Origin of the sequence: Burkholderia sp. BCC0044 (assembly GCF_902832955.1) — a bacterium.
GTDB lineage: Bacteria > Pseudomonadota > Gammaproteobacteria > Burkholderiales > Burkholderiaceae > Burkholderia.
Map to the genome: position 1 here is coordinate 57389 of NZ_CADFDO010000002.1, position 57671 is coordinate 115059.

Genomic DNA, 57671 nt, shown 5'->3' on the forward strand with positions numbered 1-57671 from the left:
TTGATGACGAGCCCGGTGCCGTGAAAGAGCGTCAGCCCCCGCCCGATACGGGTCTTGACCGGGATCTCGACACCCATCAGCCAGTCGCATATCACGATGTACAGTGCGATGAGCGGCGCACCGGCGATGCGTGTCGCGACGCTGCGGCACGCAAGATAATGCGCGACCCGGAAGAACAGGACGATGCTGCGCGTCTTCACGAAGCGATTCCGCCGGTATTCGTCGACCATGGTGTCGAAGGTGGTGCGAAGCGTGATCGACATGGCATCAATCGAGTGAAAGAATGCGGCGTGCGGCGTGTTCCGGTACGGTGCCGGTACCGAAATAGTCGACCCCATCGACCAGGAACGCGTGGATATAGCGCATGAGCCGATCGCGGTCGAACGATCGGTAGAAGCAACGCCCGAGGGGCACGACTTGCTTGCCGTACAGCATCGCTTCGAGCCCGACGGTCGAGTTGATCGTGACGACGAGGCACGCATGCTTCACGAGATCGACGGTTCTCGAGGTCGCGATATCGAAACCGTGGCGCCGTTTCATGTCGAGGACGGCGTCGACCAGCGCCGTACTGCGTTCGGCCGGATGTACCTTGACGATCAGCGCGGCATCAGCGTGTGCGGCGTAACGGAGCGCAATACCGATCGCCTCGAGATTGTCCACATCCGAATGCAGTTTCAGTTGCGTATCGTCCGACACTTGCAACGGGAGAAACACGTAGCGCCGTATCGCGAGTTCTCGGGCGTCCGGCGCAACGGCGTACCGGGCGTCGATCGCTGCCGGGCGCGTGACGATCGCTTCCGGATCGTTGCGCCCGACGCCTCGCGTTGCCAGCTTCATACCGTAATTGACCGCGGATTGAAGGATGGCGCGCGATGAAGTCCCCGCTTGCGGAAGCGGGCGAGCCTTGTCGCGTTCGTAGTGCTCGAGCCAGTCGCGATGCAAGGTTTCGTCGGGAAGAGGGAAGCGATCGAGTATCGACGGGCTGCGTGCAATCGACGAATGAGCGTTGACACCGAGCGTGTCGGAGAACAGCTTGTCGGGCAAGTTCGAGATCTCCAGGAATTTCATCGGCACGCCGCGCTCGGAACAGACATGAGCGATCGCCCGGCAGACGAGCTGCTGACCGTTCCACATCACGCATTGCGCCACACGTTCGGTCGCGATCAGCCCGGCGATGATTTTGACGATGCTCGCCGATTCGAGCTGGGCTCGTTTACGCGAAATCCTCCCGCTGAGCACCTCGATCGCATCGCCGTAGCAGAAGCCCGAGTCGCCGGCCGGTGCGATGGTACTGCGGTCGGAACGCAGGTAAATGGAGCGGAAACCGGCCCGTCGAATCAGCCAATGCGCGAGCGGTTCACTGGTGGCGAACGCGATCGGGAATTCGTCGCGTGCGGCCAGGGCAAGCCGGATCATGAAGCGATAGCGCTGCATCGAGTCCACCACGAGCAGTCTCATGTTCGTTCTCCGTCGGAAAGTGTTGCGTATCGATGCGTCAGCGCGATACCGAGCGCCATCAGCGCGGCGCCGGAAAATGCGAACAGGCTCACGCTCGCGGTGAGCGGCAGCGCATGTCGATGCGCGACGAGCAGCGTACAGATCAACACCGCGCCGCACGAAAGCTGAAACAGAAAATCGGCACGTTGTGCGCGAACCGCGAGAAATATCTGCGACAGCGGTACGTAGACGATCTGCAGCGCGAATAGCGGAATAAGACGCAACTGAAGATCCGTCGCGGGCAGCCACGCTTCCCCGAGGCACAGAACGACGAGCGGGCGGAACACGGTCGATGCGCCGACCGCATACAGCAGCGCGATCGCGAACAGCACGCGCGCGTGGCTCGCATAGACGGTGCGCAGTGCGAGACGGGCGTCGGCGCGGGCAAGTGCGGCGAGCGCGTCGCGGCGAAAGACCGGGCCGAGCGCGGCCCCGATCAGTGAAACGGGGAAGAAGCCGATCCGCCACGCCGCGGCGAATTGACCGGCGTCCGCCGCGGAAAACCACAGTGGAACCGTGATCGACAACGCATGAGTCAGCACGGCCGCGCACAGTGTCGCGGGCAGGATATAGATGGGGAAGCGGCGATGTTCGCGGAAGAATGCCGTGTCGATCCGGAATGGATGCCCGCACCGCCGGCCATGGTGGAAAATGACCACGAGCATGACGAACGTGACGAGTGCGGCCGTCGCCGCATAAACGTCGAACGGATCGGGGCGCCCATCAAAGCCGGCCTCCGATAGCACGAGCAACGCGACGACGGCCAGCGCATTGACGACGACTTTCACGGCCGCTATCCACGCATAACGACGCAGACTGCCGAGATACCCGTTCGCCACGAGCTGCATGTTGACTGTCAGCGCGAACGCGAGCAACACGATGGACGCGGGATGCCCGGCAACATACGACGTCGCGAACCAGCAGCCGGCGACGCATGTGGCGAATGCGACGACGGTGACGAGCGCCGTGAACGCGCGTCGCGGATCATGATTCACGCATGCGAGATCGTAGCGCAGTGCCAGCAACGTTCCGCCGAGCGTGCCGGTCGCGAGTTGAAAGTTGAACGTGCCGAGCGCCTCGGGGCCGTAACCGCGCGCGACTTGCGCGATGCACATGAAGAACGCGGCCTGTGCGAGGGCGGTGCCTACGATCGAGATCGCCGATTCCCGTAGCTGAGATCCGGTTGCCGAGGCACGGGCTGATAGCGCGGCGCCGACGCGGGAAGGAGAGCGATACGTCATGCCTGCGGCTCCACGTATCGGTCACGTGCGTCGCGATCGTGCCGGTCGGGCGCAATGTCCTGTCCCTTGCGGCCCATGCGCGGATGGACGCCGTTCAGGACGATGCCGCTGATTTTCGCGCCGCTCGACGTCAGCCGGTCGATCGCGTCTTCCAGCTGGTTCAGCGTCGTTTGCCCCGCGCGCGCGACGAGCAACGTCGTGTCCGCGACGCTGGCGAGCGCCGCGGCATCCGGACCGGCCAGCGTCGGGCCGCAGGCGATCAAGACGGCATCGTAGCGTCGTGCGAATGCCGTGACACGCTGCCAGACCGGCTCGGTCGTCAACCGATCGGCCGCATGGCCGCCTGTCGTGCCCGAGGTCAACAGATCGATGCCGTTCGAGACATCGCGGATCACGAGATCCGCCGGCATGAGGCCGTCGGCGGCGATCTCCGACAACCCGGGTGTGCGGCCATGGCCGCACGCGTGGCTCAGGCGCCCGGTGCGCATGTCGCCGTCGAGCACCAGCACACGAGCGGCCGCTGCCGCGTAGATCAGTGCCAGGCGCATGGCGACGAAGCGTGCGCCGGCGCGTTCGGTGGCGTCGGTCAGGACGACGATGGGGTTCTCCGACCGTGAGCGCAAATGTTCGAGCATCACGCGCAACGCGCGCAGACTGTCGATCGCCGGGTCGTCGCGCTCGATCGCAGACCATGACGGTGTGCGTCCGGCCGCGTGCGCGAATGTTCGCGCGGCGGCGCTGAATGGCACGCTGACCAGTACGCGGACGCCGACGTGGTGCTCGATTGCGTGCGGGTCGGTCACGCCGCGGCGCAGCATCGTGCGTGCAACCGCGCACGCGCAGCCGGTGACGAGGCCGAACAGCGCCGATGCGATGACGATCAGCTTCTTTCTCGGACCGATGGGTTCTTCCGGGACGTTCGCGGCATCGACGAGGCGCACGTTGCCGATCTTGCCCGCCCGCACGAGCTGAAGTTGCTGAATGTTGTTCAGCAGCGCAGTGTAGAGGTCGGTATTGACCTTGACGTCGAGCATGCGGCGCAACACCTGCTGCTGCAGGTCCGGCAGGCTGCGGATTTTTTCGTCCGCCCGCATTCGGTCGCGATCGAGAAGCGAGATCTGACGATCGACGGCGAGCACTTCCGGGTGACCGGGCGCATAGCGCGACAGCAGCGTTTCGCGACGTTGCCGGAGTTCGATCAGGCGCGACACATCGTCGGCCGACCGGATCAGCGCGATCCTCGCCTCCTCGGCGAGATCGATGCTCGCCTGCCGGTTGCGCAGCGCGGTAAGGCGCGCTTCGGATTCGGTCAGTCGCGCCTTCAGGAGCGGCTCCTGCCGCTCGAGAAACGACAGCGATCGAGCGGCCTCGAGCGACCGCTGCTCGGTGTTCAGCGCGACGTACTGGCTGCCGATCTCGTTCAATATGCGGGTGGCGAGCACCGGATCGCCGCCGCGTAGCGTCGCGACGATGACATCCGACTGTTTGACTTTCTCCCATGCGTTCACGTCGGTGCGTAGCCGCTCGAGGGTGCGGGTGCGCGAATGGCGCGCAAGCGCGAAGCGGGCTCCGGCGCGCGCGTCGATCGACGCGACGTGCAGCATGATGTCGCCGCCCGGAGACGGAAATCGTTCACGTCGTCCGATCTGCCCGTCAACGGGCGCGCGCAGCATGGGACCGTCGAGCCGATAGCGAGAGGCGCCGAGTCGCGTCACGGTGAAGCGCTGGTCGAGATAGGCATGCGGCACGTCGAAACCCGCAACGTCGATGCGTTCCTGCGCCCACGTGTAGCCGCCGTAGCCGAAGATGCCCGGCTCGGACAGACCTGCCGTTTGCCGTGCGACCCAGTCGCCGACGAGCGGGAAGCGTTCCGGCCGCGCGTCGATGAAAAGGTTCAGCGCATCGACCGTACGGGACAGCACGAGCCGGGAAGTCAGGATCTGCGTTTCGGCCGCCGCGGTCGATTTGACGTCGAACAGCGTGTACACCTCGCCGAGCAGGCTCCGGGCGGCGCCTGCGTCGCTGCTGTCAACGATCTGGACGAGGATTTCCGCCTGATAGACCGATGGTGCAGCGACGATGTAGACCGCACCGATCAAAAGCGAGGCGCACAGCGTGGCCGCGATCGTTCGTTTGCCGTCGAGTAGCGTTTCGAGTGTCGCGACGAATCGCGTGCCGTCCGGAAACGGCTCGCGGGCGTCGCGGCCGCCACGTGCTTTGATCATCGATGCGCTTCCTCGCAGGCGACTGGAGAGGGCCGGTTCGCGCGCGGATCGCCGGCCGGGACGGACGGGTTGAGCGCCGTGCGACACAAACGGGAGACGCGGATCATTTGGTTGCGATCGCCGCCGTCAGGCCCGCGTTGATCGCGGGCATCAACAGGCTCAAGACCCGATTGACCCGAACGAGACTGCCGCCGTCGATGTACACGATGTCTTGCGGTTCGAGCTCGAACTGATTCGCGAGGACCAGCGCGACAGGCGATGTTGCGTCGAGTCGGTAAATCTGCGGTGTCGTGCCTGCCGAGCCACGGATGACATACAACTGCGCGGCATCCGCGGTCGCCTGGTTCATGCTGCCGGCTTGCGCGAGCGCATCGCTGAGCGTAAGCCGGCCATTGCGCGACGGTACGGCCCGCCCCGGCTTGTTGACCTCCCCCAAGACGAAGACCGCGGCATCGTCGCGCGACGCGATGCGCAGCCGATCGCCGGCCTGCATGGCGATGCGCGCAGGGTCATGTCCGGGGCCCGCCGAGCCGGACAGATCGAGCTGGATCTCGTTGCCGTCGCGGACGATGAAGACGCGGCTCTGATCGGCCTGCGCCGAAAAGCCGCCGGCGCGGCCGATTGCATCGTGCAGCGTCGTGTCGGTATCGTTCAGCGCATACGAACCGGGCTCGCGAACCTCGCCTTCGACATAGATGCGCTTTGACCGAAACGACGCGATGCGCACCGTGACTTGCGGGCCGCGGAACCATTGCGCGAGCCGGCTGGCGAGCAGCCCGCGAATGTCGCCGACCGTTCGCCCGGCCACCTGCAATGTGCCGACATACGGAAACTGCAGCGTGCCGTCAGGATCGACGACGAAGCCGATCGGCGCGTCGGCGGGGCGTACCGGCGACGACGTGTGCGGACCCGACGCCTGGGTGAGTTCCGGATGATCCCATACGACGATTTCCAGCACGTCGCCGGCGCCGACCCGGTAACCGGGGGCTGCGGCCGCCAGCAGACGTGCGGCATTGGCAGCGATGTGCCGGCTGGTGCGCTGCGTCGCCTGAATCAGTTTGGCGCTGATGTCGTGAACGGGAACCGGCGCTTCCGCCGGCACGCGATCATGCGACGTGGGCGGTGCGCCTGGAGTGGCGGCGGAACTCGCCGCGATCGTCGGCGGCAACTGCATGCGCATGCCTGGCGCGCCGATGCATCCCGTGAGTGCGGCGCTCACGAGCGATAGCGCGATCGGTCGGTACGGCAGCCGGTTCGTACGTGCGGGCGAGGCCATCAATATGCACCCGTGCCGCGCGCCACCACACCGATGGTCTTGACCAGAATGCGCAGGTCGCGAGCCATCGACCAGGTGCGCACGTAGCGCACATCGAGTGCGACGCGCGCTGCATAGCCGATGTCGTTGCGGCCGCTGACTTGCCACAGGCCCGTCATGCCCGGCCGCACCGCGAGGTAGTACGCGATGTCCGAGCCGTAGCGGGACAGCTCCGCGCTGACGACCGGCCGGGGGCCCACGAGGCTCATGTCGCCGCGTATCACGTTGACGAACTGCGGCAGCTCGTCGAGGCTCGTGCGCCGCAACATGCGCCCGATCGCCGTGATGCGTGTGTCATGTTTCAGCTTGAATCCGCATGCCCATTCGGTTCGTGCTTGCGGATCGGTTTCCAGCAGCCGTTTCAGTTGATGGTCGGCATCCGTCCTCATCGTGCGAAATTTCAGACAGCGAAAGGGGCGTCCTCGATGCCCGATTCGCACGTGGGCGTACAGGCATGGGCCACCGTCGAGCCGAATCGCAAGTGCAATGACGGCAAGCAGCGGCGACAGCAGTACGATGAGGATGGTTGCGACGATCAGGTCGAGTACGCGTTTTGCGGTGCCGCACGCGTTCGGTGCGCCGTTGAAACGCGTCGCAGTCGCCACGATCGCGCGGTCGCGATTCGGCGATGGCGTAATCGACCCAAGGTGCCGGTCGGTGCCGGAGCCGACGAGCGCGAGCCCGCGTATGGCGAGCAGGCCGATACACGTCACCAGTGTCCAGCACGCGAACCACGCTGGCGGCAGCGCGCGCTCGTGATCCAGGGCGAACAGCAGTCCGGCACAGCAGCCTTGCACGACAGCCCACGCGACGACGGTGCTGCTCAACAGCCGGGTAGCTGAGCGTCGTCGATCGGCTGCGTAGAGCCCGAATGCAGGAAAGACCGACAGTGCGAACGCGGCCGCGAGCGCGACCGGCGTGCCGTCGACCAGCGCGTCGGCTTCTGCGTCGATGCCGATGGCGACCGGCGCAATAGCGCCTGAGACGATCATCGACAGATCGACGATGCGCGGCATAACGAACGAACGGGAACGGATCGGATCCATTGGTTGTGCTCCTGCGGGAGTCACGCAGCGACGCGCTGCGATCGTCGGGTAACTGCGACCATGCGCGTGAAGTGACGTCGGGCCGGGCGGATGGCCACAATCGCATCGAAGATGCGTGTCCGGCACGGGCCGCCATTGAGCTAATGTCGTTGACTGTTCGCGAATCGACCCGGGGCGCGATCGATCGTGATCGATGCGGAATCCGGGCGATTGGTGTTCCAGTGGCTACGGGCCCGCGGAATCGCGGGGCGCGCGCATCGCGTGCCGATACTCGGTCGGCGACATCGCCAGGTACTGGCGAAAGATTCTTGCCATCTGGGTTCCGCGGCTGAACCCAGTGCGCCTTGCGATCTTGTCCGCCGGAAGGTCGCTGTCCGCGAGCATCTGGCACGCTTCGTCGAGGCGGATGCGCCGGACGAATTCCGACGGGACGACGCCGATTTCCTGCTTGAAACGCCGTACGAAATTCCGCTCGCTCATTCTGGCGACCGCTGCGGCCTCGGCGATCGAGATGTGCTTCGCATGGTTATCTCGCAACCAAGCCGCAGACACGAGGATCCGGTGACTGATACTCGTGTCGCGCGTCTGCGTGCGGCCATGATCCGCGATCGCGTGCCGCGGGCTGCGGCACGCATCGTGTCTTTCATGATCGGCGTCGAGCGCCGACAGCGTGCTGTCGGCAGCATGGAATTCCCAACCGTTCGCAGACACCGCGTCGCATGTACCGTCGGCCGCGGTGGCGGCCGCCCCGTGCGTGCACGGCACCGTGACGGGCGGACGCGACTGGCCTGACATATCAGGGGCGACCACGGGATCGAACGCAACGATACAGACCAGATGCCTGGCTTGAGTCGACAGTCGTTGCGTCCACACCGGTATGCCGGACGATGAGCGCACCGCACCACCAGTCGTCGAGAGCATCAGCAATTCGTATTCCGTTTGTCGGCCGATCGAAGCAGCGTCCTCTGCACCGCGCCCCAACACTGCGAGACAGAACCCTTCGACCTGCTGCAGTGAAAAGCCGTCATGGAGAAACGCGCCGACCCTGGCCCGCAGTCTGGTCATGTCTGACCCGAGTCGAGCACCATCGGGAACGTAGTCGTGGTCGGCAACGACATCGTCGGTCATGTCGTCATTCCTCTCTAGTTCGAATTCGTGTCGATCATATTCGGAGTGCATATAAATGCAATGGGATTTTTTATTTTTGTCAGTTTCTGGTGCAAAAATGGCGGATTTTGTCGCGTGTTGGGTCGTTTCTCGATCTCGGTTTTTTATAATTGAATGACTATCTATATTTGATAGTCGAAATATCTCGAAATGTGGTTGATGAGTCGGTTTATTTTTGATGGACAACCTCATTGCGAGGCCGATGAAAATACCGCATCGCAGGATCGCTGCTTCGCAAAATACCGCATGCACGGGCGGTCGGCATTGTCTGGTGTGTCATATGCCAGAAATTCGGAAGTCCGGAAATGATCCGGATCAAATTCGAGTCGGCACGGTAATCGAGGTGGCGGGCGGACGCTTCGGCGGAAGCTCGGCATTCATTCGGAAGTGCCGGTTTTTTACGGCAGGCTGCACGGTGTGCATCGGATCATATGCCGGTTAATTGACGCCGGTTTCAATTTGGCGGAAACCAAATATAGATTTCGAACTTGTCTCATATTGTCGGGTGAGGTGAATCGGTAATCTTCAAGCATCGTGGAATATTGTCGGGGCGTCGCTTCATTGACGGTGTGGATCCAGATCACTATGGGGATAGTCGAACGATCATGAACCAGCATCCATTTCATCGAGTACGCGTTGTCGTGTGCGGGGCCATCGCGGCGGCAATGTCGCTGTTCGTTGCGGTAGTCCCGGCTGCCGCGTCGAGCGGACCGATCCCGGGCATATGCGACGCGGCGCTCCGTCAGTTCGGCGATCCCGCTGAATTGCAGCGAGGCCAACGGCGTGCCTTTCTGACGAGCCCGGTGCAGTCGACGGGTTTCTGGGCGCCGCGCGACGCCGCGCTGACGATTCAGGTCACATACTGCGGGCCGCCGCCCGAGCTGGCTCCGGAAGTGTGGATCGAGTCGGTCGCGAGCACGGACGAGCCAGCCGTCACGCGGCAACGGTACGGTCTTCGCCCCGGTCTGAATACCGTTCCTGTCAAGCACGGCGGTGTGGTTTACTTCGTCGCTCGCAGCTGGCCCGGCGCGGGCCGCATCGCGGTCCGGCTGGTGGGCGGCGGGCGCTCGATTGCCCGGTTCGTCCTGGGGCGGGATCGGGCAATCGACTGGCCCGCGATGCTGAACCGTGCGTCGGGTGAACCCTATGCGGAGCTCGTCGGAAAACGAATGATCGTGACGATGCCGCTCGTGCTGGTACGGGATCATGTCGCCGATCCCGAGCCTTTGCTCGCCCTGTGGGACCGCATCGTTTCGGCCGCGGAAGAGCAATACGGTCTGGCGCGCGGCAACGTCTACCCAGGTATCGCGACGCCGTTTCGTCACCACTTCGTCACGCTGCCGGACGCAGCGGGCCGCAATGCATCGGCGACGGACTACTGGCTCGGCGTGCGTACGAGTGACGCGAAGGCCGCACTGAACGTCGACGCGCTGATGCGGAATGGCTGGGCATCGTGGTCGCAACTGGGCATTCATTACCGGATACCGGCGATGTCATGGAGCGGCCAGCAGGACGCGGTGAGCCTGCTGACGCCGCTCTATGTTCAGCGCGCGCTCGGCCAGCCGTCGACGCTCGTCGGCGAACGCGTGTGGGACAGGGTACGCGCTCATCTTGACGGCTCGCAGGACGATTACGATTCACTGCGCGATCCGCTGGTTCGCGCGGCAATGCTGTGGCAACTCGATCTCGCGTTCGGCAAGGATTTCCATGCGCGGCTGGCGCAGCGCTATCGGACGCTCACGACGGCGGAGCTGCCGGTGAGCGACCAGCAGAAGCGTCGAACGTTCATCGTCGAAACGAGTCGCGTGGCGGGGCACGACCTGTTGCCTTTCTTCGAAAGATGGCGCTTGCGAGTCGATGCGCAGACGCGTGCGGATGTCGCGGCGTTGCGGCTTGCCGTGCTCGACAAGCCCGTCTGGGACAATCGCGACGATGCCGTCGCGCACACCTACGCGCTTCACGAACAGGCGCCGGCGGGAAGGATCACGATGCCGCCGGCCGTGATCGCCGGCCGCGATTTCACCGTCGGTGCGGAAGTCGTCAATTCAAATGGCCGTCCGCTTCAATACAAGTGGGATATCCCGCCCGGCTTTCGAGCATCGGCAGCGTCGGGTCCGAGCGTCGTATTGAGCGCGCCAGTCGACGCGCTGCCCGGTGCGCTTGCGCCGATTCGCGTGATCGTAACCGATGGCCGCACCACGACGACACTGGGCGGCTCGATCCAGATTGTCGGTGACGGCGGTTCTCTTTATGACGCGATGATGAGCGGCGCATTCGGTGACGGTGCGCTGCGGAAGTGGCACAGCAGCCGGCGCGGTACGACAGGCGACCTGTACGTGTATTCGAATCCGTACCGGGTCACGCGTGACTACTTTCGGCTGATGTCTCCGGAATACGGTTATTTCCCGATCGATGCGACGAGCAACGCATCGTGGCGCCATCTCGGCAGCTATAACGGCGAATCGTATGCGCCGTCGCGTGCGTTCGATCTGACGGTACTCGCGAAGCAGCGCAAGGCGGCCATGCGCGTATGGAGCGACGCGCGAGCCGGCGTGATCGGAGACGTATACGGCTACGACAATCCGTATCGCAATACCCGCGACTACTTCCGACTTCTCAATGCGCGCTACGGGTACTTTCCGATCGACTGGACGAGCAACGCGGACTGGCAATATATCGGCAGCTACGATGGCAACCAGTACCGGCGATAGATCGAGCAGGCGAGTGCCGTGCGTGTTCGCGTTGCGCGGGTTCGTTCACGCCGGGGCGTGAACCGGGCCTGCATGCAGCGCAAGCGGCGGTAGCAACGAGCCTCCCGACTGCCCTTGAGCCAGCGGCGCCACCTGCTTGCGCCGTTCGCGCGTCGGCGCAACGCCGAACGCGTCGCGATAGCTCTTGCTGAAGTGGCATGCCGACTGGAAGCCGCACGCCATCGTGATGTGCATGATCGACATGTCGGTCTGCAGCAGCAGCTCGCGCGCACGGCGCAGCCGCAGCGTCAGGTAATAGTGCGTCGGCGTCATCCCGAGATGCTCGCGGAACAGGCGCTGCAACTGCCGCTGCGACATGTTCGCGAGGCGCGCGAGTTCCTCGCGCGACAGCGGCTCCTCGATGTTGTTCTCCATCAGCGAGATCACTTCGAACAGCGACTTGTTCGCCGAGCCGAGGCGCGCGACGAGCGGCATGCGCTGCTGCGCGCTCGTGTCGCGCACGTGTTCGACGATGAACTGCTCGGCGATCTGCGTGACGCGCGCGGTGCCCACGCGCGCGGCGATCAGGTTCAGCATCATGTCGAGCGGCGCGACGCCGCCCGTGCACGTGATGCGGTCGCGGTCGATCACGAACAGTTCCTTCAGGAAGCGCGTGTCCGGAAACTCTTCCTTCAGCGCCGACATGTTCTCCCAGTGGATCGCGCACGCGTAGCCCGCGAGCAGCCCCGATTTCGCGAGCGCATAGGTGCCCGTGCACAGGCTGCCGAGCGGCAGCCCCAGGCGCGCGAAGCGGCGCAGTGTCGACAGATGGGCGGGCGAGGTCGCGCGCTGCACGTCGACGCCGCCGCACACGAACACGATGTCGGGTTGCCCCACGCATTCGGCCGGTCCCGTGTCGACCGTGAGGCCGTTGCTCGCCGTGACCGGACCGCCGTCCGGGCTGATCACCGACCAGCGGTAGAGCGGCTGGCCGCTCAGGTAGTTCGCCATCCGAAGCACCTCGATCGCATTGGTGAACGCAATCATCGTGAAGTTCGGTAACGGCATGAACGCGAAGTGGGACAGCGACGCTGTGCGGTCGGGCGACATGGGGGGCGTTCCTTGAATCTCTAATAGCTTTTGGCCCGGGGCACGGATCGGGCTGCGGTATTGTGTGAGCGAGTGCAACAAGCGTGCCATACGGCTAAACCCTAGCTCCATACGTTGTCTGGGCATCGGGCCGTTGCTGCACTGCACCGTATCCGGGAGACGCCGCACGCGAACGTGCGGCAAACGCACTGCCGGTGTGCGTGTCCATAGGTGAATCAGCGCCACCGTTTCGGGCGGTCATCCCGAAAAGCACGACCGGTCACTTGTACAAAACGGACGTGCATGGCGGAAAAGGCAAAGAACGCGTCTAAATTCATCAATCCGCCGAAAATCCGAACGACAAGAATAGAGCCGTCGGCAGCCTTGCACTGGAAGCGTGGGAAACCCAGACACGGCGGGCCTTGAGCTTCGGTTGCAGCCCTTTATTCTTCGTCACGGACGCACTATGTCGAACACCCAGCCTTTCTTTTCGCAGCCCCTTGCCGAGCGCGACGCGCCGGTGCGCAGCGCCATCCTGAAGGAACTCGAGCGTCAGCAGTCGCAGGTCGAGCTGATCGCGTCGGAAAACATCGTGTCGCGCGCCGTGCTCGAGGCGCAGGGTTCGGTACTGACCAACAAGTACGCGGAAGGCTATCCCGGCAAGCGCTACTACGGCGGCTGCGAATTCGCCGATGAAGTCGAGGCGCTCGCGATCGAACGCGTGAAGCAGATCTTCAATGCCGGCTATGCGAACGTGCAGCCGCACTCGGGCGCGCAGGCGAACGGCTCGGTGATGCTCGCGCTGGCCAAGCCGGGCGACACGGTGCTCGGCATGTCGCTCGACGCGGGCGGTCACCTGACGCACGGCGCGAAGCCGGCGCTGTCGGGCAAGTGGTTCAACGCGGTCCAGTACGGCGTGAACCGCGACACGCTGCGCATCGACTACGACCAGGTCGAGGCGCTCGCCCACGAGCACAAGCCGAACCTGATCATCGCCGGCTTCTCGGCGTACCCGCGCGCACTCGACTTCGCACGCTTTCGCGCGATCGCCGACAGCGTCGGCGCGAAGCTGATGGTCGACATGGCGCACATCGCGGGCGTGATCGCCGCGGGCCGCCACGCGAACCCGGTCGAGCACGCGCACGTCGTCACGTCGACCACGCACAAGACGCTGCGCGGCCCGCGCGGCGGCTTCGTGCTGACCAACGACGAGGACATCGCGAAGAAGATCAACTCGGCCGTGTTCCCCGGCCTGCAGGGCGGCCCGCTGATGCACGTGATCGCCGGCAAGGCCGTCGCGTTCGGCGAAGTGCTGCATGCGGACTTCAAGGCCTACATCGACAGCGTGCTCGCGAATGCGCAGGCGCTCGGCGAAGTGCTGAAGGCCGGCGGCGTCGATCTCGTCACGGGCGGCACCGACAACCACCTGCTGCTGGTCGACCTGCGCCCGAAGGGCCTGAAGGGCGCACCGGTCGAGCAGGCGCTGGAACGCGCGGGCATCACCTGCAACAAGAACGGCATCCCGTTCGACACCGAGAAGCCGACCGTCACGTCGGGCATTCGCCTCGGCACGCCGGCCGGCACGACGCGCGGCTTCGGCGTCGCGGAGTTCCGCGAGGTCGGCCGTCTGATCCTCGAAGTGTTCGACGCGCTGCGCGCGAACCCGGAAGGCGACCCGGCAACCGAACAGCGCGTGCGCCGCGAGATCTTCGCGCTCTGCGAGCGCTTCCCGATCTACTGATCGACCCATCCCCACAAGAACAGTCACACGAGCGAGAGCAGATATGAGCACGCTGCATCAGGACAGCATCATCATCGACGGACTGAACATCTCGAAGTTCGAGAAGCCGGTGTTCGAGGACATGCGCCGTGGCGGCATCACGGCCGCGAACTGCACGGTGTCGGTGTGGGAGAACTTCACCAAGACCGTCGACAACATCGGCGTGATGAAGAAGAAGATCCGCGACAACGGCGAGCTGCTGACGCTCGTGCGCACGACGGACGACATCTTCCGCGCGAAGAAGGAAGGCAAGACCGGGATCATCCTCGGCTTCCAGAACGCGCATGCGTTCGAGGACAACCTCGGCTACATCGAGGCGTTCGCCGACATGGGCGTGCGCGTCGTGCAGCTTTGCTACAACACGCAGAACCTGGTCGGCACCGGCTGCTACGAACGCGACGGCGGGCTGTCGGACTTCGGCCGCGAAGTGATCACCGAGATGAACCGCGTCGGCATCATGGTCGACCTGTCGCATGTGGGCGGCAACACGTCGTCGGAAGCAATCGCGTTCTCGAAGAAGCCGGTGTGCTACTCGCACTGCCTGCCGTCGGGCCTGAAGGAACATCCGCGCAACAAGAGCGACGCGCAGCTGAAGGAGATCGCCGATGCGGGCGGCTTCGTCGGCGTGACGATGTTCGCGCCGTTCCTGAAGCGCGGGATCGAAGCGAACATCGACGACTACATCGAGGCGATCGACTACGTCGTGAACCTGATCGGCGAAGACGCGGTCGGCATCGGCACGGACTTCACGCAGGACTTCGCGAAGGAATTTTTCGACATGCTCACGCATGACAAGGGCCGCTATCGCCAGCTGACGAACTTCGGCAAGGTGATCAACCCGGATGGCATCCGCACGATCGGCGAATTCCCGAACCTGACCGCGGCGATGGAACGCCACGGCTGGAAGGCGTCGCGCATCCAGAAGATCATGGGCGAGAACTGGGTGCGCGTGTTCAAGGACGTGTGGGGCGCATAAGCGCCCGCCGGACCGAACCGCCACCCGCGATTCAACACTAGAAAAATCGGGACGTGCCCACGCAAGCCGCGCGGGCACGCGGACGATGTCGCGCCTGCGCACTGAGCCGCGCGGCCACTTTCCTCACGGAGTCACCACGATGCAACCGCAACTGCCGATCAACGTCGATCCCGATACCGGCGTCTGGACCACCGACGCGCTGCCGATGCTGTACGTGCCGCGCCACTTCTTCACGAACAACCACGTCGCCGTCGAGGAAGCGCTCGGCGTCGACGCGTATGCCGAGATCCTCTACAAGGCCGGCTACAAGTCCGCCTACCACTGGTGCGACAAGGAAGCCAAGCAGCACGGCATCACCGGCATGGCCGTGTTCGAGCACTACCTGAAGCGCCTGTCGCAACGCGGCTGGGGCCTGTTCTCGATCATCGAGGCCGACCCGGCGAGCGCCCGCGCGAAGATCGAACTGCGCCACTCGTCGTTCGTGCTCCAGCAACCGGGCAAGGAAGGCAAGCTCTGCTACATGTTCGCGGGCTGGTTCGCGGGCGCGATGGACTGGGTCAACGACACGACGCCGGAAGGCAAGGGCGCGCCGCGCGCGTTCTCGAAGGAAGTGCAGTGCGCGGCCGAGCATCACGACCACTGCGTCTTCGAAGTGTCGCCGATCGCGCACTGACGCATTGATTCACTGAAGCAGAACAACACCCGCAACACGAGACATTCGAACGCCAGAGGTCGCCAGCGATGCGTTATCCCCACCTGTTCAAACCCATGCAGCTGAACCAGCTGACGCTGCGCAACCGGATCGTCAGCACCGCGCACGCGGAGGTGTACGCCGAGCCGGGCGGCCTGCCGGGCGACCGCTATATCCGCTACTACGAAGAAAAGGCGAAGGGCGGTGTCGGCCTGGCCATCTGCGGCGGTTCGAGCCCGGTGTCGATCGACAGCCCGCAAGGCTGGTGGAAATCGGTGAACCTGTCGACCGACAAGATCATCGATCCGCTCACGCGCCTGGCCGACACGATGCACAAGCACGGCGCGAAGATCATGATCCAGGCGACGCACATGGGCCGCCGCTCGTCGTTCCACGGCGAGCACTGGCCGCACCTGATGTCGCCGTCGGGCGTGCGCGAACCCGTGCACCGCGGCAACGCGAAGATCATCGAGGTCGAGGAAATCCGCCGCATCATCGGCGATTTCGCGGCGGCCGCGAAGCGCGTGAAGGCGGCCGGCATGGACGGCATCGAAATCTCCGCCGCCCACCAGCACCTGATCGACCAGTTCTGGAGCAAGCGCTCGAACCATCGCACCGACGAATGGGGCGGCAGCCTCGAAAACCGCCTGCGCTTCGGGATCGAAGTGCTGACGGCCGTGCGCGAGGCGGTCGGCAAGGATTTCTGCGTCGGCCTGCGCATGTGCGGCGACGAATTCCACGAGGACGGCCTCGATCACGAAGCGCTGAAGGAAATCGCGCAGGCGATGTCGGAGACGGGCCTGATCGACTACCTGAGCGTGGTCGGCTCGGGCGGCGATACGCACAACACGATCGCCAACTGCATGCCGCCGATGGCGTTGCCGCCGGAGCCGTTCGTGCACCTCGCGGCCGGCATCAAGTCGGTCGTGAAGATCCCGGTCATGCACGCGCAGAGCATCCGCGACGCGGGGCAGGCCGAGCGCCTGCTCGCGAACGGCATGATCGACCTGGTCGGCATGACGCGCGCGCAGATCGCCGATCCGCACATGGTGATCAAGATCCGCGACGGCCGCGAGGACGAAATCAAGCAGTGCGTCGGCGCGAACTACTGCATCGACCGCCAGTACAACGGCCTCGACGTGCTGTGCATCCAGAACGCGGCGACGTCGCGCGAGGCGACGATGCCGCACATCATCGAGAAGTCGCGCGGCCCGAAGCGCAAGGTCGTGGTGGTCGGCGCGGGCCCCGCGGGCCTCGAGGCCGCGCGTGTCGCGAAGCTGCGCGGCCACGACGTCGTGCTGTTCGAGAAGAACGCGGAAGTGGGCGGCCAGGTGATGATCGCCGCGAAGGCGCCGCAGCGCGAGCAGATGTCGGGGATCATCCGCTGGTTCGACATGGAGACGAAGCGTCTGGGCGTCGACCGGCGCCTCGGCGTGGCCGCCGACGAGAAGATGATCATGGCCGAGAAGCCGGACATCGTCGTGCTCGCGACGGGCGGGTCGAGCTTCACGTGGCAGGTGCCGGCGTGGGGCGTGGCCGAAGGGCTCGCCGTCAGCTCGTGGGACATCCTGACCGGCAAGGTCGAGCCGAAGCAGAACGTGCTGCTGTTCGACGGCGTGAGCACGCATGCAGGCGCGGGCGTGGCCGACTTCATGGCGAGCCGCGGCTCGAAGGTCGAGGTCGTCACGCCCGACGTGAAGGTCGCCGACGATTGCGGCGGCACGACGTTCCCGATCTTCTATCGCCGCCTGTACGCGTTCGGCGTGATCCCGACGCCGAACACGATGCTCGATCGCGTCTATGAAGAGAACGGCAAGATGATCGCCGTGCTGCGCAACGAGTACACGGAAGAACAGGAAGAGCGCGCGGTCGACCAGGTGGTGATCGAGAACGGTTCGTCGCCGAACGACGAACTGTACTGGAAGCTCAAGCCGGAATCGGTGAACCGCGGCCAGATCGATCCGCACACGCTGTTCGCGGCCGAGCCGCAGCCGTGCCTGTCGGAAGAACTCGGCAACGGCCGTTTCCTGCTGTTCCGTGTCGGCGACTGCATCTCGATGCACAACGTCCACGGTGCGATCTACGACTCGCTGCGTCTCGTGAAGGATTTCTAAAAGATGAACCCGTCCTTCCTCATTACCGCCCTGTTGTGGCTGTCGGTGGCGGGGCTCGCGTTCGCGGTCGCGAAGCGCTCGTCCTACTGGCGTCTGGGCCGCGCGACGGCGCCCGGCTCGTTCGGCGTCGCGAACCTGTTCGCGATTCCGAAGCGTTATTTCGTCGACCTGCACCACGTGGTCGCCCGCGATCCGTACATCGCGAAAACCCACGTCGCGACCGCCGGCGGCGCGATCGGCGCGCTCGCGCTGGTGTTCGTCAACTACGGCCTCGCGATCTACTCGCCGTGGCTCGACAAGCTGATCTTCCTCGCGGCGCTCGCGATGCTGGTCGGCGCGGTGTTCGTGTGGCGTCGGCGCGCGGCGAAGGACGTGCCGGCGCGCCTGTCGCGCGGCCCGTGGAATACGCTGCCCTGGCTGCTCGGTTCGTTCGCGCTCGGCCTCGTGCTGTTCATGCTGGTGCCGACTAGCGCGATGTCGGGTACGTTCGCGGTGCTCTGCGCGCTGCTGATCGGCATCGGCGCGTTCACGATGACGGTCGGCGCCGCGAAGGGCGGCCCGATGAAGCATGCGATCGCCGGCCTGCTGCACCTCGCGTTCCACCCGCGCCAGGAGCGTTTCGCCGCCACGCGCGAATCGTTCACCGGCAACGGCACGGCCACGCCGCCGACCGCGCTGAAGCTGCCGGACATCGAGCATCAGGAGTACGGCGTCGCGAAGCCGGTCGAATTCCGCTGGAACCAGTTGCTGAGCTTCGATGCATGCGTGCAGTGCGGCAAGTGCGAAGCCGCGTGCCCCGCGTTCGCGTCGGGCCAGCCGCTGAACCCGAAGAAGCTGATCCAGGATCTCGTCGTCGGGATGGCCGGCGGCACCGATGCGGCGTACGCGGGCAGCCCGTCGCCGGGCATTCCGGTCGGCCAGCATCGCGGCGAGCCGAACGGCCCGATCGTGTCGGGACTGATCGAGGAACAGACGCTGTGGTCGTGCACGACCTGCCGCGCATGCGTGCAGGAATGCCCGATGCTGATCGAACACGTCGACGCGATCGTCGACATGCGCCGCAACCGCACGCTCGTGCACGGCACGGTGCCGGGCAAGGGCCAGGAAGTGCTCGCGAACCTGCGCGAGACCGGCACGATGGGCGGCTACGACACGGCCGCGCGCTACGACTGGTCGGTCGACCTGAGCGCGCCGGTCGCGCAGCCCGGCAAGCCGGTCGACGTGCTGTTCGTCGCGGGCGAAGGCGCGTTCGACATGCGTTACCAGCGCACGCTGCGCGCGTTCGTCAAGGTGCTGAACAAGGCGGGCGTCGACTATGCGGTGCTCGGTTCGACCGAGACCGACACGGGCGACGTCGCGCGCCGGCTCGGCGACGAAGCGACGTTCCAGCAGATGGCGAAGCGCCTGATCGGCACGCTCGGCACGCTGTCGTACAAGCAGATCGTGACGGCCGACCCGCACGTGATGCACAGCCTGCGCAACGAATACCGCGCGCTCGGGCTGCGCGTGACGGTCAAGCATCACACGACCTATCTGGCCGAACTGGCCGACAGCGGCAAGATCGCGCCGAAGGCCGTCGAGGCGCTGCAGGAGAAGCGCACGACCTATCACGATCCGTGCTATCTCGGCCGCTACAACGGCGAAACGGAAGCGCCGCGCAAGCTGCTGAAGACGATCGGCATCCAGGTCGTCGAGATGGAGCGCAACGGCATGCGCGGCCGCTGCTGCGGCGGTGGCGGCGGTGCGCCGCTGACCGACATCCCCGGCAAGCAGCGCATCCCGGACATCCGCATCGCGGACGCCCGCACGATCGGCGCGGACGTGGTCGCGGTGGCTTGCCCGAACTGCACGGCCATGCTCGAAGGCGTCGTGGGCCCGCGCCCCGACGTGCTCGACGTCGCCGAACTCGTCGCCGCCTCGCTGGAGTGAATCGATGAATACGATCAAACGAATCGATCCGCGCCGGCCGTTCATCATCACGGCCGCCGGCCTGAAGCGCATCACGCTCGGCGAGGAAGGCAGCGCCGATGCGAACGCCGCGCAATGGTCCGCGCACGGTCATGGCGCAGCGGCCGCGAAGCCGCGCCGCGCGCTGCAGGATCCGAAGCGCGTGATGCTGGTGGTCGCGCACAGCGAACGCGGCGCGCTCGACGACCATTCGCGTCAGGCGATCGCCGCCGCCGCGGTGCTCGCCGATGCGCAGACCGAAGTCGCGCTGCTCGCGTTCGGCGAGCTGAAGGACGACGTGGCGGAACTCGGCGTCGACAAGCTGGTTGAACTCGCCGGCTTCGATCGCCGCGCGTTCGATCCCGAAAGCGAACTGCAAGCGTTGCAGGCCTGTGTCGCCGCGCTCGCCCCGAAACACGTGTTCGTGCCCGACAACGCGACGGGCGATGGCGATCTCGGCCGGCGTTACGCGGCGGCCGCCGGCGCGAGCGTCGCGACTCACGTCGTCGAGATCGACGCGAAGCATGTGGGCGCGTATGCGCAGGCCGGGCGTGCGTTCGCGACCCGTGCGCTGCCCGACGTGATCCTGCTCGCGCAGAACGCGGTGGACGCGAAGCTGCCGTTCGTCGGCGCGGGCGAGCGGCTGGCCGCCGATTTCATCCGCCCGGCGCATGACGCCGTGCAGCCGTACCGCGATCTCGGTCTCGACGAAATCGACGCGGCCCAGGTCGCGCTCGAGGAAGCCGATTTCATCGTGTCGGCCGGCAACGGCGTGTCCGACATCGGCGCGTTCGAGCAGCTGGCCGGCGTGTTCGGCGCGGCGATCGGCGCGAGCCGCGTCGCGGTCGACAACGGTCACTTCACGCGCGACAAGCAGGTCGGCGCGACCGGCAAGACGGTCGAGGCGAGTGTGTACATCGCGTTCGGCATCTCGGGCGCGGTGCAGCATTTGCAGGGGATCAAGGACTGCCGCCACGTGATCGCGGTGAACCTCGACGGCAGCGCGCCGATCGCGAAGCGCGCGAACCTGACAGTGGTCGGCGACGCGCAGGCGACGATCGCCGCGCTGATCGAACAGGTCCAGGCCGCGCGGGCCGCGCGCGGCGAATCGCCGGCCGCGGTCGGCACCCGTGAACCCGAAGGAGTCGCCGCATGAACGCCCCTCGCCCCTTGCAACGCATCGCGGTGCTCGTGTCCGTCGGCCGGCATCCGGTCAGCGGCGTCGCGCGCTACAGCCGCAACGACGCGGCCGCGCTCGAAACCGGCCGCCAGCTCGCCGAGCAGCATCGCGCGACGCTCGACGTGATCCACGCGGGCGACCCCGCGAATGCGGCGCTCGCCGAGTATCTCGCGCTCGGCGCGCGGGAGGTCGAGGTGCTGGCCTGCCGCGACGGCGACGATGCCGTGCACGCGCTCGCCGCGCGTCTTGAAGGCTACGACCTCGTGCTGACCGGCACGCGCGCCGAGGGCGCGTACGACACCGGGATGCTGCCGTACCGCGTCGCTGCGGCGCTCGGCTATCCGCTCGTCGGCTCGGCCGTCGACGTGACGGTCGAAGGCGGCCGCGCGGCGGTCCGGCAATTTTTGCCGAAAGGGCTGCGGCGGCGTGTCGACGCGGCGTTGCCGGCCGTCGTCGCCGTCCATCCGCTCGCCGGTGTCGAGCCGCGCTATGCGTATGCGCGGCTGCGCGCCGGCGCGATCCGGCCGGCGCTCGCGGCCCCCGGCACGGACGCCGACGCCGGCGCGTGGACGGTCGGCCCGGTCGAGCGTAAACCCGTAAAGCTGGTCGCCGCCGAGAAGCGCTCCGGGCATGCCCGGATGCTGTCCGCGACGACGACCGAAAGCCGTGGCGGCAACGTCGTAAATGAAGGGAGTTCGGTCGAAAAAGCACAAGTGATCCTCGCGTATTTGCGCGAGCATCAGCTCATCGACTACTGATTTTGATGCCTGTCGGCAAGAACCCAGGGATGCAAGGAATCCGGAGCAAACGATGAAAGTATCGGCAGACATTCGTGCATTGATCGAGCGGCGCAAGGAAGGGCACAGCCTCGACGCACCGTTCTACACGAGCGAGGACATCTTCGCGCTCGACATGGAGGCGATTTTCCGCCAGCACTGGATCCAGGTGGCGATCGAACCGGACATTCCCGAGCCGGGCGATTACGTGACCGTGCAGTTGGGCAACGATTCGATCCTGATCGTGCGCGACGACGACATGGCGATCCGCGCGTTCCACAACGTGTGCCGTCACCGCGGCGCGCGCCTGTGCAACGAAGATAAAGGCTCGGTCGGCAACATCGTGTGCCCGTACCACAGCTGGACCTACAACCTGACGGGCCAACTGATGTTCGCCGAGCACATGGGCGAGAAGTTCGACCGCTGCAAGCACAGCCTGAAGTCGGTGCACGTCGAGAACCTCGCGGGCCTGATCTTCATCTGCCTCGCCGACGAGCCGCCGGTCGATTTCGCGCAGATGCGCGCCGAGATGGAGCCGTACCTGCTGCCGCATGATCTGCCGAACACGAAGATCGCCGCGCAGATCGACATCATCGAGGAAGGCAACTGGAAGCTCACGATGGAGAACAACCGCGAGTGCTACCACTGCGTCGCGAACCATCCGGAGCTGACGATCTCGCTGTACGAATACGGCTTCGGCTACCAGCGTTCCGACGCGAACGCCGAAGGCATGGACGCGTTCGCCGAAACCTGCGTGCGGCGCGGCAAGGAGTGGGCCGAGATGGGCCTGCCGTCCGCCGAAATCGAAAAACTGCTCGACGTGACGGGTTTCCGCACGCAGCGCCTGCCGCTCGACCGTCACGGCGAATCGCAGACGCTCGATGCGAAGGTCGCGTCGAAGAAGCTGCTCGGCGGCTTCGACAAGGCCGACCTTGGCGGGCTGTCGTTCTGGACCCAGCCGAACTCGTGGCACCACTTCATGAGCGATCACATCGTGACGTTCTCGGTGATCCCGCTGTCGGCCGGCAAGACGCTCGTGCGCACGAAGTGGCTCGTGCACAAGGACGCGAAGGAAGGCATCGATTACGACGTGAAGAACCTCACGGCCGTGTGGAACGCGACCAACGACCAGGATCGTGCGCTCGTCGAATTCTCGCAGCGCGGCGCGACCAGCAGCGCATACGAGCCGGGCCCGTACTCGCCGTACACGGAAGGTCTCGTCGAAAAATTCTCGGCCTGGTACATCGGCCGGCTCGCCGAAAAAACCGGCGCGTAGTACTTAGCAGCGTATATGCGGAGCAACTGATGAAACGACCCCCACGCTCACTGCGTTCCCTGCCCCCCAAGGGGGCGGTCAGCCTCCTTGGGGCGGCCCGGCGGAGGCTGACATGATGCGAGATGCGGCCAATTTCGAGCCGGCGGACAGCCGGGTGACGCACCCGGCGTTCTGGAACGCGCTGCCCGAGCGCTGGACGAGCGACGTCGAGGAAACGCTGGTGTGCTGCCACGTGCGGCAGGAAACCCACGACGTGAAGAGTTTCTTCTTCCGTTCGCCGCAGGGCCGCACGTTCTCGTTCGAGCCCGGGCAGTTCATCACGCTCGAGCTCGACATCGACGGCGAGACGATCAACCGCTGCTACACGATCTCGTCGTCGCCGGCGCGGCCGCACACGATCTCGATCACGGTCAAGCGCGTGCCGGGCGGCAAGGTGTCGAACTGGCTGCACGACAACCTGCAGCCGGGCGCGTCGGTGCGCGTGCTCGGCCCGGCCGGCGAATTCACGTGCGCACGGCATCCGGCGCGCAAGTACCTGTTCCTGTCGGCCGGCTCCGGCGTCACGCCGCTGATGTCGATGAGCCGCGCGCACCACGATCTCGCGGAGGATCGCGACATCCTGTTCGTGCACAGCGCCCGCACGCCGGACGACATCATCTTCGCGCGCGAACTCGACCTGATCGCGTCGAACCATACGAATTTCCGCACCTCGTTCGTCGTCGAACGCGTCGGCGCACGCACCAACTGGCCGGGCGTCACCGGCTTCCTGACGTTGCCGCTGCTGAAGCTGATCGCGCCGGATTTCATGGAACGCGAGATCTTCACGTGCGGCCCCGCGCCGTACATGAAGGCGGTGCGCGACCTGCTCGACGAAGCCGGTTTCGACCGCAAGCAGTATCACGAGGAAAGCTTCTCGTTCGAGACGCTCGCGCAGACCGCGAGCGACGAAGTGCTCGCCGAACTCGTGCCATCGGTCGAAGGCGGTGACGCCGCGACGAAGCAGTACACGGTCAGCTTCGCGAAGAGCAACCGCGAGATTTCGTGCGGCTCGGAGCAGCATGTGCTCGACGCGGCGCGCCAGTCGGGCGTGCGGCTGCCCGCATCGTGCACGCAGGGCATGTGCGGCACCTGCAAGGTGAAGCTCGTGTCGGGGCAGGTCGAGATGAAACACAACGGTGGTATCCGCCAGCGCGAGATCGACCAGGGGATGGTGCTGCTGTGCTGCAGCAAGCCGCTGTCGGATCTCGTGATCGACAAGTAGTCGAAGCACGCCATCGGCTGTCCGGGCGCGTCGCGTCCGGACAAGCATCTGTCGGAAAACAACGATACCGCGGATTTGTGGTTGAAGAACCTAGAGAGACAACGCGCACGGTGCGCAGACCAAGGAGATCGACCATGAAACTGTTCGGAAAACTGTTGTGGACCGGCACCCTGTCGGCGATGGTGGCATTGAGCGCATCGGCGCTCGCCGATACGAAGCCCACGCTGAAGATCGGCTACGTCGAAGGCTGGGACGACAGCGTCGCGACGTCGAACGTCGCGGCCCGCGTGATCGAGAAGAAGCTCGGCTACGAGGTGAAGCTCGTGCCGGTCGCTGCCGGGATCATGTGGCAAGGCGTCGCGCGCGGCGATCTCGATGCGACGCTGTCCGCGTGGCTGCCGGTCACGCACGGCTCGTACTGGGACGAGTACAAGGCCAAGGTTGTCGACCTCGGCGCGAATTTCCCCGATGCGAAGATCGGCCTGATCGTGCCTGCGTACGTGAAGGCGAAGAGCATCGACGACCTGAACGCCGAGAAGAGCAGCTTCGGCGGCCGCATCGTCGGCATCGATGCCGGTGCGGGCGTGATGCGCAAGACCGACGAAGCGATCAAGAACTACGGGCTGAGCTACACGCTGATGCCGAGTTCGGGCAGCGCGATGACGGCCGAACTGTCGCGTTCGGTCAGCGCGAACAAGCCGGTGATCGTGACGGGTTGGGCGCCGCACTGGATGTTCGCGAAGTGGAAGCTGCGCTTCCTCGAGGATCCGAAGAAGGTGTTCGGCGGCGCGGAGCACGTCGACAGCGTCGTGAATCCGGGCCTCGAAACCAAGGCGAAGCCGGTCGTCGCGTTCCTGAAGAAATTCCAGTGGAAGCCGGGTGAGATCGATAGCGTGATGCTCGCGATCCAGAACGGTTCGAAGCCGGAAGCGGCCGCCGATGCGTGGATTGCAGCGCACGCAGACCGCGTGAATTCGTGGACGGAAGGCACGCAGTAAGCATCGCGACATACGTCGTACGAATCATCATGAAGACACGCCGGGAATGGCATGCAGGAATCCGAAATAATCGGTATGCAATGCGGCCATATCCCGGAATTCTTTTTCGGATTCTGCAAAAAAGCCCGTAAATTGTTACACTACGGCCCTTGTGCAGAGTCATCTCAGCTTTGCATCGGACCAGAGTAAGCGCTAAAGCGCTAACACTGATCGAGAGGAGGAATTGGATGAGTCAAGCAGGACTGCGTGCGAATCGCACCAGTGATGTCGAGGCAACCATCTCACATGATTCGACGGGCCACACGCTGCATCGTGGCCTGACCTGGAAAGACGCTTTTTGGGTGACGAGCGGCGTGCCGGCAGGCGTGCTGTTCACGATCGGCGGCGTATGCGCGACGATCGGCCAGCCCGCGTGGGCGATCTGGATCGCCGCGATCACGATGGGGCTGATTCAAAGCGCGACTTATGCGGAAATATCGGGGCTATTTCCCCATAAATCGGGCGGCGCGTCGGTGTATGGCGCGATTGGCTGGGTCCGTTACAGCAAGCTGATTGCCCCGGTTTCCGTGTGGTGCAACTGGCTCGCGTGGTCGCCGATGCTTGCGCTCGGCTGCGGCCTCGCGGCGAGCTACGCGCTCACGAGTCTCTTTCCCGCCAATGCGGCGGTGCTGCACTGGCAGCTCAAGGTTGCGGATCTCGGATTCATCAAGCCGGGTCTGTCTCTGCGGATCAACGCGACGTTCATCATCGCGACGATTCTGCTTCTCATCACGTTCAAGCTTCAGCACAGCGGTGCGTCGAAGGCTGCGCGTACGCAGCGCATTCTCGGCATTGCGTCGCTCACGCCGCTGTTGATCGTCGGCATCGTGCCGTTCGTCACCGGCGACGTGCCGATGTCGAACCTGCTCCCGCTGCTGCCGCTCGGTCACGACGCGCAAGGCAACCTCACGGCCGCGAGCTTCGGCTCGTGGAACGGGCAGGGCGTGACGATGGCGCTCGGCGCGATGTTCATGGCCGGCTGGGCGTCGTACGGTTTCGAGACGGCCGTCTGCTACACGCGTGAGTTCCGCGATCCGCGTCGCGATACGGCCAAGGCGATCTTCTGGTCGGGTGCGCTGTGTCTGGTCGTGATGACGCTCGTACCGATGGCGTTCCAGGGCGCGCTCGGCACGCAGGCGATGCTCGATCCGTCGATCGGGGATGGCACCGGCGTCGCGGCCGCGATGGCGAAGATCGTCGGCGGCGGCGCGTGGGTCGCGAATGCGGTCGTCGTGATGCTGATGCTGTCGATCCTGCTGATCGTGATGACGTCGATGATGGGTTCGTCGCGCACGCTGTACCAGGCATCGGTCGACGGCTGGCTGCCGAAGTACCTGTCGCACGTGAACGAGCACGGCTCGCCCACGCGCGCGATGTGGACCGATCTCGGCTTCAACCTCGTGTTGCTGATGATGTCGGACTACATGACGGTGCTGTCGATCTCGAACGTCTGCTACATGCTGTTCGTATTCCTGAATCTTCAGTCGGGCTGGATCCACCGGATGGATCGCGGCAACTGGGATCGGCCGTTCCGCTGCCCGACGTGGCTGCTGGTCGGCGGCGCGATCTGCGGTTACGCGAACCTCGTCTATGTCGGTGCAGGTGCGAACCTGCAAGGCGAAGGCACGCTGCGCAACGGGCTGATCGCGATGCTGCTGATCGTGCCGGTGTTCCTGTTCCGCCACTACTGGCAGGATCGCGGCCGGTTCCCGGAGCAGATGCAGCGCGACATGGAACTCGAAGTGCCGAAGCGCGCGCTGTGGCTGAGCCTGATGCCGTATGCGGCGCTGATCGGTGCGGGGCTGACGATCTGGTTGTCGTATTACTTCGCGTGGGTGAAGTGACGCGGTAATGCATGCGTGTCGTGGCACGCGATGGCTTCGGAAACCGCACACGGGGCCATCGCACGAAGCGCCGGCGCAACACGACGACAAAAAGGCCCGACCGGTTATACGCCGGTCGGGCCTTGTTCATTTTCGCCGCGTTCGAGCGCGGCCGTGATCTGCTTACGGAAACACCACCGTCCGATCCCCGTTCAAAAACACCCGCCGCTCGATGAACGCCTTCACCGCACGCGCGAGCGTGAGGCTTTCGACATCGCGCCCCACCGCGAGCAACTGCTCCGGCCGCAGCGCATGATCGACGCGCTCGACGACCTGCTCGATGATCGGGCCTTCGTCGAGATCGTCGGTGACGAAGTGCGCGGTCGCGCCGATCAGCTTCACGCCGCGCGCATGGGCCTGGTGATACGGCTTCGCGCCCTTGAAGCCGGGCAGGAACGAGTGATGGATGTTGATCGCGCGGTTCGCGAGCTTCGCGCTCGTCTCCTGCGACAGCACCTGCATGTAGCGCGCGAGGATCACGAGTTCGGCGCCGCTCGATTCGAAGAAGTCGAGCCATTGCGCTTCCTGCTGCGCCTTGGTGTCGGCCGTGATCGGGAAGTGCCGGAACGGCAGCCCGTGCTGCACGGCGAGCGGCTCGAAATCGGGGTGGTTCGACACGATGCCGACGATGTCCATCTTCAGCTCGCCCATCCGCCAGCGGAACAGCAGATCCGCGAGGCAGTGCTCGAGCTTCGACACCATGATCAGCACCTTCGGCCGCGCGTTGACGTCGTGGATCGCCCATTGGTTGTCGCCATCGTGGCCGCCGAGTCCGGCCGCGATCGGCGCGAATTCCTGGCGCAGCGCGTCGATCTGCAGCGTCTCATCCGTCGGATGAAAGACGCAGCGCACGAAGAAGCGGTTGCTGAGATCGTCGTCGAACACGTTCAGCGCGTCGACGTAGCAGCGATGGCGATCGAGAAAGCCGACGACGGCGGCGACCTGACCGGCCGCGCTCGGGCACGACAGTGTCAGGACGAATTGATCGGGGCGGTGCTCGGCGGTCATGAGACTCCTCGGATGGCAGGGCGCACGGCCGCGCGGCGGCGCACGACAGCGCCGCGCCGCGCGGGTAGCGGGAGGCTCAAGTAAATCAGGACGATTTCGGCGCGGATAGAACCAACGCGCCGTGTGTCTGGTATCGGTGCGCCAGCGGGCCCGGGAGCGGGAAGGGGAACGGAAACGGCGGCGGGCGCGCCGCGCGTCAGGCCGCCGCGCACGCGTCGAGCAGCCAGCGCCGGAACACGTGGGTCGCGTCCGGTTCGGGCCGCTGCGGCGGACGTACCAGAAAGTAGCCGCGCGGTGTGACGACGGGCGCGTCGACCAGCTTCACGAGCTGGCCGGCCGCGACGAGTTCGTCGACGAGCGGCGCCCAGCCGAGCGCGACGCCTTCGCCGAGCAGCGCCGCATGGATCACGAGCGCGTAGCTGTTGAAGGTCACGCCGCGGGCGGCGGCCGGCGGTTCGAGCCCGTGCGCGTCGAACCAGCCCGACCACGACAGCCAGCGCTCGGGGCGCGTCGGCTGTACGTGCAGCAGCGGCAGCGCGAGCAGGTGGTCGGCCCGCGTGACGCCCGGGTGCGCGTCGCGGAATGCCGGGGAGCAGACGGGCGTGACGGATTCCGGAAACAGCCGCGCGGCCGTGCACGACGGCCAGTGGCCGTCGCCGAACAGGATCGCGATGTCGCCGTGGTCGCGCTGCGCGTCGTAATCCTGCGACGTGACGACACGCACGTCGACGTCCGGCATCACGCGCTTCAGCCCGGACAGGCGCGGCATCAGCCAGTAGGTCGCGAAACCGAAATCGGTGACGATCGTGAGCGCGCCGTGCTCGCGGCGCGCGCGCAGCGTCGCGGTCGCGCCGCGCAGCGTGTCGAGGCTCAGCCGCACGGCTTCGTACAGGCACTGGCCGTCGGCCGTCAGCGTGACACCGCGCGGGCTGCGTTCGAACAGCGGCACGCCGAGCTCGGCTTCGAGCTGGAACACCTGCTGGCTCACGGCCGGCTGCGTCGAGCCGAGCTCGCGCGCGGCGGCCGTGAAGCTCGCGAGCCGGGCGGCCGATTCGAACGCGCGCAGCGCCTGCATCGACGGTAACGGTTCGGATTTCGACATAAGTCTCTCTAATGGCCCCATAAGGGCCGGACGCCTACCCGCGCGAATTCGGGCGGGCGATAGTGCAGCGGACGGTGCGGCGGGACGCCCTTCACGCGCCGCCGCGCAACGCATTCCGCGATTCTAGCCAGCGCGGCCGCGGCGCGCGGCAGTTTCTGCGGACCGCCTCCGTCATGCCGGACGGCCCGCTGCCCGAGCGGCGCGCCGTTCCATTCGAACACCGCTTTCCCCACGATCGCCGATGACGAACCCGACACCCAACATCCTGATCCTGATGGCCGACCAGCTCACGCCGTTCGCGCTGCCGGCGTACGGCAACCGCGTCGCGCGCACGCCGACGCTCGACCGGCTCGCCGCCGAAGGCGTGGTGTTCGACGCCGCGTACTGCGCGAGCCCGCTGTGCGCGCCGTCGCGCTTCTCGCTGCTGACCGGCAAGCTGCCGTCGGGGATCGGCGCCTACGATAACGCCGCCGAATTGCCGGCGCAAACGCTGACGTTCGCGCACTACCTGCGCGCGGGCGGCTACCGGACGATGCTGTCCGGCAAGATGCATTTCTGCGGGCCCGACCAGTTGCACGGCTTCGAGGAACGCCTCACGACCGACATCTATCCGGCCGATTTCGGCTGGGTGCCCGACTGGGACAGCCCGACCGAGCGGCCGAGCTGGTATCACAACATGAGTTCGGTGCTCGACGCGGGCCCGTGCGTGCGCACGAATCAGCTCGACTTCGACGACGAAGTGACGTTCGCCGCGAAGCAGAAGCTGTACGACGTCGCGCGCGAGCGCGCGGCCGGGCACGATGCGCGGCCGTTCTGCATGGTCGTGTCGCTGACCCATCCGCACGACCCGTATGCGATCACGCGCGAATACTGGGATCTGTACCGCGACGAAGACATCGACATGCCGGCCGTGCGGCTCGATGCGGCCGAAAGCGATCCGCATTCGCAGCGGCTGCGCTTCGTCTGCGAGAACGACCGCACGCCGCCGACCGACGCGCAGATCCGCGCCGCCCGCCGTGCGTATTACGGCGCGACGTCCTACGTCGACACGCAGTTCGGCAGCGTGCTGGCCGCGCTCGAGCAATGCGGGTTCGCCGACGACACGATCGTGATCGTCACGTCCGACCATGGCGACATGCTCGGCGAGCGCGGGCTCTGGTACAAGATGACGTTCTTCGAAGGCGGCTGCCGCGTGCCGCTGATCGTGCATGCGCCGGGCCGCTTCGGCGCGGCGCGCGTGCGCGGGCCCGTGTCGCACGTCGACCTGTTGCCGACGCTCGTCGATCTGGCCGGCGTGGCACCGGCCGGTGGCTGGCCGGACCCGGTCGACGGCGCGAGTCTCGTGCCGCACCTGCGCGGCACGCCCGCGCACGATGTCGCGCTCGGCGAATACCTCGCGGAAGGCGCGCTCGCGCCGGTCGTGATGATCCGCCGCGGCGACTGGAAATACGTGCATTGCCCGGCCGATCCCGAGCAGCTTTACAACCTGCCGGACGACCCGCGCGAGCTGACGAACCTGGCCGGGCAGCCGGAAGCCGCCGACGTGCTCGCCGCGTTCCGCGCGGAGGCCGCGCAGCGCTGGAACCTGCCCGAGCTGGACCGGCAGGTGCGCGCGAGCCAGCGGCGCCGGCGCTTCCATTACGCGGCGACGACGCAGGGCCGCATCCACGCGTGGGACTGGCAGCCGTTCACCGACGCGAGCCAGCGCTACATGCGCAATCACATCGAACTCGATACGCTCGAAGCGATGGCGCGTTTTCCGCGCGTCGGGCGTTGAACGGACCGCATCGCGATCATTGAAGAACGACGGAGGAAGCGAACCATGAAACGGCAACGCAATGCAGCAATCCGAAGGATCGGCGCGGCGCTCGCCGCCGCCGCATGCGTGATGGCGGCGCAACCTGCGCATGCGGCCGATCCGCAGACGTGCGGCGCCGTGAAGATGGCGGCGCCCGGCTGGACCGACATCGACGCGACCAACGCGATGGCGGGCGTCGTGCTGAAGGCGCTCGGCTACCGGCAGGACGTGGCGAACCTGTCGGTGCCGATCACGTACCAGGGGTTGAAGAAAGGACAGGTCGACGTGTTCCTCGGCAACTGGATGCCCGCGCAGGCGCCGCTCGTGAAGCCGTTCGTCGACGAGAAGTCGATCGACGTGCTGCACGCGAACCTGAGCGGCGCGAAGTTCACGCTCGCGGTGCCCGACTACGTGGCCGCGGCCGGCGTGCATACGTTCGCCGATCTCGCGCGCTACGCGGACCGCTTCGGCGGCAAGATCTACGGGATCGAACCCGGCGCGCCCGCGAACCAGAACATCAAGCGGATGCTGTCCGATCACGTGCTCGGGTCCGCGAACTGGTCGCTCGTCGAATCGAGCGAGACGGGCATGCTCACGCAGGTCGAGCGCGCGGTGCGCGACAAGCGCTGGATCGTGTTTCTCGCGTGGGAGCCGCATCTGATGAACACGAAGTTTCATCTGACGTATCTGTCGGGCGGGGATGCGTATTTCGGCCCGAACTACGGCGGCGCGACGGTCAACACGGTCACGCGTGCCGGATTCGCGGGCCAGTGCACGAACCTCGCGCGGCTGTTCCGGCAGATGACGTTCTCCGTCGACGTCGAGAACCGGATGATCGCCGACATGCTCGACCACAAGACGTCGCCCGCGCTCGCGGCGCAGCATGCGCTGAAGGCCGATCCCGCGCTGGTCGCCGGCTGGCTCGACGGCGTGACGACGGCGGCCGGCGCACCGGGCCTGCCGGCCGTGCGCGCGGCCCTCGACGGCCGCTGATTCCCGCCCTCCGGGCGGCCGGTTTCGACCGTGCCGCCTGTCTACGTGTTTTCCCGATCCGTCGCATCGCGACCATTTAGTGTCGCCTTCAGACGGGTGACCGGAAATATGGGTTTGTATTTTTCGCCAATGGCTGCGTTATTGCGGAAAACGAAATGCCGAAGCCAGCGGGGCGGTCTGAATTGGAATCCACCGGCGCATCGCGGCGCGCGCCGGGACGAGATTCTATCCATCGAACGGTTCAGGGAGGGTGGTCGACAATGAAGCAAAAGAAAGTTGCCGTAGCCGCCGCGCTTGCATGCGCGGCCTGTATTCCCGCCATCGGGCATGCGCAAAGCAGCGTGACGCTGTACGGGATTCTCGACGCGGGCATCACGTACGTGAACAACACGGGCGGCTCGCACGTGGTCAAGTTCGACGACGGCGTCGCCTACGGAAACCGCTTCGGCCTCAAGGGCACGGAAGACCTGGGCGGCGGCCTGAAGGCCGTGTTTACGCTCGAGAGCGGCTTCCACCTCGGCAACGGGCAACTCGGCTTCGGCGGCGCGGAATTCGGCCGGCAGGCGTATGTCGGCCTGCAGAACGACTGGGGCACGCTGTCGTTCGGCAACCAGCTCGACATCACGAACGAACTCGTGTCGATCTACAACATCTCCGCGTGGGGCAGCGGCTATGCGATTCACCAGGGCGACTTCGACCGCTTCAACGGCGACCGCCTGCCGAACTCGGTGAAGTTCCTGTCGAGCGACCTGAGCGGCTTCAAGTTCGGCGCGATGTACTCGTTCGGCAACGTCGCGGGCAACTTCCATCGCAACAGCGCATGGAGTGCGGGCGCGAGCTTCACGAAGGGCGACTTCTCGATCGGCGCCGCGTACACGCGCCTGAACAACCCGAACGGCATCTACGCGTTCGACCCGTACGCGATGATCGGCACGCACACGTTCCTCGGCCAGCAGACCGTCACCGTCGATCCGGCGACCGGCGCGCGCACCGACCTGTTCGCGAACACCGCGATGGACGTCGACAGCCAGGGCACGTTCGGCATCGGCACGAGCTACACGATCGGCAAGCTGACGCTCGACGCGAACTATTCGTACACGACGATCAAGGGCTTCGGCCAGTCGTCGCACATGCAGGTGTACGAAGGCGGCGGCCTCTATCAGTTCACGCCGGCGCTGAGCTTCATCGCGGGCTACCAGCACACGCGCTTCGAAGGTCACCACTGGAACCAAGGCACGGCGGGCCTGCACTACCTGCTGTCGAAGCGCACCGACGTGTACATCTCCGGCGATTACCTGCGCGCGTCGCAGGGCGTCGATGCGGTGATCGGCTACAGCTTCACGCCGTCGACGACGCAGACGCAGGCCGACGTGCGGATCGGGATGCGGCATTCGTTCTAAGCGGCGTGGTGGGATGGTGTGACGTCTTCAGCGAGGTCTCTCTTTGGCGCGAACCGCGGTTCGCGCTTTTTTTTGTGCGACGGGGGGAGCGGGCACGAGGGCTGGCGAGTCGAGGACACCCCGGAAGGTCAGCGCCTGTTCGCCATCGCGATGGGCTCGACCGACACGGGCGGCCCGCCGCAGTGACACTCGCGGACCGCCTGCATCGGAAGATCCGGTGCAGGCGCCACTATCCGGCGGCCGCGATCGACGCGGCCGCCGGAATCGTCGGCACCCGCGCCCGCATGCGTGAGAACTGACATTCCGATTCGCATGAACGTTCACCCGAGAGCGGATGCGCCGCTTACCACTGGTAGGCTGCGCCAGCACCGTACGTATTGCCGCCCGCACCGTTGATCGCCACCCCTCCCTTGACCTTCAGGTTGTTCGTGATTCGAGCGGTAAAACCCAGGGCCACTGCCTGATATCCCTGGTAGCCGGCCGTACCTATGCCGAACGAGAGCGTCTTCCCGGGGTCGACTTCGGGAATCATCGTCAGTGCGGCGGCACTGGCAATGCCGGAATAGGCCATCCTTGCCACCTGATTCACGTTCGACTGCACGGCGCCCAATTGCGACATGTTGACCGCGTCCGTCGGGTTCATCCCAGGTGCCAGATTCGTGATCCTGCGCTCGTTGTCAGGCGAGCCCACCGACACCGTGTTCGACTCGGTCGCGATTGAGCCCGCGCCGAGCGCGACCGAATTCGCCGCCGTTGCTATCGCTCCGGCGCCGAGCGCAACTGAGTTGTTTCCCGAGGCGAGCGCGTTGGTGCCCGCGGCCGTGGCGGAGCTGTCGACGACCTGTGCTGCCGCACCTGTCGCGACCGGCTCCGGCGACATGCCCTGAATTGCTTGCGCGGCAGAGACTGCCCTTGTGCCGGTCGACAGCGACGTCGAACTGGTAGACAGCGAAGTCGTCCCTGTCGATGGGGTGCTTTGCGCGGTACTGGTACTTGTCGAGGTCGATGTCGACAGCGCGGCAGCAGGGGACGTACTCGAGTTTTGCCCGCCTTTGCCGAACCCCGGGGAATTGATCTGCGTGGACAGGGAGGCCAGCCCCGTCGACAGCGATGTCACCGCGGTATTCAACGTCGTCACCTTGCCGTTTGTCGTACTCAAGCCGGTCGACAAAGACGCAACGCCAGTGAAGAGCTGAACCACGCTGGTCGATGTGGAAGTGCTCAACGTCGACAGGTTGCTGTTGACCGTGCTCAGGCTGTTCAGCCAGGTCGCGATCGAGCCGGCATACGAAGTCGACAACGACGCCAGATTGCTGTTCGTCGTGTTCAGGCTCGTGGAGAGCGAAGTCACCCCGTTTGCCGCCGCGCTGATTCCGGTCGATGCCGATGTCGACAGGCTCGATACGTTGTTGTTGGTCGTGTTCAGACTCGTCGACAGTGAGTTGACCCTGCCGGTCGTCGTGTTCAAGCTCGTGGAAAGCGAGCCGACCGTGCTGTTCGTCGTGTTCAGGCCCGTGGACAACAAGCTGACGTTGCTGTTCGTCGTGTTCAGGTTTGTCGACAGTGAGCTGACGTTGCTGTTGGTCGTGTTCAAGCTGGTCGACAACGATCCCACGTCGGTCGATTCCCGGGTCGACAGCGCCCCGAGGGTGCTGTTCGTGGTGTTCAGGCCCGTCGACAGGGAGGTCACGCCGCTTTGTGCCGTGCTGATGCCAGCTGCTGTCGCGGTCGACAGGCTCGTCACGGTGCTGTTGGTGGTGGTCAGGCTCGTCGACAGGGAGGTCACGCCGCTTTGTGCGGTGCTGATGCCGGCTGCTGTCGCGGTCGACAGGCTCGTCACGGTGCTGTTGGTGGTGGTCAGGCTCGTCGACAGGGAGGTCACGCCGCTTTGTGCGGTGCTGATGCCGGCTGCTGTCGCGGTCGACAGGCTCGTCACGGTGCTGTTGGTCGTGTTCAAGCCCGTCGACAGTGAACTCACGCCGCTTTGTGCCGTGCTGATGCCGGCCGCTGCCGAGGTCGACAGGCTTGCCACGTTGCTGTTCGTAGTGGTCAGCCCCGTCGACAGGGAGGTCACGCCGCTTTGCGCCGTACTGATACCGGCTGCAGCCGAAGTCGACAGGCTCGTCACATTGCTGTTGGTGGTGTTCAGGCCCGTCGACAGGGAGGTCACGCCACTTTGCGCCGTACTGATGCCGGCTGCCGTCGCGGTCGACAGGCTCGTCACATTGCTGTTCGTAGTGGTCAGCCCGGTTGACAGGGAGGTCACACCGCTTTGCGCCGTGCTGATACCGGCTGCCGTCGCGGTCGACAGACTCGTCACGGTGCTGTTGGTGGTGTTCAGGCTCGTCGACAGGGAGGTCACGCCACTTTGCGCCGTGCTGATGCTGGCTGCTGCCGAAGTCGACAGGCTCGTCACGTTGCTGTTGGTGGTGTCCAGGCCCGTCGACAACGAGCTGACGTTGCCGTTGGTCGTATTCAAGCTAGTCGACAGCGATCCGACGTCGGTCGACTCCTGGGTCGACAGTGCACCGAGGGTGCTGTTGGTGGTGTTCAAGCCCGTCGACAGTGAACTCACGCCGCTTTGCGCCGTACTGATGCCGGCTGCCGCAGCGGTTGACAGGCTCGTCACATTGCTATTGGTGGTGTTCAGGCCAGTCGACAACGAGCTGACATTGCCGTTGGTCGTATTCAGGCTGGTCGACAGTGAACCCACGTCGGTCGATTCCTGTGTCGACAGTGCACCGAGGGTGCTGTTGGTCGCGGTCAGGCTCGTCGATAGCGAGCTCACGCCGCTCTGTGCCGTGCTGATACCGGCCGCAGCCGAAGTCGACAGACTCGTCACGTTACTGTTCGTGGTGTTCAGGCCAGTCGACAACGAGCTGACATTAGCGTTGGCCGTATTCAGGCTGGTCGACAGTGAACCCACGTCGGTCGATTCCTGCGTCGACAGCGTACCGACGGCGCTGTTTGTGGCGCTCAGGCCCGTCGACAACGAACTGACGTTGCCGTTGGTCATATTCAAGCTGGTCGACAACGATCCGACGTCGGTCGACTCCTGGGTCGACAGCGCACCGAGGGCACTGTTGGTCGTGGTCAAGCTCGTCGACAGGGAGGTCACGCCGCTTTGCGCCGTGCTGATGCCGGCCGCAGCTGAGGTCGACAGGTTCGCCACGTTGCTGTTCGTGGTGTTCAGGCCTGTCGACAGCGAGCTGACGTTGCCGTTGGTCGTATTCAGGCTGGTCGACAGCGATCCGACGTCGGCCGACTCCTGCGTCGACAGCGCACCGACGGCGTTGTTCGTGGCGTTCAGCCCCGTCGACAATGAACTCACGCCACTTTGTGCCGTGCTGATGCCCACCGCAGTCGAGGTCGACAGGCTCGTCACGTTGCTATTGGTCGTGTTCAGCCCCGTCGATAGAGATGTCACGCCGCTTTGCGCCGTGCTGATACCGGCCGCAGCCGAAGTCGACAGACTCGCCACGTTACTGTTGGTGGTGTTCACACTGGTCGACAACGATCCGACGTCGGTCGATTCCTGGGTCGACAGCGCACCGACGGTGCTGTTCGTTGCGCTCAGCCCCGTCGACAACGAGCTGACATTACCGTTGGTCGTATTCAGGCTGGTCGACAGCGATCCGACGTCGGTCGATTCCTGCGTCGACAGTGCACCGAGGGTGCTGTTGGTGGTGTTCAGGCTAGTCGACAACGAGCTGACATTGCCGTTCGTCGTGTTCAGGCTGGTCGACAATGACCCCACGTCGGTCGATTCCTGGGTCGACAGTGCACCGACGGCGTTGTTCGTGGCGCTCAGGCCCGTCGACAACGAGCTGACATTACCGTTGGTCGTATTCAGACTGGTCGACAGCGAGCCCACGTCGGTCGACTCCTGCGTCGATAGTGCACCGATGGCGTTGTTCGTGGCGCTCAGGCCCGTCGACAACGAGCTGACATTACCGTTGGTCGTGTTCAAGCTGGTCGACAGTGAACCCACGTCGGTCGATTCCTGCGTCGACAGTGCACCGAGGGTGCTGTTGGTCGCGGTCAGGCTCGTCGACAGGGAGGTCACACCGCTTTGCGCCGTGCTGATACCGACCGCGGTCGAAGTCGACAGGCTCGTCACATTACCGTTGGTCGTATTCAAGCTGGTCGACAAGGAGCCCACATCAGTCGATTCCTGCGTCGACAGTGCACCGAGGGTGCTGTTGGTCGCGTTCAAGCCCGTCGACAGCGAGCTCACGCCGCTTTGCGCCGTGCTGATGCCGACTGCAACCGAAGTCGACAGGCTTGTCACGTTGCTGTTGGTGGTGTTCAGGCTGGTCGACAATGACCCGACGTCGGTCGATTCCTGTGTCGATAGCGCACCGACGGCGTTGTTCGTGGCGTTCAGCCCCGTCGACAGCGAACTGACATTACCGTTGGTCGTATTCAGGCTGGTCGACAATGACCCGACGTCGGTCGATTCCTGCGTCGACAACGCACCGAGGGTGCTGTTGGTCGTGGTCAGACTCGTCGACAGGGAGGTCACACCGCTTTGCGCCGTACTGATACCGGCCGCTGCCGAAGTCGACAGACTCGCCACGTTACTGTTGGTGGTGTTCACGCTGGTCGACAACGATCCCACGTCAGTCGACTCCTGAGTCGACAGCGCACCGACGGCGTTGTTCGTGGCATTCAGCCCCGTCGACAACGAACTGACATTACCGTTGGTCGTATTCAGGGTGGTCGACAGTGAACCCACGTCGGTCGATTCCTGCGTCGACAGCGCACCGAGGGCGCTGTTCGTTGCGTTCAGCCCCGTCGACAATGAACTCACGCCACTTTGTGCCGTGCTGATACCGACCGCAGCCGAAGTCGACAGGCTCGTCACGTTGCTGTTCGTGGTGTTCAGGCCTGTCGACAACGAGCTGACGTTGCCGTTGGTCGTATTCAAGCTGGTCGACAACGATCCGACGTCGGTCGATTCCTGGGTCGACAGTGCACCGACGGCGTTGTTCGTTGCGTTCAGCCCTGTCGACAGCGAGCTGACATTGCCGTTGGTCGTGTTCAGGCTGGTCGACAATGACCCCACATCGGTCGATTCCTGCGTCGACAGCGCACCGACTGCGCTGTTCGTTGCGTTCAGCCCCGTCGACAATGAACTCACGCCACTTTGTGCCGTGCTGATACCGACCGCAGCCGAGGTCGACAGGCTCGTCACGTTGCTGTTGGTGGTGTTCAGGCCCGTCGACAGCGAGCTGACATTGCCGTTGGTCGTGTTCAGGCTGGTCGACAATGACCCCACGTCGGTCGATTCCTGGGTCGTTAGCGCACCGACGGCGCTGTTCGTTGCGTTCAGGCCCGTCGACAATGAACTCACGCCACTTTGCGCCGTGCTGATACCGGCCGCAGCCGAAGTCGACAGGCTCGTCACGTTGCTGTTGGTGGTGTTCAGGCCTGTCGACAACGAGCTGACGTTGCCGTTGGTCGTATTCAGGCTGGTCGACAACGAGCCCACATCGGTCGATTCCTGCGTCGACAGCGCACCGACGGCGCTGTTCGTTGCGTTCAGGCCCGTCGACAATGAACTCACGCCACTTTGCGCCGTGCTGATACCGGCCGCAGCCGAAGTCGACAGGCTCGTCACGTTGCTGTTGGTGGTGTTCAGGCCTGTCGACAACGAGCTGACGTTGCCGTTGGTCGTATTCAGGCTGGTCGACAACGAGCCCACATCGGTCGATTCCTGCGTCGACAGCGCACCGACTGCGTTGTTCGTTGCGTTCAGGCCCGTCGACAATGAACTCACGCCACTTTGCGCCGTGCTGATACCGGCCGCAGCCGAGGTCGACAGGCTCGTCACGTTGCTGTTCGTGGTGTTCAGGCCCGTCGACAGCGAGCTGACATTGCCGTTGGTCGTGTTCAGGCTGGTCGACAATGACCCCACGTCGGTCGATTCCTGGGTCGATAGCGCACCGACGGCGCTGTTCGTTGCGTTCAGGCCTGTCGACAACGAGCTGACGTTGCCGTTGGTCGTATTCAGGCTGGTCGACAACGAGCCCACGTCGGTCGATTCCTGCGTCGACAGCGCACCGACGGCGTTGTTCGTGGCGTTCAGGCCCGTCGACAACGAGCTGACATTGCCATTGGTCGTGTTCAGGCTGGTCGACAACGATCCGACGTCGGTCGACTCCTGGGTCGCCAGCGCACCGACGGCGCTGTTCGTTGCGTTCAGCCCCGTCGACAGCGAGCTCACGCCGCTTTGTGCCGTGCTGATGCCGGCCGCGGTCGAAGTCGACAGGCTCGTCACGTTGCTGTTCGTGGTGCTCAGCCCCGTCGACAGTGAGTTCACGCCACTTTGCGCCGTACTGATCCCCGTCGAGGTCGAAGTCGACAGGCTCGTCACTTTGCCGTTCGTGGTGCTTAACCCCGTCGACAGCGAGTTCACGCCGCTCTGCGCCGTGCTGATGCCTGCCGCAGCCGAGGTCGACAGGCTCGTCACGTTGCTGTTCGTGGTGCTCAGCCCCGTCGACAGCGAGCTCACGCCGCTCTGCGCCGTGCTGATGCCTGCCGCAGCCGAGGTCGACAGGCTCGCCACGTTACTGTTCGCCGTACTCAAGCCCGTCGACAGCGAGTTCACACCGCTTTGCGCCGTGCTGATGCCGGTCGAAGCCGACGTCGACAAGCTGAAAAGCTGGGAGCCGTTAACCGCATCCGTTGACGTCGATGTCACGGTCCCGGCCGTAACATTGATGATCTTGCGCGTTGCCAGCGTACCGCTGCCAGCGCCCACGCTCACCACGTTACTCTGCCCCCCGTCGGTGCTACCGTAGCCCAAAGCAACGCTGTTTGACCCAGTGGCCGTCACACTGCCGCCGATTGCCGCCGAGTTTTGCCCCGCGCCGGTCGCACCGTAGCCGATCGCGACGGTGTTGGACGCACTGACTCCAACACCTGCATTCACGCCCAACGCCACGTTTCCGTTTCCGGTTAAGTTCTGCCCGGCGGCCTCTCCAATGGTCGTGTTGTAGTCCCCCGTGAGACCGTTCCCCGAATTGGCCCCGACTGCCGTGTTGTAACCGGCGCTGACTCCGCTACTGCCTTGTCCGCTGTGATATCCGTAGAACGTGCTGAAGCTCCCGCCTGCCCCGGCGTTGTTGCTCACACCACTTCCACAAATGTTGCTGTTGCCGGTGCCGCCGTTTTGGCAGGTGCCGTCCGCCCATCCCACCTGCGACAAAGACATGCACGCACCAGCCACCAACGCCGCAGCCGCCACCGAACGCACCCGCCGCACCGCCCGGGTTCGCCCGCCTGACTTCCCCTGTCCGGCTACGCACTCCGCGACAGCAATCATCTGATTCAGCCTGCGGCTGAAAATGCACTTGTAGATCTTGTTCATGTTTGTCCCCAGTTTTCATCAGCGCCAGTTCGCGCAGAGCGCTTGCAGACAGGTTCCCCAGTCCGCGCGCGCTTCTTGCCTGTATGTCAAGACATCGGGATACCAGGCGGTGTCCCCGAACCACCGCCAATCGGCATGCTTTTGCAAAAGCACATGTGTCTTCAGTCCAAGCGCACCCGCAAGATTGGCGCTCGACGTACACACCGACACGATTTCATCCAGGCACTGCATTGCCGCTGCAGTCCGGCTGAAGTCGGTCAAGAAATGAGAAAGATCGGTAACAGGCAAATCGGGCACACCGGCGAGAGCCGCGCGATGTTCAGCGGGCATCAGCGAATAGAAGTGCACACCGCCAACGTCTTTCAGATAGGCGTTCAGCAGCGCCGACGGCACACTGCGCGCAAGCCGGTTCGACGCGGTCGAGACGGGATTGGCCGACCACACGATGCCGATATGCCGGCAGCCATCGCCCGAGCGCGACTGCGCGATCAACTGCCGCGCAATGCGTTGATCCTCCGGCGCGGGCTTCAGATAAGCGATCGGCTCAGGTTTGTCCAACCACAAAGGCAAATCGCCGATCGAGATTTGCCAGATTCGTGAGGACTGTTGAGCAAGCACGCGAAGATCCGGCTCTTGCGTGACCATTCCCCCCAATACCGATGCCGACGGAAAACTCTCGCGGAACAGCCGTACGAGCGCGGGCCGGCACACTACCACCACGCGCATGCTGGCCGACCGTGCCCGCTTCAGCAGCCGCGGCAGAAACGAGGCAAACAGGATCTCGTCACCGGTACCCTGTTCGCCGGAAACGATCAACGTCGAGCCCGATTCGAACTGGCCGCTCCAGGTGGAATACGGAAAGCTCATGCCCTTGAGGCTGATTTCCTTTCCCGCCTCGAAACGCCTCGCATAATGTGGCCAGGCGTCCCTGAACCGCCCCCTGCCAAGCAGAAAATGCGCGTATTCCCAATGCGTGACCGGATCGTCGTCTTCGGCGATTTGCGTCTCGAACAAAGCCCGGGCACGCTCATCCAGTCCCAGATAAGCGCAGCACACGGCCATTCGGTGTGCCGCCTTGTTGCGCAATCTGCCCTCGAGCTGAGCCAGCCGGTCGAAGCATTCGAGCGCCTTGTCGAAATGCTCGCGGAGCCGCAGAAGCTCGCCGTAATTCCATAACGCATTGGCGCAATCCGGATCTCGTTCCAGGCAGGCGCGATACTCATCCATCGCGCGTTCCTGCTGCCCGGATTCGTGCAAGGCAACGGCCAGGTTGTAGCGAATCTGCGGATCGTGAGGCGCGAGCGCGGCGGCCCGCGCGAACGCATCGAGCGCCTCGCGTTGTTGGCCGCCTCGGCTCAATGCCACGCCCAGGAGCAGACGCAGGAAGCCGCAGCCCTGATCGACGGAGATGGCCTGCCTCGCGCACGCGGCACTTTGCTCGAAGTGCCCGTCATTCAAAAGTTGCAACGCTCGCTGCGACAGCGCCGCGGTGCTCGTCGGCCAGCCGGGCTCGACCTCCGTCGTCGCATCAGAAGGAAGCGGCAATGCGCCGGTGATGCATGCCAGTCTTGAAGGTGGCGAATGCAAGTCTTTTCTGCATTTCATATGTGCCCCCGCACACGTCGTGTATCGAGTTGTCATCGCGCTCGTGAGCGCGGCTCAATCAACGTGTATGGAGGCGTGATACGAGAAGGCAGCCGCATGGCAGCCGTAGCGTACTTGGACATGATTTCCCCGACCTGCGTTTTGGTTGTTCGTTGCCTGCACTGGGCTCTACGGCCGTGCGGCTTGGATGTGTGCGAAACACGTGAGCAAGGAGTGGACCAGCACGCTGCGGCTCAATGACCAAGAGGCCTGGCGACCGATAAGCGATGCGAGGCAACGTTCGGCCCCCAGCGTTGTTTCAGCTCTGAAACGCCAGAAGGACGCGCCGATTCGCCAAGTCCCGCGCGCAGCAAGGAAACACCCGTACGACGAGACTTTGCGTCGACGGCAGGCATTCGATTCCTGCGCACCCCGTCGCTGTGATTTATCTAAAGATGTTTCAATCGTGCAACTCGCGGCCGGGAACGATGCCGTTTGGAGGGAGATCCACGAAGAGCCATTTTTTTGTGCGGCGCGCCGGCTCGATACGGGCCAGGACACACGCCCGGCGGGTTTTTCGTCGTTGGCATATCATGCGCGTTTGGCCGCGTCTGCGCGTTCAGCCGACTGTCTCCGCGATCCGGGGGACCGACATCGCGTCGCGATGGGCAAGTCGTTGCGCAAGCACGCACATGCGGACGTTGCCGCTCTGTGAGCGGTCGTGTCCGCACCGCCAACCGCCGAGACCCCGATGACTACCCCCGTGCCCGATTCCAGTCCGTTACCCCCGTTACCCGCCAACCTGTTCCGCCACGCGCCGTTCCAGCGTTTCTGGGGCACCCGCGTGATGTCGTCGCTGGCCTTCCAGATCCTGTCGGTTGCGATCGGTTGGTACGTGTACGCGCTCACGCACAGCGCGTTCGCACTCGGTCTCGTCGGCCTCGCGCAGTTCGTGCCGATGTTCGCGCTGACGCTCGTCGTCGGGCAGGTGGCCGACCGCTACGACCGCCGGCGCATCGCGACGATCTGCCAGAGCGTCGAGGCACTGGCCGCCGGCGTGTTCCTGCTCGGCGCGCTGCAAGGATGGCTGGCCGCGCCGGCCGTGTATGCGCTCGCGGCGATCGTCGGCACGGCCCGCGCGTTCGAGTCGCCGTCGGTGTCGTCGCTGTTGCCGGCCGTCGTGCCGCGCACCGAGCTGCCGCGCGCGACCGCGCTGTCGACGTCCGCGAACCAGGCCGCGCAGATTCTCGGGCCCGCGTTCGGCGGGCTGCTCTATGGTGTCGGCGCGCCCGTCGCGTTCGGCACGAGCGTCGCGGCATTCGCGATCGCGGCGATGCTGAGCGGCACGATTCCGCTGCGCAGCGCGCCGCCCGCCCGCGAGCCGGTCACGCTGCGCTCGGTGTTTTCGGGCATCGCGTTCATCCGGCGCGAACCGGCGATTCTCGGTGCGCTGTCGCTCGACCTGTTCGCGGTGCTGTTCGGCGGCGCGACCGCGCTGCTGCCGATCTACGCGCGCGACATCCTGCAGGTCGGCCCGTGGGGGCTCGGCGCATTGCGCGCGGCGCCGGCGGTCGGCGCGCTCGCGGGCACGCTGTGGCTCACGCGTTTCCCGTTGAAGGGCCGGCCGGGCCGCGCGATGTTCGGCGGCGTGATCGCATTCGGCATCGCGACGATCGTGTTCGGGTTGTCGCGGCACTTCGCGCTGTCGCTCGTCGCGCTGGCAGCACTTGGCGCATCGGACGTCGTGAGCGTCGTCGTGCGGCTGTCGCTCGTGCAACTGCGCACGCCCGACGACATGCTCGGTCGCGTGAGCGCGGTCAACTCGCTGTTCATCGGCACGTCCAACCAGCTCGGCGAATTCGAATCGGGCGTGACGGCTGCGTGGTGGGGCGCGCCGGCCGCGATCGTCGTGGGGGGTGCGGCGACGATCGCCGTTGCGTTGACGTGGATGCGACTGTTCCCGACATTGCGAAACATGGCGTCGCTGGAACGCGATCATTGAGCGGACCCGAGCGGCCGATGTCTTCGAGGGAAGCCGGCCGCTCGTTCACTGTCATTCATTTCAAATTGCTTTCTCGTTTCAATCAAATGCCAAACGGTATCGTGTCCGAACGATCGTCCGATCAAGGCATTTCCCGCACGCGTTTCGGTCGGGTTGCGGCATGACCGCGGAAAGCCGTGAACGCGACGCGGCTTCGCCCGTAGCGGAATCGAAAAGGCGCTGATTCATCAATACCTTGGCGCGCAAGGTTTCGAGCGGCCATTCATCGGTTGAATCCAGCGATGAAAATTACGAAATACATTCCATCAATTACATAAAACTTTCAGTAATTTTCCGAAAGATTCCGCATTCGTATGACGATGCGGTTATTAATTGAAACAAAAAGAAAGGCGTGGAATGATAGCGATTCTCATTTCCGTAGCCGCCGCGGCGACCGCCGCCGGCCACTCGTCAACCCTAGCCAGCTAGTGCCGTCGTCGGCCTGATCGTCGGCGGCCAGCAAGCCATCGCATCCGTGCCTCGTGCACGCGCATCGCCGCGTGTCCACGCGGGGCGGTTTCATTCCGACTGGATCTCCATGCCGAACAGGACCCCGTTCGCGAGCGCGCTCGCGCTGGCCTTTGCTTTGCCTATCGCTGCGCCCGCCCTCGCGCAGAGCACGCGCGCCGAATCGTCGCCGGCCGCCGCCGCGCAACCGGGCGACGCTTCGCCGGACGCAACCGGCACCGCGACGTCGCGCGACACGCTGCCGGCGATCAGCGTGTCGGGGCAGGCCGTGCAGCAGGATTTCCAGGCCGGGCGTTCGACCGTCGGCGCGAAAACCCCGACCGCGCTGCGCGACATTCCGCAGTCGGTCACGGTGATCAACAAGGCGCTGATGGAGTCGCAAGGGCTCACGTCGTTCCAGGATGCGCTGCGCAATGCACCGGGCATCACGATCGGCGGCGCGGAAGGCGGGCAGATCGGCAACAACATCAACCTGCGCGGCTTCACCGCGCAGAACGACATCTATCTCGACGGCTTCCGCGATCGCAACCAGTATTACCGCGACACGTTCGATCTCGATTCGGTCGAAGTGCTGTACGGCCCGTCGTCGATGCTGTTCGGGCGCGGCTCGACGGGCGGCGTGATCAACCAGGTATCGAAGAAGGCGAACCTGAAGCCGTCGGCGGAGGTGTCGACGACGGTCGGCACCGACGATCATTACCGCACGAGCGTCGACCTGAACCGGCCGCTCGGCGCGACGTCCGCGTTTCGCGTCAATGCGTTCGGCCAGTCGCTCGGCTCGACGCGCGACGTGATGAAGAACAAGGACTACGGGATCGCGCCGGAGTTGCGCTTCGGCATCGGCACGCCGATCGAGATCACGCTGTCCGCGCTGATCCAGCATAACTACGACATGCCGGACTACGGCGTGCTCGCGGTCAACGGCCATCCGGCGCCGGTGCCGAAGAACACGTTCTACGGGCTCACCGACGACCGCACGATCCAGGACGTGCAGACGGTGTCCGCGCGGATCGACCATCGCGTCAACGATGCGCTGACGATCAGCAACCGCACGTCGTTCTCGCACTCGATGACCGATGCGCGCGAGACGGCCGCGAACGCGGTGCTGACGGGGCCGTTGTCGTCGAGCACCGCGCTGACGAACGGCAACTACACGTCGTTGCCGATGTCCGCGCTGTACGTGAAGCTCGCGAGCCACGATCGCGTGATCGAAAACCATTCGGTCGACAACGACACGATGGCGCATTTCAAGTTCGACACGGGCTTCGTGAAGCACGACCTGATCGCGGGCGTCGAAGTCGGGCACGACAGCTACACGAACCAGGCGTATACGCGCAGCGGCCTGCCGATTCTGTCGTTGATCGATCCGGCGTACCTGTCGTCGACCGCGTCCAACGCGACGCAAACGGCGGCCAACCACGCGGAATCGGGCGCGACCACGCTCGCCGCGTACATGAACGACACGGTGTCGATCGGCCGCGACTGGAAATTCGTCGGCGGGCTGCGCTGGGATCGCTTCCAGGCGCATCTGGCGAACACGGTGAGCGCGCCCGGCTACGCATCGCAGACGAACTACTTCACGAGCGTGCGGGCCGGCGTGATCTACCAGCCGACCGAATCGCAGTCGTACTACGTGTCATACGGGACGTCGTTCAATCCGTCGCTCGAGACGCTGACGGTCACGAACAACACGCAGAACCTCGCGCCGGAGCACACGAAATCGTACGAGGTGGGCGGCAAGTGGGATCTGCTGAACGACAACCTGTCGGTCACGTCGGCGCTGTTCCAGCAGGAGAAGAGCAACGCGCGCACGCAGACGTCGACCGGCGAATACCTGCTCGAGGGCGACATTCGCGTGCGCGGCTTCCAGGCGAGCGTGACGGGCCACATCACGCCGAAGTGGCAGGTGTTCGGCAGCTACACGTACATGAACGGCGTGATCCTGAGCGCGCTCGACGGCACGCAAGGCAAGACGCTCGCGAATACGCCGCGTAACACGTTCACGCTGTGGACCACGTATGCGTTCACGCCGCACTGGGAAATCGGCGGCGGCCCGACCTACATGTCGGGACGCTACGCGGCGAACACGGACTACGTGCAGGTGGGCGGCTACACGCGCTGGGATGCGACGGCCGCGTATCACGCGAAGCAGTGGGACCTGCGCGTGAACCTGCTGAACCTGACCAACAAGTTTTATTACGATGCGCTGATCCAGTCGGACGGCGGTCGCGCGGTGCCGGGCGTCGGGCGCACGTTCCTCGCGACGCTCGACTATCGGTTCTGACGGCACGCATGCGGCCGCCGCGCCATTCGATGAAAAAGGTGGAACGATGCTTGTACACATCCCGAACGTGCTGACGCCCGACCAGGTGCGGACGATGCGCGACCGGCTCGACCGCGCGGGCGACGCGTGGGTCGACGGCCGCGCGACGGCCGGCTATACGGGCGCGCCGGTCAAGCGCAACCAGCAGATCGCCGAGCATTCGCCGGTCGCGCGCGAGCTGGGCGACGTGATTCTCGCCGCGGTCGAGCGTCATCCGCTGTTCATCAGCGCGGCGCTGCCGAACCAGGTCTATCCGCCGCTGTTCAACCGCTACGAAGGCGGGATGGCGTTCGGCAGTCACGTCGACGGCGCGGTGCGCGTGCTGCCGAACGGCGTGAAGCTGCGCACGGACGTGTCCGTCACGCTGTTCCTGTCCGCACCCGACGAATACGACGGCGGCGAACTCGTGATCGAGGACGCGTACGGCGTGCAACAGGTCAAGCTGCCGGCCGGCGACCTGATCGTCTATCCGGCGACGAGCCTGCACCAGGTCATGCCGGTCACGCGCGGCGTGCGCGTCGCGAGCTTCTTCTGGGTGCAGAGCCTCGTGCGCAGCGATGCGCAGCGTGCGCTGCTGTTCGACATGGACACGGCGATCCAGCGGCTCAATGCCGGCGGCGCCGATGCGCAGGCGTGCCGCAGCCTGGTCGGTTGTTACCACAATCTTCTGAGAATCTGGAGCGAGACGTGAGCGTTGCCGATCCCTTCGAACTCGACGCGACGCCGCCCGCGTCGCGCATCGCGCCGGGCGCGCGTCCGGCCGGCTCCGGCGGCACGCGATCGCGCCGCGGCACCTTCATCAAGTGGCTGCGCAAGGTGCACGGCTGGATCGGCCTGTGGGGCGCGGCGCTCGGCCTGCTGTTCGGTACGACGGGGTTCCTGCTGAACCATCGCGCGCCGCCGCTGCGGATCCAGACCGGCGCGCCGCACGTCGACACGTTGCGGCTCGACGTGCCCGATCCGGAACCGGCGTCGCCGCGCGAACTCGAGCAATGGTTGCGTGCGCAGCCGAATCTGCATCTGCCGGAACGCATGGGCCGCATGCAGAAGGAGCCCGAGCATCCGGTCGCATGGGGCGACCGCGAAGCCGTGCAGCCGGAGCACTGGCAGCTCGTGTTCGCGTCGCCGCACGAAAACGTCGCGGTCGACTACTGGGTCGGCAGCGACACGATGACGCTCAAGCGCACCGGCAACGGCACGCTCGCGTGGCTCACGAACCTGCACAAGGGCGTCGGGATGAGCATCGGCTGGGTGCTGCTCGTCGATACGCTCGCGGGCGCGCTGATCCTGCTGTCACTGACCGGCGTGCTGTTGTGGACGGAGCTGAACAGGCGCAAGACGATCGGCGCGGTGCTCGTGGTCGGCTCGATCGTCGCGATCGTGTGCGCGGCCAGCGCGTAGCGGCCGCTCAGACGCCGGCGTCGCGCGCGACCTGCACGGCCGTGCCGTAGCAGATGACTTCCGTGACGCCCGAGCCGATCTCGGTCGAGTCGTAGCGCATCGCGACGATCGCGTTCGCGCCAAGCTTGCGCGCATCGTCGAGCATCTTGTCGAACGCGTGCTGGCGCGCCTTTTCGCACAGCGACGTATAGAGCGTGATGTTGCCGCCGAAGATCGTCTGCAGCGACGCGCCGAACGAGCCGACGATCGAGCGCGAGCGCACGATGATGCCCTGTGCGACGCCCAGCGAGCGGACGGTTGTATGACCGGGCAGATCGAAGGCGGTCGTGACGCGATCGGGCGACAGGTCGTCGATGGAGCGGGTGGGTTCGGTCATGGTGTTCGAGTCTGTGGCGAGTGGTCGAACGACGATTCTAGCCGGACGGACAAAAGGCATTCGAACGGGCGCACCCATGCGGGTGAACGCCCGTTTCGTTGCCGAACGCGACAACCGCCCGGCGACGAACGCTCAGCGCTTGACCGTCGCGCCGGCAATGCCGCCGAGATCGACCGCATAGGCGAGCGCCAGCTTGCCGAACTTCAGCGCGTGGTTCGCCTGCCGATCCGAGTTTTCCAGCGTGTCGTTCACCGTGTGGATATACGGGCTGTCGTTCTGGTCGGCCTCGAACGGGAACGATGCCGGATACCCCTGCGCATTCCACGACGCGTGATCCGAGCACGCATAGCCGCATTGCGACGTGCCGATCGCGAGCTCCGGCAGATAGGTCTTCGCCAGGTTCGTCACGTAGGTGTTCTGCGCGGCGTTCGTGTAGTCGGTGATCAGGTAGATATCCTTCGGATCGCCCTTGTAGTTCGTCATGTCGAGCTGCAGCACGCCGACCACGTTCGCATTCTGCGTGCGGAACTGCTTCGCGATCGCCTTCGAGCCGAGCAGACCGGCTTCCTCGGCCGCATACCCGACGAACTTGATGGTCCGTTTCGGCCGGTAGTTGTTCGCGAGCAGCACGCGCAGCGCCTCGGTCAGGCTGGCGATGCCCGACGCATCGTCGTCGGCGCCGGGCGAGCGCGTGTTCTCCGTCGTGCGGCCGACGGTCGAATCGAGATGGCCGCCGAGCACGACGGTGCCCGCGGCCGGATCGCTGCCGCGAATCGTCAGGATCACGGATTTCTGCGGAAAGCCCGTGTGCGCGAACTGCTCGACGGTGATGTCGGCGCGCGCACCTGCGAGCTGCTTCCACTGCAGCGCGAGCCAGTCGGACGCGGCGACGCCGTGCGACGTCGTGTAGTAGCGGTTCGTGAAGCCGGACAGCGACGTGATCGTGCCGACGATGTTGCTGGCCTGCAGTTGCTGGACCCACGTGCCGATCTGCGGCACGTTCGACACCGTATACGCGGGCGCGGCGGCCTGTTTCGCGAGCGTCGCCGGCAACGGCTGCAGCGCCTGCCGCGCGTCGGCGAACGAATCGTGCACGACGTAGCCGGGCCCGTGGCCGCGCGTGTGGTGGACGGCGTGGGCCAGCTCGCCCAGCCGCGAATCGTCGATCTCGACGACGTGAACGGTTTCGCGGCGCGCGGCGCCGTCGGCCGTCTTGCCGGCGTCGACGGTCGTGCTGTACTGCGTGGTTGCGTTCGCATCGATACGTTGAAGCTGGCGGAACGCGGTGTCGCCGAGCGTGATCCAGACGGGGGTCGCGTGCGCGGCGGCGCCCAGCAGCATGCCGCCCAGCGCGGCGCTCAGGCGGGTTGGTTTCAGAGTAGGCATGTTCGATCTCGTGGGGATGGCGATGTCGATGAAGGGAGCGCGCCGCAGGTCGTGCGATGCGCTCCCGCCTGCTGCGGCATTACGACTTTTGCGGAACGGTCACGCCGTACGTGCAGCTCTTGTTGTACGCGTTGCCGATCGCGGTGAGCTGCGCGCTGCTGTAGCCGAGCGCGGACGCGGCCGTCAGCACGGCCTGCGCGGCGGCCTTCTGGTTGGTCGAGCTGTTGGTCATCGACAGCCCCTTCAGGAACGCCTTGTCCATCGCCTGCGCGCCGATCGCATCGCGCGCGACGAGGTTGCACGACGCCCAGTACTGGCCGGCCGTGTGGATCTCCGCGCCGCGCGCCTGCGCATAGGTGCGCCCGACGTTCCAGTTGGTCACGCGGCCGGCCCAGAACTCGTTGTGGCCGTCCCAGTTGTAGACCCAGTGATACTGCGCATCCGACGGGCTCCACTGGTTGAAGTCGCGGCTGTACGCGGCCGCGAGATAGTCGCCGGTGCCTTCCGACAAGCCTTCCTGTTGCGACAGGCCGCCGTTGGTGACCCAGTCGTGGATGCCGTGGCCGAGCTCGTGGATCACGACGTCCGCGTCTTCCGCGTCGTCGACGCCGCCTTGCCCGAACGTCAGCCGGCCGCTGCTCGACGAATACGACGAATTGTCGTCGCCCGATTCGCCGTGCGGGTCGTACTGTACGCCGCCCGTGTACTGGTACGGCAGCGCCTTGATGCCGAGCGTCTGGTTCACGTAACGCAGGAACGTGTCGATGTGGTAGTACACGTTCACGGCCTCGAAATACAGGTTGCCGCGCGTGAATTCGAACGCGGGCGTGGACTGCGACGGGCACGCCTTGTCGAGCGGCGCATCGAAATCGACGCACGCCGCGTACGGGCCCGTCAGCGTGTAGCGGCCACCCGACTGCGCGAGCTCCTTCAGCGTCACGCGCACGCGTGCGGCCGTGAGCTGGGTCGAATCGGCGTCGTTGCCGTCCTTGTAGCCCGTGCTGCCGTAGCTGCTCTTCGTCGGCGACAGCGGATCGGGGCGGAACACGAAGCCGGTGCCGTCGGTCGCGTAGAACGCCTTGTCCTCGGCGCGCAGCACTTCGCCGCTGCCCGAGTCGATCAGCAGTTCCCAGTCGCCTTTCGGGCCGTCCTGCGGGCGGCCGCGCACCTTCCACGCGGTGTGCGTGCCGGCCTTGTCGACGAACGCGACGAGCTGCGCGTCGAGATGCGTGAAGCCGCTCACGCCGAGATACGCGCGGGCGCGGTCGAGCGCCTGCTGCTGATCGACGGCCTGCGACTTGCGCGTCGTCGCGACCACGCCGTTGATCGTGTTGCTCGCGACGTACAGGATGCGGCCGTCCTTCGCGACGGTCACCGCGATGTCGCTGCCGTATACGGGCAGCCCGGCGGCCTGCTGCTGCAGGCGCACGACGGTGAAGTCGGCGTCGTTGCGCTCCGACGTGACGACGAGGCTCGCGAGCGCGGCCGCGTCGAGCCCGAGCTGCGCCGCTTGCGACGCGACGAAGTCGCGTGCGGTGGCGGCGGGCGTCGCGGCGGCCTTCTTGACGCGATAGGCCGGGTTGTACAGCGTGACGGCGACGCCGTCCGCGCGGAACTGCCCGGCGGCCGTGTCGGCCTTCGCGGCCGGCGGCGCGACGCCGCGCGTCAGGCTTTCGCGCAGGCTCGCGGCCTGCGGATTCGACACTTTCGTGTCGGCCTGGGTGCCGCCGACGATGCCGAAACCGAGCACGAGACCCAGGGCGAGCGGCAATGCTTTGCGTGATGTCTGCATACGTGATCCTCATCTCAACGGTTGGACACGCCCGCACGTTCGTGGCGAGCAGGCACGACACGGCCCGCGCGCCGGTTCGATGGAACCGGTGCGGCGAAGCGGTGTTGGGAATGTCGACTGACTAAGGAACCCTAAATGTCAGGTCGAAAAGAAGCGGGCAGGTGAAGCGGAGGAGAAGCGAACGGCAGGCAGGTGCGGCGACGGCGAAGCGAGCATCGTCATGTCATACCCCTCGGATCGATATTGGATATCGGTGGGCAGCCTGCGTGGCGCGACGCGCGTCGAGATGCAGTACGCGTGTCGTTAGGCTGCCTATCTAACTTTGTTTGATATGTTACAGAATATTTTCAGCGACATTCCAAATTATTTTCGATGACCGCTTCGGTTCGTCGACCAATCGCCGGCATTGTTCAGCGAACGGCGGGAAACGCTGCCGGAACGCGCAATACCGCGCCGGATTGTGATTAAAAGCCGAGACGATCAGCGCGTCGCGCGCCGGTCGCTGCGCGGGCTCATCCCGAATCGTGCGCGATAGGTGCGCGAGAAATGCGACGGCGATTCGAAGCCGCACGCGACGCACACCGACGTGATGCTCATGTCGGTCTGCTGCAGCAGCTCGCGTGCGCGATCGAGGCGCAGGTTCAGGTAGAAGCGCGTCGGCGTGTCGTTCAGCGTCGCGCTGAACAGCCGTTCGAGCTGGCGCCGCGTGATCGAGACTTCCTGCGCGAGCGCATCGGAGCCGAGCGGGTTCTCCATGTGCCGCTGCATCGTGCCGATCACCTGGATCAGCTTGCGGTTGTGCACGCCGTAGCGCGCGGCGATCTCGAGCCGCTGGCTGTCCGAGCGCTGCCGGATGCGGCTGACGACGAACTGCTCGGAGATCGCCGCCGCGAGATCGGCGCCGTGCCGGCGGCCGATCAGGTCGAGCATCATGTCGATCGACGCGGTGCCGCCCGCGCACGTGATGCGCCGGTCGTCGATCTCGAACAGCTCCTGCGTCGCGTTCAGGCCGGGATAGCGCTCGCGGAACGCGGCCAGCGCCTCCCAGTGCAGCGTGAGCGGCTGCGACGCGTCGAACAGCCCGGCTTCCGCGAGCACGAAGCTGCCCGTATCGATGCCGCCGAGCGTCGCGCCATGCCGGTGCTGGCGGCGCAGCCAGTCGCCGAGCGTGCGCGTGTAGCACACGAGCGGATCGAAGCCCGCGACGACGAACACCGTATCGACCTGCGGGACATCCGCGCACGCGGCTTCGGCGGCGACCGGAATGCCGTTGCTCGCGGCGACCGGCGCGCCGTCCGCGCTGATCACGTGCCAGCGATACAGCTCGGTGCGAAAGCGGTTCGCGACGCGCAACGGCTCGACCGCCGACATGAAGCCGAGCGCGGAGAAGCCGGGCAGCAACAAGAAGTGGAAATCCTCGGGCATCGGGGCGTGGGGTGGAAGCGGGTGATCGTCGCGCACCGCGCGACGTGGCGAGCGGGCTGCGCACGGCTCAGCGGGCCGCGCGCGGCGCGCGGGCGCCGAACGTTCAAGCCGGGATTATCGCGGGTTTTGCCGGCGCTCAGCGCGTTTTTGCACGATGCACCGTCCGGCGCGCCGTCGTCGACGGCAATTCGCCGAACTGGGCCTTGTACGCGTTCGCGAAATGCCCGAGATGCATGAAGCCCCAGCGCGCGGCCGCCTCGCTGATCGGCAGGTCGGATTGCCGCGTGTCGAGCAGCAGGCGCCGGACCTGCGCGAGGCGCAGCGAGCGCGTGTAGTTGAGCGGGCTCGTCTGGACGACCGACTGAAAGCTGTTCTGCATCGTGCGCCGGCTGACGCGCAGTTGCGTGCACAGGCTCAGGATGTCGACGGGCGCTTCCGGGTGCGCGATCACGTAGTCGTGCACGCGGCGCACGATGTCGGCGCGGCAGGCGTGCGTGAGCCGATTCGGCGGCTCGGGCATCCGGTACGTGAGGAGATCGACGAGCACATTGCCGACGTCGGCGCGCAGCGCGCACTGCGCGCGTGCCGCGTCGAACGTATCGGGCGCCGACAGCACGCGTTCGAGCAGCGTCGCGAGTTGCATGCTCGCGCGGTCGCGCGCGGCGACCGGCACCTCGACGACGCCGCGCCGCAGCGCGCGTGCGTCCAGCCGGACGTCGGCCGCATCCTCGATCTGCTGCATCAAGTCGGGTTCGACGACCACGCCGATCAGCGACATGTCGTCGGGTGAATGGAGTTCGAACGGTGTGCCGCCGCGGGCCATCACGATCGTGCCGCGCTCGAGGCGTTCATCGCCGAACGCGAAGGTGCCCGAGCCGGTGAGTGGCATGCCGAACACCGTTTGGCCGTGCGGCAAGCATCCGCGCTGGATGATGCGCACGTTCGCCGCTTCCTGGAACAGTTGCACGCCGTCGAACACCGCATGTTTGACCGCGCTGCGATACGCGCCGGACCCGATCTGGTCGTAACGCTGATTCCAGCCGCGCAGCGCCTCGGCATGCCGGTCTGCGTCGTCGAACCTCTGATGTAACACGAGCACGGCGCCTCCGGCGATCGTTCGGACCGCGCAAGATTAAACCGACCGAATAGTCGGCGCAATACGGGGCAGCGCTATTCCGCGTACATGTTTCAGAGGGTCGGAAGGGGCGGTACAGCGTGGCTTTCACGCGCATTTCCAATATCCCGAATCGGCACGTACGCGTTGCCGGTCCGGGTGCTGACGGGATTTATTGTCGAACTACAGTCGCCCCACATAACGTGAATCCCCACTGGAGGCGGCATGAGGACAAGGCGACGAACCGTGGCGCTCGCGGCGACGCTGGCGTTGGCGGCGGCATGGACCGGCAGCGCGAACGCGACGGAAAAACCCGAGGAACTGGTCGTGCAGAAGATGCCGCCGTGGCATCCGCACGAGGTCTATGTCGTCGACATCTCGATGCCGTCGATGACCGACGGGCGCATCTACGTGTACGACGCCGACGCGAAGAAGCTGCTCGGCCAGATCGACGGCGGCTTCGCGCCCGGCCTCGCGATCTCGCCCGACCGCAAGACCAGCTTCGTCGCGACGACCTACTTCTCGCGCGGCTCGCACGGCACGCGCACCGACGTCGTCGAGATGATCGACAACACGACGCTCGATCACGCGGGTGAAATCGTGATTCCGGCGAAGCACGCGCAGCACGTGCCGTCGCCGTACAACACCGCGTTCAGCGCCGACGGCAAGCGGCTGTATGTCGCGAACATCACGCCGGCCGCGTCGGTGACGGTGATCGACGCCGTGTCGAAGCAGGTGCTGTCGGAGATCGACATGGCCGCATGCGTGCTCGCGTACCCGTCGGGCAACGACCGCTTCACCGCGCTGTGCGAAAGCGGCAAGGCGCTGACCGTCACGCTCGACGCGAACGGCAAGGAGACGAAGCGCACGATGTCGGATGCGTTCATCGACGTCGACAAGGATCCGGCGTTCGTGAACGCGTCGCGGTACAACGGCGATTATTTGTTCACCACCTACGGCGGCAACGTGCGCAGCGCCGATTTCAGCGGCGACAAGCCGGCGTTCGGCAAGCCGTGGTCGTTGCTGACGGACGCCGAGCGCGCCGAAGGCTGGCGCCCGGGCGGCATGCAGCAGACGGCCGTGCACGCGCAGCAGCACCGCTACTACGTGCTGATGCACAAGGGCGCCGACGGTTCGCACAAGGATCCCGGCACGCAGGTGTGGGTATACGACCTGAAGACGAAGCAGCGCGTCGCGCGCTGGGATCTCGCGCAACTGAAGATCGAGCCGCTCGTGTCGATCCAGGTCAGCGAAGACGACAAGCCGCTGTTCTACGGGCTGACGGCGACCTCCGACCTCGTCGTGATGGATGCGCGCACCGGCACGCTGCGGCACGTCGAGAAGCAGGTCGGCAATACGTCGACGCTGCTCGTCAACCCGTGAGGCCGCGATGACCGTCGATCCCGTACTCGCCACCAGCGCGCAGGCCGGCGCGGCCGTCGTCGTGCTGCTCGGCGCCTTCGCGAAGATGCGTCGGCCTGCCGCGTTCCGCCACGCGCTCGCCGGCTACCGGCTGCTGCCCGATGCGCTGACCGCGCCCGTCGCGTTCGCGATTCCGCTCGCGGAAGTCGTGGCCGCCGTGGCGCTGCTGTTTCCCGATACGCGAACGGCCGGCGCGATCGGCCTGATCGCGCTGCTCCTGGCGTTCGCGGCCGGCCTCGCGATCAACCTGCTGCGCGGCCACACCGACATCGACTGCGGCTGTTCCGGCTTCACCGCCGCCCGTGCGGACGCGCCGCGCGGCATCGGCTGGCTGCATGTGGGCCGCGTGCTGCTGCTCGTCGCGCTGGCCGCGACCGCGTTCGTCGAGCCGGGCACGCGCGCCGTCGTGTGGTTCGACTACCTGACGCTGTGCTTCTCCGTGCTGCTGATCGTCTGCGCGCTGCTCATCGTCGACGTGCTGCTCGCCAACGTTCCGCGCCTTTCCCACCTGAGGAATTCATGATGCAAACCGCTCTCACCGTTTCCACCGCCCTGTTGTGGGTGGCCGTCCTCGCGCTCGGCGCGATCTGCCTCGCGCTGGTGCGCCAGATCGGCATCCTGTACGAACGCATCATGCCGGCCGGCGCGCTGATGATCGACAAGGGGCCGGCGGTCGGCGCGATCGCGCCGACGTTTGAGCTGACCGACATTCGCGGCGCGCACGTGAAGGTCGGCGGCATCGACGCCGCGGGCAAGGCGACGCTGCTGTTCTTCCTGTCGTCGACGTGCCCGGTCTGCAAGAAGCTGCTGCCGCTGCTGCCGTCGTTGCAGGCCAGTGAGGCGACGCCGGTGAACATCGTGCTCGCGAGCGACGGCGATGCCGACGAACACACGCGCTTCGCGCAGAAGCACGACCTCGGGCGCTTCCCGTACGTGCTGTCGCAGGAGCTCGGCCTCGCGTACCAGATCGGCAAGCTGCCGTATGCGGTGCTGCTCGACGAAACGGGCACCGTGCGCGCGAAGGGGCTCGTCAACACGCGCGAGCACCTCGAGAGCCTGTTCGAGGCGAAGGAGCGCGGCGTCGCGTCGCTGCAGCAGTTCGTGCACGGCGATCGCAGCCACGACGTGCACGACGCGCACGCGCAGCACGCCTGACCGGCCGAACCTTTTTCAACGTCATTGGAGAACGACGACATGGGCGTGTTTGATTCATGGTTCGAGCGGTCGGCGCGCGGCGTCGCGCAGCACAGTTCGCGGCGCAGCGCGATGGCGAAGCTCGGCAAGGTGCTGGTGGGTTCGGCGCTGCTGCCGCTGCTGCCCGTCGATCGCACCGCGTATGCGGCCGAGGCGGCGTCGGGGGCGTCCGGCGCATCCGGCGGCGCCGCGGCCGGCGCGAGCGACGACCCGACGAGCTGCGACTACTGGAAATACTGCGCGATCGACGGCTGGCTCTGCAGCTGCTGCGGCGGCAC

44 protein-coding genes and 1 pseudogene (2 of these 45 running past the window's edge) are annotated in these 57671 nt (G+C 65.4%); 26 read left to right on the plus strand and 19 right to left on the minus strand.

Going from position 1 to position 57671, the window contains the following annotated elements:
• From HWX14_RS08945 to HWX14_RS36365, 8 genes are all read right to left on the minus strand, one after another.
• Nucleotides 1-263 carry the 5' end (the start) of a serine acetyltransferase gene (locus HWX14_RS08945; protein ID WP_175883534.1) on the minus strand. It extends 268 nt beyond the left edge of the window, so 263 of the gene's 531 nt are visible here — the first part of the coding sequence; its start codon is at nt 261-263; the stop codon falls past the left edge of the window.
• Nucleotides 264-267: 4 nt separating this feature from the next.
• On the minus strand, nt 268-1458 hold the full coding sequence (locus tag HWX14_RS08950; protein ID WP_175882407.1) for a capsular biosynthesis protein: 1191 nt from the start codon (nt 1456-1458) through the stop codon (nt 268-270).
• Nucleotides 1455-2612, minus strand: a complete 1158-nt coding sequence (locus HWX14_RS08955; RefSeq protein ID WP_244130182.1) for a translocase — start codon at nt 2610-2612, stop codon at nt 1455-1457. The genes HWX14_RS08950 and HWX14_RS08955 overlap by 4 nt, the downstream gene beginning before the upstream one ends.
• 122 nt (nt 2613-2734) lie before the next feature.
• Nucleotides 2735-5050: a GNVR domain-containing protein gene (locus HWX14_RS08960; protein WP_175882408.1), complete on the minus strand. Its 2316-nt coding sequence runs from the start codon at nt 5048-5050 to the stop codon at nt 2735-2737.
• A gap of 16 nt (nt 5051-5066) precedes the next feature.
• Entirely contained in the window at nt 5067-6182 is a 1116-nt protein-coding gene (locus tag HWX14_RS08965) for a polysaccharide biosynthesis/export family protein (RefSeq protein ID WP_347879820.1), read from the minus strand.
• A 56-nt stretch (nt 6183-6238) separates the two neighbouring features.
• Nucleotides 6239-7324 carry a sugar transferase gene (locus HWX14_RS08970; protein WP_244130183.1) on the minus strand — a complete coding sequence of 362 codons (1086 nt, stop codon included), beginning with the start codon at nt 7322-7324 and terminating at the stop codon, nt 6239-6241.
• 225 nt (nt 7325-7549) lie between these two features.
• Nucleotides 7550-8452, minus strand: coding sequence for an AraC family transcriptional regulator (locus tag HWX14_RS08975; protein WP_175882409.1), 903 nt, complete (start codon nt 8450-8452; stop codon nt 7550-7552).
• A gap of 437 nt (nt 8453-8889) precedes the next feature.
• Complete coding sequence (locus tag HWX14_RS36365; protein ID WP_244130252.1) at nt 8890-9699, minus strand: hypothetical protein; 810 nt, start codon at nt 9697-9699, stop codon at nt 8890-8892.
• Here HWX14_RS36365 and HWX14_RS08980 point away from each other — a divergent pair.
• Nucleotides 9610-11202: a M60 family metallopeptidase gene (locus HWX14_RS08980; RefSeq protein ID WP_244130240.1), complete on the plus strand. Its 1593-nt coding sequence runs from the start codon at nt 9610-9612 to the stop codon at nt 11200-11202. The two genes, HWX14_RS36365 and HWX14_RS08980, sit on opposite strands and share 90 nt — an antisense overlap.
• Nucleotides 11203-11247: 45 nt before the next feature.
• On the opposite strand, the gene HWX14_RS08985 is transcribed toward HWX14_RS08980, so the two are convergent.
• Nucleotides 11248-12381 carry a GlxA family transcriptional regulator gene (locus tag HWX14_RS08985; protein WP_244130184.1) on the minus strand — a complete coding sequence of 378 codons (1134 nt, stop codon included), beginning with the start codon at nt 12379-12381 and terminating at the stop codon, nt 11248-11250.
• 355 nt (nt 12382-12736) lie between these two features.
• Between HWX14_RS08985 and HWX14_RS08990 the strand changes: the two genes are divergently transcribed.
• The 11 genes from HWX14_RS08990 to HWX14_RS09040 all read left to right on the plus strand — a co-directional run bounded on the left by HWX14_RS08990 (nt 12737) and on the right by HWX14_RS09040 (nt 27152).
• Nucleotides 12737-14011 (plus strand): serine hydroxymethyltransferase, encoded by a 1275-nt coding sequence (locus tag HWX14_RS08990; RefSeq protein WP_175882411.1) that lies wholly within the window; start codon nt 12737-12739, stop codon nt 14009-14011.
• Nucleotides 14012-14054: 43 nt separating this feature from the next.
• Nucleotides 14055-15026 carry a dipeptidase gene (locus HWX14_RS08995; RefSeq protein ID WP_175882412.1) on the plus strand — a complete coding sequence of 324 codons (972 nt, stop codon included), beginning with the start codon at nt 14055-14057 and terminating at the stop codon, nt 15024-15026.
• Nucleotides 15027-15165: 139 nt separating this feature from the next.
• Nucleotides 15166-15699: a DUF5943 domain-containing protein gene (locus tag HWX14_RS09000; protein WP_175882413.1), complete on the plus strand. Its 534-nt coding sequence runs from the start codon at nt 15166-15168 to the stop codon at nt 15697-15699.
• Nucleotides 15700-15767: 68 nt separating this feature from the next.
• A complete protein-coding gene (locus HWX14_RS09005; protein WP_175882414.1) occupies nt 15768-17831 on the plus strand; it encodes an NADH:flavin oxidoreductase in 2064 nt (687 codons plus the stop codon).
• Nucleotides 17832-17834: 3 nt separating this feature from the next.
• Nucleotides 17835-19760 (plus strand): (Fe-S)-binding protein, encoded by a 1926-nt coding sequence (locus HWX14_RS09010; RefSeq protein ID WP_175833438.1) that lies wholly within the window; start codon nt 17835-17837, stop codon nt 19758-19760.
• Between the two features lie 4 nt (nt 19761-19764).
• Complete coding sequence (locus HWX14_RS09015; protein WP_175882415.1) at nt 19765-20934, plus strand: electron transfer flavoprotein subunit alpha/FixB family protein; 1170 nt, start codon at nt 19765-19767, stop codon at nt 20932-20934.
• Complete coding sequence (locus HWX14_RS09020; RefSeq protein WP_175882416.1) at nt 20931-21716, plus strand: electron transfer flavoprotein subunit beta/FixA family protein; 786 nt, start codon at nt 20931-20933, stop codon at nt 21714-21716. Before HWX14_RS09015 ends, HWX14_RS09020 begins: the two co-directional genes overlap by 4 nt.
• 52 nt (nt 21717-21768) lie before the next feature.
• The gene (locus HWX14_RS09025; RefSeq protein ID WP_175882417.1) at nt 21769-23010 is read left to right on the plus strand and encodes an aromatic ring-hydroxylating dioxygenase subunit alpha; all 1242 of its coding nucleotides are present in this window, start codon (nt 21769-21771) and stop codon (nt 23008-23010) included.
• Nucleotides 23011-23122: 112 nt separating this feature from the next.
• Complete coding sequence (locus HWX14_RS09030; RefSeq protein ID WP_012339539.1) at nt 23123-24271, plus strand: hybrid-cluster NAD(P)-dependent oxidoreductase; 1149 nt, start codon at nt 23123-23125, stop codon at nt 24269-24271.
• Nucleotides 24272-24405: 134 nt separating this feature from the next.
• Complete coding sequence (locus HWX14_RS09035) at nt 24406-25269, plus strand: glycine betaine ABC transporter substrate-binding protein (protein WP_175882418.1); 864 nt, start codon at nt 24406-24408, stop codon at nt 25267-25269.
• 227 nt (nt 25270-25496) lie between these two features.
• A complete protein-coding gene (locus HWX14_RS09040; RefSeq protein WP_175882419.1) occupies nt 25497-27152 on the plus strand; it encodes an APC family permease in 1656 nt (551 codons plus the stop codon).
• Between the two features lie 162 nt (nt 27153-27314).
• Here HWX14_RS09040 and purU read toward each other — a convergent pair whose 3' ends face one another.
• Together purU and HWX14_RS09050 are read right to left on the minus strand one after the other, a co-directional pair.
• On the minus strand, nt 27315-28199 hold the full coding sequence (purU, locus tag HWX14_RS09045) for a formyltetrahydrofolate deformylase (RefSeq protein WP_175882420.1): 885 nt from the start codon (nt 28197-28199) through the stop codon (nt 27315-27317).
• 196 nt (nt 28200-28395) lie between these two features.
• Nucleotides 28396-29301 carry a LysR family transcriptional regulator gene (locus HWX14_RS09050; RefSeq protein WP_175882421.1) on the minus strand — a complete coding sequence of 302 codons (906 nt, stop codon included), beginning with the start codon at nt 29299-29301 and terminating at the stop codon, nt 28396-28398.
• A gap of 241 nt (nt 29302-29542) precedes the next feature.
• Between HWX14_RS09050 and betC the strand changes: the two genes are divergently transcribed.
• The 3 genes from betC (at nt 29543) to HWX14_RS09065 (ending at nt 33492) form a co-directional block, all read left to right on the plus strand.
• The gene (gene betC, locus HWX14_RS09055; RefSeq protein WP_175882422.1) at nt 29543-31078 is read left to right on the plus strand and encodes a choline-sulfatase; all 1536 of its coding nucleotides are present in this window, start codon (nt 29543-29545) and stop codon (nt 31076-31078) included.
• A gap of 45 nt (nt 31079-31123) precedes the next feature.
• On the plus strand, nt 31124-32092 hold the full coding sequence (choX, locus tag HWX14_RS09060; RefSeq protein ID WP_175882423.1) for a choline ABC transporter substrate-binding protein: 969 nt from the start codon (nt 31124-31126) through the stop codon (nt 32090-32092).
• 260 nt (nt 32093-32352) lie between these two features.
• Nucleotides 32353-33492: a porin gene (locus HWX14_RS09065; protein ID WP_174385323.1), complete on the plus strand. Its 1140-nt coding sequence runs from the start codon at nt 32353-32355 to the stop codon at nt 33490-33492.
• A 343-nt stretch (nt 33493-33835) separates the two neighbouring features.
• Here the strand turns inward: HWX14_RS09065 and HWX14_RS36370 are convergent, their stop codons facing one another.
• The gene (locus HWX14_RS36370) at nt 33836-34372 is read right to left on the minus strand and encodes a YadA C-terminal domain-containing protein (protein ID WP_244130241.1); all 537 of its coding nucleotides are present in this window, start codon (nt 34370-34372) and stop codon (nt 33836-33838) included.
• Between the two features lie 34 nt (nt 34373-34406).
• Here HWX14_RS36370 and HWX14_RS36375 point away from each other — a divergent pair, with 34 nt between their 5' ends.
• From HWX14_RS36375 to HWX14_RS36385, 3 genes are read left to right on the plus strand one after another with little or no spacing between them, the layout of a single operon-like run.
• Complete coding sequence (locus HWX14_RS36375; RefSeq protein WP_244130253.1) at nt 34407-34688, plus strand: hypothetical protein; 282 nt, start codon at nt 34407-34409, stop codon at nt 34686-34688.
• Between the two features lie 21 nt (nt 34689-34709).
• Nucleotides 34710-38129 (plus strand): hypothetical protein, encoded by a 3420-nt coding sequence (locus HWX14_RS36380; RefSeq protein WP_244130254.1) that lies wholly within the window; start codon nt 34710-34712, stop codon nt 38127-38129.
• A gap of 27 nt (nt 38130-38156) precedes the next feature.
• Entirely contained in the window at nt 38157-40298 is a 2142-nt protein-coding gene (locus HWX14_RS36385) for a hypothetical protein (protein WP_244130255.1), read from the plus strand.
• A gap of 437 nt (nt 40299-40735) precedes the next feature.
• Here the strand turns inward: HWX14_RS36385 and HWX14_RS36720 are convergent.
• Nucleotides 40736-40867 (minus strand): annotated as a pseudogene (locus HWX14_RS36720) (ESPR domain-containing protein); the annotation flags it as partial.
• An 18-nt stretch (nt 40868-40885) separates the two neighbouring features.
• The gene (locus tag HWX14_RS09075; RefSeq protein ID WP_175882425.1) at nt 40886-42454 is read right to left on the minus strand and encodes a tetratricopeptide repeat protein; all 1569 of its coding nucleotides are present in this window, start codon (nt 42452-42454) and stop codon (nt 40886-40888) included.
• A gap of 748 nt (nt 42455-43202) precedes the next feature.
• On the opposite strand from HWX14_RS09075, the gene HWX14_RS09080 reads away from it, so the two are divergent.
• From HWX14_RS09080 to HWX14_RS09095, 4 genes are all read left to right on the plus strand, one after another.
• On the plus strand, nt 43203-44453 hold the full coding sequence (locus HWX14_RS09080; protein ID WP_175882426.1) for an MFS transporter: 1251 nt from the start codon (nt 43203-43205) through the stop codon (nt 44451-44453).
• A 577-nt stretch (nt 44454-45030) separates the two neighbouring features.
• A complete protein-coding gene (locus tag HWX14_RS09085) occupies nt 45031-47244 on the plus strand; it encodes a TonB-dependent siderophore receptor (protein ID WP_175882427.1) in 2214 nt (737 codons plus the stop codon).
• Between the two features lie 46 nt (nt 47245-47290).
• Complete coding sequence (locus HWX14_RS09090; RefSeq protein ID WP_175882428.1) at nt 47291-47974, plus strand: Fe2+-dependent dioxygenase; 684 nt, start codon at nt 47291-47293, stop codon at nt 47972-47974.
• Nucleotides 47971-48684: a PepSY-associated TM helix domain-containing protein gene (locus HWX14_RS09095; RefSeq protein WP_175882429.1), complete on the plus strand. Its 714-nt coding sequence runs from the start codon at nt 47971-47973 to the stop codon at nt 48682-48684. The genes HWX14_RS09090 and HWX14_RS09095 overlap by 4 nt, the downstream gene beginning before the upstream one ends.
• A gap of 7 nt (nt 48685-48691) precedes the next feature.
• On the opposite strand, the gene HWX14_RS09100 is transcribed toward HWX14_RS09095, so the two are convergent.
• The 5 genes from HWX14_RS09100 to HWX14_RS09120 form a co-directional block, all read right to left on the minus strand.
• The gene (locus tag HWX14_RS09100; RefSeq protein WP_175882430.1) at nt 48692-49060 is read right to left on the minus strand and encodes a YbjQ family protein; all 369 of its coding nucleotides are present in this window, start codon (nt 49058-49060) and stop codon (nt 48692-48694) included.
• 132 nt (nt 49061-49192) lie between these two features.
• Complete coding sequence (locus HWX14_RS09105) at nt 49193-50446, minus strand: M20/M25/M40 family metallo-hydrolase (RefSeq protein ID WP_175882431.1); 1254 nt, start codon at nt 50444-50446, stop codon at nt 49193-49195.
• A gap of 79 nt (nt 50447-50525) precedes the next feature.
• Nucleotides 50526-52238: a M36 family metallopeptidase gene (locus tag HWX14_RS09110; RefSeq protein ID WP_175882432.1), complete on the minus strand. Its 1713-nt coding sequence runs from the start codon at nt 52236-52238 to the stop codon at nt 50526-50528.
• 480 nt (nt 52239-52718) lie between these two features.
• Nucleotides 52719-53663, minus strand: a complete 945-nt coding sequence (locus HWX14_RS09115) for a GlxA family transcriptional regulator (RefSeq protein ID WP_006480675.1) — start codon at nt 53661-53663, stop codon at nt 52719-52721.
• Between the two features lie 136 nt (nt 53664-53799).
• Nucleotides 53800-54762, minus strand: a complete 963-nt coding sequence (locus HWX14_RS09120; RefSeq protein WP_175882433.1) for a helix-turn-helix domain-containing protein — start codon at nt 54760-54762, stop codon at nt 53800-53802.
• A 240-nt stretch (nt 54763-55002) separates the two neighbouring features.
• On the opposite strand from HWX14_RS09120, the gene HWX14_RS09125 reads away from it, so the two are divergent.
• The 4 genes in view from HWX14_RS09125 to HWX14_RS09140 are tightly spaced (at most 39 nt apart) and all read left to right on the plus strand, a layout consistent with a single transcriptional unit that may run on beyond the window.
• Nucleotides 55003-56160 (plus strand): amine dehydrogenase large subunit, encoded by a 1158-nt coding sequence (locus HWX14_RS09125; RefSeq protein ID WP_175882434.1) that lies wholly within the window; start codon nt 55003-55005, stop codon nt 56158-56160.
• A gap of 7 nt (nt 56161-56167) precedes the next feature.
• On the plus strand, nt 56168-56722 hold the full coding sequence (locus HWX14_RS09130) for a MauE/DoxX family redox-associated membrane protein (protein WP_175882435.1): 555 nt from the start codon (nt 56168-56170) through the stop codon (nt 56720-56722).
• On the plus strand, nt 56719-57354 hold the full coding sequence (gene mauD / locus HWX14_RS09135; protein ID WP_175882436.1) for a methylamine dehydrogenase accessory protein MauD: 636 nt from the start codon (nt 56719-56721) through the stop codon (nt 57352-57354). The genes HWX14_RS09130 and mauD overlap by 4 nt, the downstream gene beginning before the upstream one ends.
• Nucleotides 57355-57393: 39 nt before the next feature.
• Nucleotides 57394-57671 carry the 5' portion of a methylamine dehydrogenase light chain gene (locus HWX14_RS09140; RefSeq protein WP_175882437.1) on the plus strand. It continues 268 nt past the right edge of the window, so only the first 278 of its 546 coding nucleotides appear in the window; the start codon lies at nt 57394-57396; its stop codon lies beyond the right edge, outside the window.

Bases quoted from the DNA above. Each gene is read 5' to 3' on its own strand.
- HWX14_RS08950 (WP_175882407.1), bottom strand. From the start codon at position 1,458: ATGAGACTGCTCGTGGTGGACTCGATGCAGCGCTATCGCTTCATGATC.
- HWX14_RS08955 (WP_244130182.1), bottom strand. From the start codon at position 2,612: ATGTGCATCGCGCAAGTCGCGCGCGGTTACGGCCCCGAGGCGCTCGGC.
- HWX14_RS08970 (WP_244130183.1), bottom strand. From the start codon at position 7,324: ATGGATCCGATCCGTTCCCGTTCGTTCGTTATGCCGCGCATCGTCGAT.
- HWX14_RS08975 (WP_175882409.1), bottom strand. From the start codon at position 8,452: ATGACCGACGATGTCGTTGCCGACCACGACTACGTTCCCGATGGTGCT.
- HWX14_RS08980 (WP_244130240.1), top strand. From the start codon at position 9,610: ATGCTGAACCGTGCGTCGGGTGAACCCTATGCGGAGCTCGTCGGAAAA.
- HWX14_RS36365 (WP_244130252.1), bottom strand. From the start codon at position 9,699: ATGATCCCGTACCAGCACGAGCGGCATCGTCACGATCATTCGTTTTCC.
- HWX14_RS08985 (WP_244130184.1), bottom strand. From the start codon at position 12,381: ATGGCACGCTTGTTGCACTCGCTCACACAATACCGCAGCCCGATCCGT.
- HWX14_RS08990 (WP_175882411.1), top strand. From the start codon at position 12,737: ATGTCGAACACCCAGCCTTTCTTTTCGCAGCCCCTTGCCGAGCGCGAC.
- HWX14_RS08995 (WP_175882412.1), top strand. From the start codon at position 14,055: ATGAGCACGCTGCATCAGGACAGCATCATCATCGACGGACTGAACATC.
- HWX14_RS09000 (WP_175882413.1), top strand. From the start codon at position 15,166: ATGCAACCGCAACTGCCGATCAACGTCGATCCCGATACCGGCGTCTGG.
- HWX14_RS09005 (WP_175882414.1), top strand. From the start codon at position 15,768: ATGCGTTATCCCCACCTGTTCAAACCCATGCAGCTGAACCAGCTGACG.
- HWX14_RS09010 (WP_175833438.1), top strand. From the start codon at position 17,835: ATGAACCCGTCCTTCCTCATTACCGCCCTGTTGTGGCTGTCGGTGGCG.
- HWX14_RS09015 (WP_175882415.1), top strand. From the start codon at position 19,765: ATGAATACGATCAAACGAATCGATCCGCGCCGGCCGTTCATCATCACG.
- HWX14_RS09020 (WP_175882416.1), top strand. From the start codon at position 20,931: ATGAACGCCCCTCGCCCCTTGCAACGCATCGCGGTGCTCGTGTCCGTC.
- HWX14_RS09025 (WP_175882417.1), top strand. From the start codon at position 21,769: ATGAAAGTATCGGCAGACATTCGTGCATTGATCGAGCGGCGCAAGGAA.
- HWX14_RS09030 (WP_012339539.1), top strand. From the start codon at position 23,123: ATGATGCGAGATGCGGCCAATTTCGAGCCGGCGGACAGCCGGGTGACG.
- HWX14_RS09035 (WP_175882418.1), top strand. From the start codon at position 24,406: ATGAAACTGTTCGGAAAACTGTTGTGGACCGGCACCCTGTCGGCGATG.
- HWX14_RS09040 (WP_175882419.1), top strand. From the start codon at position 25,497: ATGAGTCAAGCAGGACTGCGTGCGAATCGCACCAGTGATGTCGAGGCA.
- purU (WP_175882420.1), bottom strand. From the start codon at position 28,199: ATGACCGCCGAGCACCGCCCCGATCAATTCGTCCTGACACTGTCGTGC.
- HWX14_RS09050 (WP_175882421.1), bottom strand. From the start codon at position 29,301: ATGTCGAAATCCGAACCGTTACCGTCGATGCAGGCGCTGCGCGCGTTC.
- betC (WP_175882422.1), top strand. From the start codon at position 29,543: ATGACGAACCCGACACCCAACATCCTGATCCTGATGGCCGACCAGCTC.
- choX (WP_175882423.1), top strand. From the start codon at position 31,124: ATGAAACGGCAACGCAATGCAGCAATCCGAAGGATCGGCGCGGCGCTC.
- HWX14_RS09065 (WP_174385323.1), top strand. From the start codon at position 32,353: ATGAAGCAAAAGAAAGTTGCCGTAGCCGCCGCGCTTGCATGCGCGGCC.
- HWX14_RS36370 (WP_244130241.1), bottom strand. From the start codon at position 34,372: ATGTCGCCGGAGCCGGTCGCGACAGGTGCGGCAGCACAGGTCGTCGAC.
- HWX14_RS09080 (WP_175882426.1), top strand. From the start codon at position 43,203: ATGACTACCCCCGTGCCCGATTCCAGTCCGTTACCCCCGTTACCCGCC.
- HWX14_RS09085 (WP_175882427.1), top strand. From the start codon at position 45,031: ATGCCGAACAGGACCCCGTTCGCGAGCGCGCTCGCGCTGGCCTTTGCT.
- HWX14_RS09090 (WP_175882428.1), top strand. From the start codon at position 47,291: ATGCTTGTACACATCCCGAACGTGCTGACGCCCGACCAGGTGCGGACG.
- HWX14_RS09100 (WP_175882430.1), bottom strand. From the start codon at position 49,060: ATGACCGAACCCACCCGCTCCATCGACGACCTGTCGCCCGATCGCGTC.
- HWX14_RS09105 (WP_175882431.1), bottom strand. From the start codon at position 50,446: ATGCCTACTCTGAAACCAACCCGCCTGAGCGCCGCGCTGGGCGGCATG.
- HWX14_RS09110 (WP_175882432.1), bottom strand. From the start codon at position 52,238: ATGCAGACATCACGCAAAGCATTGCCGCTCGCCCTGGGTCTCGTGCTC.
- HWX14_RS09115 (WP_006480675.1), bottom strand. From the start codon at position 53,663: ATGCCCGAGGATTTCCACTTCTTGTTGCTGCCCGGCTTCTCCGCGCTC.
- HWX14_RS09125 (WP_175882434.1), top strand. From the start codon at position 55,003: ATGAGGACAAGGCGACGAACCGTGGCGCTCGCGGCGACGCTGGCGTTG.
- HWX14_RS09130 (WP_175882435.1), top strand. From the start codon at position 56,168: ATGACCGTCGATCCCGTACTCGCCACCAGCGCGCAGGCCGGCGCGGCC.
- mauD (WP_175882436.1), top strand. From the start codon at position 56,719: ATGATGCAAACCGCTCTCACCGTTTCCACCGCCCTGTTGTGGGTGGCC.